54 protein-coding genes and 1 tRNA gene (1 of these 55 only partly in view) are annotated in these 54,802 nt (G+C 67.6%); 23 read left to right on the top strand and 32 right to left on the bottom strand.

The window, feature by feature from the left end; all coding sequences use genetic code 11:
* Positions 1-276: 276 nt before the first annotated feature.
* Entirely contained in the window at positions 277-1,239 is a 963-nt protein-coding gene (locus DJ018_RS16650; protein ID WP_111516092.1) for a LysR family transcriptional regulator, read from the bottom strand.
* Positions 1,240-1,358: 119 nt separating this feature from the next.
* Here DJ018_RS16650 and DJ018_RS16645 point away from each other — a divergent pair, with 119 nt between their 5' ends.
* Complete coding sequence (locus DJ018_RS16645; protein WP_111516091.1) at positions 1,359-1,688, top strand: nuclear transport factor 2 family protein; 330 nt, start codon at positions 1,359-1,361, stop codon at positions 1,686-1,688.
* Positions 1,685-2,473, top strand: a complete 789-nt coding sequence (locus DJ018_RS16640) for an SDR family oxidoreductase (RefSeq protein ID WP_111516090.1) — start codon at positions 1,685-1,687, stop codon at positions 2,471-2,473. The genes DJ018_RS16645 and DJ018_RS16640 overlap by 4 nt, the downstream gene beginning before the upstream one ends.
* 862 nt (positions 2,474-3,335) lie before the next feature.
* Here DJ018_RS16640 and DJ018_RS16630 read toward each other — a convergent pair.
* Positions 3,336-3,412 (bottom strand) — tRNA-Arg (locus tag DJ018_RS16630).
* A gap of 85 nt (positions 3,413-3,497) precedes the next feature.
* Here DJ018_RS16630 and DJ018_RS16625 point away from each other — a divergent pair.
* On the top strand, positions 3,498-4,787 hold the full coding sequence (locus tag DJ018_RS16625) for a dicarboxylate/amino acid:cation symporter (RefSeq protein WP_165842960.1): 1,290 nt from the start codon (positions 3,498-3,500) through the stop codon (positions 4,785-4,787).
* 3 nt (positions 4,788-4,790) lie between these two features.
* Here the strand turns inward: DJ018_RS16625 and DJ018_RS19265 are convergent, their stop codons facing one another.
* From DJ018_RS19265 to DJ018_RS16600, 6 genes are all read right to left on the bottom strand, one after another.
* The gene (locus DJ018_RS19265) at positions 4,791-4,940 is read right to left on the bottom strand and encodes a hypothetical protein (RefSeq protein WP_165842956.1); all 150 of its coding nucleotides are present in this window, start codon (positions 4,938-4,940) and stop codon (positions 4,791-4,793) included.
* Between the two features lie 112 nt (positions 4,941-5,052).
* Positions 5,053-5,562 (bottom strand): CarD family transcriptional regulator, encoded by a 510-nt coding sequence (locus DJ018_RS16620; RefSeq protein WP_111516087.1) that lies wholly within the window; start codon positions 5,560-5,562, stop codon positions 5,053-5,055.
* A gap of 300 nt (positions 5,563-5,862) precedes the next feature.
* A complete protein-coding gene (gene fdxA / locus DJ018_RS16615) occupies positions 5,863-6,204 on the bottom strand; it encodes a ferredoxin FdxA (RefSeq protein WP_111516086.1) in 342 nt (113 codons plus the stop codon).
* 123 nt (positions 6,205-6,327) lie between these two features.
* Positions 6,328-6,738 carry a DUF805 domain-containing protein gene (locus tag DJ018_RS16610; protein WP_111516085.1) on the bottom strand — a complete coding sequence of 137 codons (411 nt, stop codon included), beginning with the start codon at positions 6,736-6,738 and terminating at the stop codon, positions 6,328-6,330.
* Between the two features lie 38 nt (positions 6,739-6,776).
* Entirely contained in the window at positions 6,777-7,061 is a 285-nt protein-coding gene (locus DJ018_RS16605) for an RNA-binding S4 domain-containing protein (RefSeq protein WP_111516084.1), read from the bottom strand.
* Positions 7,058-9,703: a helicase-related protein gene (locus DJ018_RS16600; protein ID WP_111516083.1), complete on the bottom strand. Its 2,646-nt coding sequence runs from the start codon at positions 9,701-9,703 to the stop codon at positions 7,058-7,060. Before DJ018_RS16600 ends, DJ018_RS16605 begins: the two co-directional genes overlap by 4 nt.
* 272 nt (positions 9,704-9,975) lie before the next feature.
* Here DJ018_RS16600 and DJ018_RS16595 point away from each other — a divergent pair, with 272 nt between their 5' ends.
* Positions 9,976-11,520, top strand: coding sequence for a tryptophan halogenase family protein (locus DJ018_RS16595; protein ID WP_111516082.1), 1,545 nt, complete (start codon positions 9,976-9,978; stop codon positions 11,518-11,520).
* Positions 11,521-11,605: 85 nt separating this feature from the next.
* On the opposite strand, the gene DJ018_RS16590 is transcribed toward DJ018_RS16595, so the two are convergent.
* A complete protein-coding gene (locus DJ018_RS16590; RefSeq protein WP_420849539.1) occupies positions 11,606-12,973 on the bottom strand; it encodes a cation:proton antiporter in 1,368 nt (455 codons plus the stop codon).
* 190 nt (positions 12,974-13,163) lie between these two features.
* Here DJ018_RS16590 and DJ018_RS16585 point away from each other — a divergent pair, with 190 nt between their 5' ends.
* Together DJ018_RS16585 and DJ018_RS16580 are read left to right on the top strand one after the other, a co-directional pair.
* Positions 13,164-13,415, top strand: a complete 252-nt coding sequence (locus tag DJ018_RS16585; protein ID WP_111516080.1) for a type II toxin-antitoxin system Phd/YefM family antitoxin — start codon at positions 13,164-13,166, stop codon at positions 13,413-13,415.
* Positions 13,415-13,912: a type II toxin-antitoxin system VapC family toxin gene (locus tag DJ018_RS16580; RefSeq protein ID WP_111516079.1), complete on the top strand. Its 498-nt coding sequence runs from the start codon at positions 13,415-13,417 to the stop codon at positions 13,910-13,912. Before DJ018_RS16585 ends, DJ018_RS16580 begins: the two co-directional genes overlap by 1 nt.
* On the opposite strand, the gene cdd is transcribed toward DJ018_RS16580, so the two are convergent.
* Positions 13,909-14,313, bottom strand: coding sequence for a cytidine deaminase (cdd, locus tag DJ018_RS16575; RefSeq protein WP_165842955.1), 405 nt, complete (start codon positions 14,311-14,313; stop codon positions 13,909-13,911). The genes DJ018_RS16580 and cdd overlap by 4 nt on opposite strands.
* A gap of 408 nt (positions 14,314-14,721) precedes the next feature.
* On the opposite strand from cdd, the gene DJ018_RS16570 reads away from it, so the two are divergent.
* Both DJ018_RS16570 and rpmB read left to right on the top strand, forming a co-directional pair.
* Positions 14,722-15,423 (top strand): peptidoglycan DD-metalloendopeptidase family protein, encoded by a 702-nt coding sequence (locus DJ018_RS16570; protein WP_111516077.1) that lies wholly within the window; start codon positions 14,722-14,724, stop codon positions 15,421-15,423.
* A 331-nt stretch (positions 15,424-15,754) separates the two neighbouring features.
* Positions 15,755-16,051, top strand: a complete 297-nt coding sequence (rpmB, locus tag DJ018_RS16565; RefSeq protein ID WP_111516076.1) for a 50S ribosomal protein L28 — start codon at positions 15,755-15,757, stop codon at positions 16,049-16,051.
* 65 nt (positions 16,052-16,116) lie between these two features.
* Here rpmB and DJ018_RS16560 read toward each other — a convergent pair whose 3' ends face one another.
* Positions 16,117-17,097: an esterase-like activity of phytase family protein gene (locus DJ018_RS16560; RefSeq protein WP_111516075.1), complete on the bottom strand. Its 981-nt coding sequence runs from the start codon at positions 17,095-17,097 to the stop codon at positions 16,117-16,119.
* Positions 17,094-19,043 carry a cobaltochelatase subunit CobT gene (gene cobT / locus DJ018_RS16555; RefSeq protein WP_111516074.1) on the bottom strand — a complete coding sequence of 650 codons (1,950 nt, stop codon included), beginning with the start codon at positions 19,041-19,043 and terminating at the stop codon, positions 17,094-17,096. Before cobT ends, DJ018_RS16560 begins: the two co-directional genes overlap by 4 nt.
* Before the next feature lie 147 nt (positions 19,044-19,190).
* On the opposite strand from cobT, the gene DJ018_RS16550 reads away from it, so the two are divergent.
* Positions 19,191-19,424 (top strand): hypothetical protein, encoded by a 234-nt coding sequence (locus DJ018_RS16550; protein WP_111516073.1) that lies wholly within the window; start codon positions 19,191-19,193, stop codon positions 19,422-19,424.
* A gap of 53 nt (positions 19,425-19,477) precedes the next feature.
* On the opposite strand, the gene DJ018_RS16545 is transcribed toward DJ018_RS16550, so the two are convergent.
* Positions 19,478-19,906, bottom strand: a complete 429-nt coding sequence (locus DJ018_RS16545; protein ID WP_205853799.1) for a pyridoxamine 5'-phosphate oxidase family protein — start codon at positions 19,904-19,906, stop codon at positions 19,478-19,480.
* A 201-nt stretch (positions 19,907-20,107) separates the two neighbouring features.
* On the opposite strand from DJ018_RS16545, the gene DJ018_RS16540 reads away from it, so the two are divergent.
* The 3 genes from DJ018_RS16540 (at position 20,108) to DJ018_RS16530 (ending at position 22,253) form a co-directional block, all read left to right on the top strand.
* Positions 20,108-20,287: a DUF1328 family protein gene (locus DJ018_RS16540; protein ID WP_111516071.1), complete on the top strand. Its 180-nt coding sequence runs from the start codon at positions 20,108-20,110 to the stop codon at positions 20,285-20,287.
* 77 nt (positions 20,288-20,364) lie between these two features.
* Positions 20,365-20,886 carry a 2'-5' RNA ligase family protein gene (locus tag DJ018_RS16535; RefSeq protein WP_111516070.1) on the top strand — a complete coding sequence of 174 codons (522 nt, stop codon included), beginning with the start codon at positions 20,365-20,367 and terminating at the stop codon, positions 20,884-20,886.
* Positions 20,883-22,253 carry a deoxyribodipyrimidine photo-lyase gene (locus tag DJ018_RS16530; protein WP_111516069.1) on the top strand — a complete coding sequence of 457 codons (1,371 nt, stop codon included), beginning with the start codon at positions 20,883-20,885 and terminating at the stop codon, positions 22,251-22,253. Before DJ018_RS16535 ends, DJ018_RS16530 begins: the two co-directional genes overlap by 4 nt.
* On the opposite strand, the gene cobS is transcribed toward DJ018_RS16530, so the two are convergent.
* The 4 genes from cobS to DJ018_RS16510 form a co-directional block, all read right to left on the bottom strand.
* Positions 22,250-23,251, bottom strand: coding sequence for a cobaltochelatase subunit CobS (gene cobS / locus DJ018_RS16525; RefSeq protein WP_111516068.1), 1,002 nt, complete (start codon positions 23,249-23,251; stop codon positions 22,250-22,252). The two genes, DJ018_RS16530 and cobS, sit on opposite strands and share 4 nt — an antisense overlap.
* Positions 23,252-23,403: 152 nt before the next feature.
* The gene (locus DJ018_RS16520) at positions 23,404-24,684 is read right to left on the bottom strand and encodes an MFS transporter (RefSeq protein ID WP_111516067.1); all 1,281 of its coding nucleotides are present in this window, start codon (positions 24,682-24,684) and stop codon (positions 23,404-23,406) included.
* Positions 24,685-24,758: 74 nt separating this feature from the next.
* Positions 24,759-25,850 carry a UV DNA damage repair endonuclease UvsE gene (gene uvsE, locus DJ018_RS16515; protein ID WP_111516066.1) on the bottom strand — a complete coding sequence of 364 codons (1,092 nt, stop codon included), beginning with the start codon at positions 25,848-25,850 and terminating at the stop codon, positions 24,759-24,761.
* Positions 25,847-26,875 (bottom strand): DHH family phosphoesterase, encoded by a 1,029-nt coding sequence (locus DJ018_RS16510; protein WP_111516127.1) that lies wholly within the window; start codon positions 26,873-26,875, stop codon positions 25,847-25,849. The genes uvsE and DJ018_RS16510 overlap by 4 nt, the downstream gene beginning before the upstream one ends.
* Before the next feature lie 159 nt (positions 26,876-27,034).
* Between DJ018_RS16510 and DJ018_RS16505 the strand changes: the two genes are divergently transcribed.
* Positions 27,035-28,180, top strand: a complete 1,146-nt coding sequence (locus DJ018_RS16505) for a pyridoxal phosphate-dependent aminotransferase (protein WP_111516065.1) — start codon at positions 27,035-27,037, stop codon at positions 28,178-28,180.
* 57 nt (positions 28,181-28,237) lie between these two features.
* On the opposite strand, the gene DJ018_RS19600 is transcribed toward DJ018_RS16505, so the two are convergent.
* The 4 genes from DJ018_RS19600 to DJ018_RS16485 form a co-directional block, all read right to left on the bottom strand.
* Entirely contained in the window at positions 28,238-28,507 is a 270-nt protein-coding gene (locus DJ018_RS19600) for a hypothetical protein (RefSeq protein WP_205853800.1), read from the bottom strand.
* A 146-nt stretch (positions 28,508-28,653) separates the two neighbouring features.
* A complete protein-coding gene (locus tag DJ018_RS16495; RefSeq protein ID WP_111516064.1) occupies positions 28,654-30,579 on the bottom strand; it encodes a DUF885 domain-containing protein in 1,926 nt (641 codons plus the stop codon).
* 93 nt (positions 30,580-30,672) lie between these two features.
* Positions 30,673-32,091 (bottom strand): alkaline phosphatase PhoX, encoded by a 1,419-nt coding sequence (locus DJ018_RS16490; protein ID WP_111516063.1) that lies wholly within the window; start codon positions 32,089-32,091, stop codon positions 30,673-30,675.
* A gap of 87 nt (positions 32,092-32,178) precedes the next feature.
* Positions 32,179-32,838, bottom strand: a complete 660-nt coding sequence (locus DJ018_RS16485; RefSeq protein WP_111516062.1) for a J domain-containing protein — start codon at positions 32,836-32,838, stop codon at positions 32,179-32,181.
* A 53-nt stretch (positions 32,839-32,891) separates the two neighbouring features.
* Between DJ018_RS16485 and DJ018_RS16480 the strand changes: the two genes are divergently transcribed.
* A complete protein-coding gene (locus tag DJ018_RS16480; RefSeq protein WP_111516061.1) occupies positions 32,892-33,164 on the top strand; it encodes a BolA family protein in 273 nt (90 codons plus the stop codon).
* Positions 33,165-33,371: 207 nt separating this feature from the next.
* Here the strand turns inward: DJ018_RS16480 and DJ018_RS16475 are convergent, their stop codons facing one another.
* The 3 genes from DJ018_RS16475 to DJ018_RS16465 all read right to left on the bottom strand — a co-directional run bounded on the left by DJ018_RS16475 (position 33,372) and on the right by DJ018_RS16465 (position 35,718).
* Positions 33,372-33,758, bottom strand: coding sequence for a response regulator (locus DJ018_RS16475; protein ID WP_111516060.1), 387 nt, complete (start codon positions 33,756-33,758; stop codon positions 33,372-33,374).
* 305 nt (positions 33,759-34,063) lie between these two features.
* The gene (gene aroB / locus DJ018_RS16470; protein ID WP_111516059.1) at positions 34,064-35,173 is read right to left on the bottom strand and encodes a 3-dehydroquinate synthase; all 1,110 of its coding nucleotides are present in this window, start codon (positions 35,171-35,173) and stop codon (positions 34,064-34,066) included.
* Positions 35,170-35,718, bottom strand: a complete 549-nt coding sequence (locus DJ018_RS16465; RefSeq protein ID WP_111516058.1) for a shikimate kinase — start codon at positions 35,716-35,718, stop codon at positions 35,170-35,172. The genes aroB and DJ018_RS16465 overlap by 4 nt, the downstream gene beginning before the upstream one ends.
* 67 nt (positions 35,719-35,785) lie before the next feature.
* On the opposite strand from DJ018_RS16465, the gene DJ018_RS16460 reads away from it, so the two are divergent.
* Both DJ018_RS16460 and DJ018_RS16455 read left to right on the top strand, forming a co-directional pair.
* Complete coding sequence (locus tag DJ018_RS16460; protein ID WP_111516057.1) at positions 35,786-36,991, top strand: hypothetical protein; 1,206 nt, start codon at positions 35,786-35,788, stop codon at positions 36,989-36,991.
* Positions 36,988-37,902: a site-specific tyrosine recombinase XerD gene (locus DJ018_RS16455; protein ID WP_111516056.1), complete on the top strand. Its 915-nt coding sequence runs from the start codon at positions 36,988-36,990 to the stop codon at positions 37,900-37,902. The genes DJ018_RS16460 and DJ018_RS16455 overlap by 4 nt, the downstream gene beginning before the upstream one ends.
* Positions 37,903-37,955: 53 nt before the next feature.
* Here the strand turns inward: DJ018_RS16455 and DJ018_RS16450 are convergent, their stop codons facing one another.
* Positions 37,956-38,702 carry a glycine zipper domain-containing protein gene (locus DJ018_RS16450; RefSeq protein ID WP_111516055.1) on the bottom strand — a complete coding sequence of 249 codons (747 nt, stop codon included), beginning with the start codon at positions 38,700-38,702 and terminating at the stop codon, positions 37,956-37,958.
* Positions 38,703-38,952: 250 nt separating this feature from the next.
* Between DJ018_RS16450 and DJ018_RS16445 the strand changes: the two genes are divergently transcribed.
* The gene (locus DJ018_RS16445; RefSeq protein ID WP_111516054.1) at positions 38,953-39,912 is read left to right on the top strand and encodes an acetyl-CoA carboxylase carboxyltransferase subunit alpha; all 960 of its coding nucleotides are present in this window, start codon (positions 38,953-38,955) and stop codon (positions 39,910-39,912) included.
* Positions 39,913-40,017: 105 nt separating this feature from the next.
* Here the strand turns inward: DJ018_RS16445 and DJ018_RS16440 are convergent, their stop codons facing one another.
* The 4 genes from DJ018_RS16440 to secA form a co-directional block, all read right to left on the bottom strand.
* Entirely contained in the window at positions 40,018-43,107 is a 3,090-nt protein-coding gene (locus tag DJ018_RS16440; RefSeq protein ID WP_165842954.1) for a TonB-dependent receptor domain-containing protein, read from the bottom strand.
* Between the two features lie 232 nt (positions 43,108-43,339).
* A complete protein-coding gene (locus tag DJ018_RS16435) occupies positions 43,340-44,350 on the bottom strand; it encodes a threonine aldolase family protein (RefSeq protein WP_111516052.1) in 1,011 nt (336 codons plus the stop codon).
* A gap of 42 nt (positions 44,351-44,392) precedes the next feature.
* Positions 44,393-44,992 (bottom strand): TetR/AcrR family transcriptional regulator, encoded by a 600-nt coding sequence (locus tag DJ018_RS16430; protein WP_111516051.1) that lies wholly within the window; start codon positions 44,990-44,992, stop codon positions 44,393-44,395.
* 95 nt (positions 44,993-45,087) lie between these two features.
* The gene (gene secA, locus DJ018_RS16425) at positions 45,088-47,844 is read right to left on the bottom strand and encodes a preprotein translocase subunit SecA (RefSeq protein ID WP_111516050.1); all 2,757 of its coding nucleotides are present in this window, start codon (positions 47,842-47,844) and stop codon (positions 45,088-45,090) included.
* A gap of 294 nt (positions 47,845-48,138) precedes the next feature.
* On the opposite strand from secA, the gene DJ018_RS16420 reads away from it, so the two are divergent.
* The 3 genes from DJ018_RS16420 to cutA are packed head-to-tail and all read left to right on the top strand — an operon-like array spanning position 48,139 to position 50,823.
* Positions 48,139-49,053 (top strand): peptidylprolyl isomerase, encoded by a 915-nt coding sequence (locus DJ018_RS16420; RefSeq protein ID WP_111516049.1) that lies wholly within the window; start codon positions 48,139-48,141, stop codon positions 49,051-49,053.
* On the top strand, positions 49,050-50,510 hold the full coding sequence (argJ, locus tag DJ018_RS16415) for a bifunctional glutamate N-acetyltransferase/amino-acid acetyltransferase ArgJ (protein WP_165842953.1): 1,461 nt from the start codon (positions 49,050-49,052) through the stop codon (positions 50,508-50,510). The genes DJ018_RS16420 and argJ overlap by 4 nt, the downstream gene beginning before the upstream one ends.
* A 7-nt stretch (positions 50,511-50,517) precedes the next feature.
* Positions 50,518-50,823, top strand: coding sequence for a divalent-cation tolerance protein CutA (gene cutA, locus DJ018_RS16410; protein ID WP_111516048.1), 306 nt, complete (start codon positions 50,518-50,520; stop codon positions 50,821-50,823).
* Between the two features lie 37 nt (positions 50,824-50,860).
* Here cutA and DJ018_RS16405 read toward each other — a convergent pair whose 3' ends face one another.
* A complete protein-coding gene (locus DJ018_RS16405; RefSeq protein ID WP_111516047.1) occupies positions 50,861-52,306 on the bottom strand; it encodes a DEAD/DEAH box helicase in 1,446 nt (481 codons plus the stop codon).
* A 331-nt stretch (positions 52,307-52,637) separates the two neighbouring features.
* Here DJ018_RS16405 and DJ018_RS16400 point away from each other — a divergent pair, with 331 nt between their 5' ends.
* From DJ018_RS16400 to DJ018_RS16390, 3 genes are read left to right on the top strand one after another with little or no spacing between them, the layout of a single operon-like run.
* Entirely contained in the window at positions 52,638-52,844 is a 207-nt protein-coding gene (locus DJ018_RS16400; RefSeq protein WP_111516046.1) for a hypothetical protein, read from the top strand.
* A gap of 43 nt (positions 52,845-52,887) precedes the next feature.
* Positions 52,888-53,307, top strand: coding sequence for an 8-oxo-dGTP diphosphatase MutT (gene mutT / locus DJ018_RS16395; protein WP_111516045.1), 420 nt, complete (start codon positions 52,888-52,890; stop codon positions 53,305-53,307).
* Complete coding sequence (locus tag DJ018_RS16390) at positions 53,307-53,723, top strand: secondary thiamine-phosphate synthase enzyme YjbQ (RefSeq protein ID WP_111516044.1); 417 nt, start codon at positions 53,307-53,309, stop codon at positions 53,721-53,723. The genes mutT and DJ018_RS16390 overlap by 1 nt, the downstream gene beginning before the upstream one ends.
* Here DJ018_RS16390 and DJ018_RS16385 read toward each other — a convergent pair.
* Complete coding sequence (locus DJ018_RS16385) at positions 53,720-53,941, bottom strand: hypothetical protein (protein WP_111516043.1); 222 nt, start codon at positions 53,939-53,941, stop codon at positions 53,720-53,722. The genes DJ018_RS16390 and DJ018_RS16385 overlap by 4 nt on opposite strands.
* Before the next feature lie 75 nt (positions 53,942-54,016).
* Positions 54,017-54,802 carry the 3' portion of a methyltransferase domain-containing protein gene (locus tag DJ018_RS16380; protein ID WP_111516042.1) on the bottom strand. The gene runs 123 nt beyond the window's last position, so only the last 786 of its 909 coding nucleotides appear in the window; the start codon falls outside the window, past its right edge; the stop codon is at positions 54,017-54,019.

Raw genomic sequence — 54,802 nt, 5'->3', positions numbered from 1 at the left:
GCCGACACTCAGTGTCGGGACCACTCAAGACTGTCCGGCGGCTCCTTCGGTTCTCTGCCCACCACCACTAAGCTGGGCGCCTGCTCACCACTTAGAACTGGCTCAGAGCGAGCCGGGACCACTTAAGACTGTCCTCAAGGCCCATGCCCCACCATCAGCACGCGAGGAAGCAGGCGCTCTAGAGGTCAGCCTTGGGTCGGAAGCGGACCTTGGGAATGTCGGCTCGATGCGTTCGGCAGCGCTCGGACCCATGGCGAGGATCCGAGCGATCCGCCCTCAGGACCATCGTGCGCCGGCCGGCTCTGACTCAGGCGTATGATCCACTGCGAGCGCATCGCCGCTCGCAGCTGCGCCTTGTCGCCGTGCAAAGTCTATGAACGCCTTGAATGCGGCGGTCGGGTTGCGCCGGCTCGGGTAATAGAGGCTCAAGGGCGGCAGCGTGGGCGTCCAGTCCTCCAGCACCGAGACGAGGCGGCCCGCATCGATGTCATCGCGTACGTCGGACTCCATCGCCAGCGTAAGACCGACGCACTCCAAGGCTGCGGTGCGGGCGAGGCTCGCTTCGTCAAGGGTAAGGCCTCCGTCCACATCGACATGGATCGACTGCCCATCCTTCTCGAACGGCCAGCGGTAGATCGCGCCGTTGGGAAGCCGGACGCGTAGACAGGTGTGTGCGGCAAGGTCCTGCGGAACTGTCGGGGTTCCGCGCGCCTCGAGATAGCCCGGCGCGCCAACCACCACATTGCGACGAGGGCCGCCCAGAGGCAGGGCGATCATATCGACAGGCACGAGATCTTCGCTGCGCACGCCAAGATCGAAGCCACCCGCAACGATGTCGACTAGCCGGCCCTCCGTGACGATATCGATGTGGACCTGCGGATGCAGGCGCTGGAACGGCAGAACAAGCGAGGAAAAGATCTCACGTGCCGCTGTCGGAAAGGCGTTGATGCGCAGCGTACCCGACGGCGTGGCCTGCTGAGACCGGGCTGCCTCCATCGCCTCATGAATGTCACGGACCGCAGGCGCGACCTGATCGACGAACCGCTGGCCAGCTTCGGTGAGGGACACGCTTCGCGTGGTGCGGTTGAAAAGGCGCACACCGATCGCTCGCTCCAGCTTTCCGACTGCGTTGCTCAGCGCCGTCGTCGAGACGCCGAGCTCAACCGCCGCGGCGCGGAACTTACCACGGCGCGCAACCATGAGAACGGCGTCCAGTTCGGTCAGGCTGTGCTGTGCCATTGTCCTGCGTTCCGTGACAGATCGTCCCGTTTTGTCCCGATTATCCACAACCCTGTCCATGGCTAACTTGGCTGGGAAGCGCACCGTCATTGCGGCAGCGCCCAAGCAGGACAGGGACTATGTCGCTCGCACTTCCATCTCCGATCACCGCGTATGTGGCGGCCAACGCCAAGCTTGATGTTGACGGCATGCTCCAGCCGTTCGCGGAGGACGCCATCCTTCGTGACAACGGCGCGGTATTCAACGGACACGCTGAGATCCGCCGCCTGCTCGAAGAGGCGGTCGTCCCCGCAAGGGCGATCTTCACGCCCGACACCTCGCGCGTGGACGGCGGTCAGATTGTCGTCGAAGGCCCCGCCCATGGCGAGTTCCCGGGCAGCCCGATCCGCTTCACCTACCGCTTCACTCTCGAGGGTGACGCGATCAAAGCCGTGGAGATCACGGGATGAACAGCAAGATCGATCCCGCCGAGTTCGCCGGAAAGCGCGTGCTCATCAGTGGCGGCACCAAGGGTCTGGGCCGCGCCACCGTTGACCGCTTCGTGGCCGGCGGCGCCCGGGTCATCACCTCCGCCCGCGGGCAGCTTGAGCCCATCGACCGCGTCGAGTTCGTCCAAGCGGACCTGACAACGGCCGAAGGGGGCCACACCCTGGCGAAAGCGGCGCTCGATCGCCTAGGGGGCATCGACATTCTCGTGCATGTCCTCGGCGGTTCGACCACTCCGGGCGGCGGCTTCATCGCCTTGACGGACGACTTCTGGCTGTCCGAGCTAAACCTCAATCTCCTTGCGGCGGTCCGCCTGGATCGCCTCCTCCTTCCGCAGATGATCGACCGGCGCTCCGGCGCAGTGGTGCACGTCACCTCCATCCAGTCCGTCTTGCCCCTCCCGGACGCGACCACCGCCTACGCCTCGGCCAAGGCGGCGCTACGAACCTACAGCAAGTCCATTTCCAAGGAGCTTGGGCCCAAGGGCGTGCGGGTCAACACGGTCTCGCCGGGCTGGATTATGACCGAGGGCACAGACGTGTTTCTCAAGCGTCTGCAGGACGCCAACGGCGGCTCTCTCGAGGACGCGCGCAAGCTCGTCCTGGACGGACTCGGCGGCATCGCGATCGGACGCGGCGCCGAACCCTTCGAAGTCGCCGAGGCCATCGCCTTCCTGGCCTCAGACCGAGCCGCCTCGGTCCACGGCGCCGAGCTCGTCGTCGACGGCGGGACAGTCCCAACCGTCTGATCCTGACCTGCGTCCACGCTCCGCCTCAGGTGGTTGAGCGTGGACGAACACCCGACATCGCCGTGGCCACGACGACGGCTGCTTCCAGTCACAACGCGATCTCCGCTTGCCACCCCGAGCGGTAGCTCGGAGCGTCCGCTCTCCGCGCCGGCCGCTAACGTCTGCTTCAGGCGCAAGGCAGCCAGTCCTAGGTTGAACCGGCGGGTAGGGTGGCGGCTCGCGGAGCAGACGCAGGAGGTCAAACGGGCGTCCGGCATTCTTCTTGCAGGGTGGAGTTGCACTGTTTGAGGGTTCTATGAACATCCCACCGAACCACATCATGCCGAGCTCAAACCGATCTCCGTCTGCGCTTGCGGAGATCGCTACTCGCCCCCCGATCAAGCAAACGATCGAATGGCCGAAGTTGCGGCCTGAGGATGCCTTCGTCCCGGCTATCTCCTACCGAGTTGACGGCTCAATCGACACCACCCATGCGAGCAGGCCAAAGCCCGCGCTGAATACGCCGAGCGGGTCCCAGCTGACCTTCCCCTCCCAAGAGGAGGCAGCCCCGAAATGGCAGTGGCCGCTAGGAAGCGTGCTGTTGAGCCAGATCATGGCGCGGAGGCAGGGCGCGAACGACTAGACGTTCCTCGCTGAGCGGAAGTTGCCACCTGCCGACAAGCCGATCTCCGCGCGGCTGCGGTGTAGCCATCGCAAGTACCCGACAGAAAGTATCCGCGGCAGCTCCGGCCTGATGCTGTGCTCGCGGGGCGTAGGAGGCCTGTTCATCGCGAAACGAGTCCAATGTCCGCGCCTAGCGCAAAGCGGCTGTGGCCAGCCTTAACTTGTTTTTGGGCCACTCTTAGGTGGTCCCAATACAGCGTGGCGGCCCGGGAGGGACTCGAACCCCCGACCTTGGCTTTAGGAAAGCCCTGCTCTATCCGGCTGAGCTACCGGGCCACGCGTGGGGCGTGATAGCCTGTGCCCGGCGGACCTGCAAACGCCGCGCGGCGGAGAGGGGCGAGGGATGGGTTGGAGCCGGTACCTGCGCATCCTGTACGTGCAGGTGCTGATCGCTGTTGTTCTGGGCCTGGCGGTAGGCGCGATCTGGCCGGTGTTCGGCGCGTCGCTGAAGCCGCTGGGCGACGCCTTCATCAAGCTGATCAAGATGGCCGTGGCGCCGGTGATCTTCTGCACCGTGGCCGGCGGGATCGCCCGCATGAGCGACATGAAGGCGTTCGGCCGGCTGGGCGCCCGCACCTTGATCTACTTCGAGGTGGTCTCGACCCTGGCGCTGGTGATCGGGCTGGTGGTCGGCCGCACCCTGCAGCCGGGGCGGGGCTTCAACGTCGATCCGGCGAGCCTCGATCCGTCGGTGGGCGCCGGCTATGCCGCCAAGGCGGCGCACGGGGAGGGCCTGGTCGAATACCTGCTGCACCTGATCCCGGACACTTTCGTGGGGGCGTTCGCAGGCGGCAATCTTCTGCAGGTGCTGGTGATCGCCATCCTGACGGGCTTCGCCTGCGCGCGGATGGGCGAGTTCGGCGAGAAGGTCGCCGGGGTGCTGGACGAGCTCTCGCAGCTGTTCTTCGGGATCATCGGCGTGGTCGTGAAGCTCGCGCCGATCGGTGCGTTCGGGGCGATGGCCTTCACCATCGGCCGCTATGGCGTGGAATCGCTGATCAACCTCGGCGCCCTGATCGCCACCTTCTATGTGACCGCGCTGCTGTTCGTGCTGGTGGTCCTGGGCGGGATCGCGGCGGCGGCGGGCTTCTCGATCCTGAAGTTCATCGCCTACATCCGCGAGGAGCTGCTGATCGTCCTGGGGACCTCGTCCTCGGAGTCGGTGCTGCCGCAGATCATGCTGAAGCTGCAGCGGCTGGGGGCCGGCAAGGCGACCACGGGGCTGGTGATCCCGACGGGCTACAGTTTCAACCTCGACGGCACCAACATCTACATGACGCTGGCGACCCTGTTCCTGGCGCAGGCCACGAACACGCCCCTGACGCTCACCCAGGAGCTGACCCTGCTGGGCGTGGCCATGCTGACGTCGAAGGGCGCGAGCGGCGTTACGGGCGCGGGCTTCGTCACCCTGGCCGCGACGCTGGCGGTTATTCCGGACCTGCCCATCGCCGCCCTGGCCCTGCTGGTGGGCGTGGATCGGTTCATGAGCGAGTGCCGGGCGCTGACCAACCTGGTCGGCAACGGCGTGGCCACCCTGGTTCTCGCCCGGTGGGAAGGCGACCTCGACCGCGATCAGCTCAAGCGCGAACTCAACCAGGGCCCCGGCCGGTCCGGCGCAGAGCCGGTGCTGGCCAGCGTCGAAGAGGACTGAGCGTTAGCTACCCATGCCCATGAAGGCCAGCAGGCCGATGGCGGCCAGCACGATCACGGCGATGATGATGGCGAGGGTCCAGCTTTCCGGCCCGCGACGCTGGCTGGAAGGGCTGGAGGTTTCGTCGTTTCGGCGTCCGGCGGCTTCGGCCATGGTCTGCTCCTAGATCTGTCGGAGAGAGAACCCGGCGCGCGCGGAGCCGTTCCGGAAACGAAAACGCCCGGCTCGAAGGCCGGGCGTCTCGATGTTCGTCAGATCGGAAGGCTTAGGCCGCGGCGGCCTTCACCAGCGACTTGTTCAGCAGGCTGATGGCGGCGTCGCGGTCGATCTGCTCGATGGCGGCGACTTCGCGGGCCATGCGGTCCAGCGCCGACTCGTACAGCTGACGCTCGGAATAGGACTGCTCCGGCTGGTTCTCAGCGCGGTGGAGGTCGCGGACCACCTCGGCGATGGAGATCAGGTCGCCCGAGTTGATCTTGGCTTCATATTCCTGGGCGCGGCGCGACCACATGGTGCGCTTCACGCGAGCGCGGCCCTTCAGGGTCGTCAGCGCCTGGGAGACCACGTTGGTCTCGGCCAGCGGCCGCAGGCCGGCGGTCTTGGCCTTGGCGGTCGGCACGCGCAGCGTCATCTTCTCGTGATCGAAGGTGATCACGTAGACTTCCAGTTTGAGACCGGCGACTTCCTGGGTTTCGATCCCCTGCACCTGACCCACGCCATGGGCCGGGTAGACGACGTGATCGCCAACCGAGAAATCGTGACCGCTCTTGCTCATCGGAAACCCTCTCAATATGTCCTGATCCGGCGTGCCGGATCTCTGACGCGAGCAACCGCCAAGCGACAGGGCCACGCTCTCCGCAATGGGGTGCGGCGGCTCGTCGTCTGGCGGAAAATAGACCTCTTAAGACACCTTTGGCCTTATCCCGGCTGTGAAGGCGGGCGGCTGTTCTTGTCGGAAGACGGGCAGGCCAAAGCCTTTATCGCCACGTCAGACATGACGATATCATAAAATTCAGCCGAATGAAAGGCTTGGTCCCGGAGGTCTGCGCCCCGTTGCGAGGCGCGACTGTAGTGGTCAGGAGCCGCGGCCGGGCTTTGGAGAGAAATACTTCTCAAGCTTGCCGCTCTCGCGCTCGTATTGTTCGCGGTCTGCGGGGGGCTCGCCCTTCACCGTGATGTTGGGCCAAACCTTCGAGTACTCGGCGTTCAGCTTCAGCCACTTGCCGTCCGGATCATCTTCAGTGTCCGGCTTGATGGCGTCGACGGGGCACTCCGGTTCACACACGCCGCAGTCGATGCATTCCTCGGGATTGATGGCGAGGAAGTTCTCGCCTTCATAGAAGCAGTCGACGGGGCACACCTCCACGCAGTCCATGAACTTACATTTGATGCACGGATCCATCACGATGTAGGTCATGGCGGCTCAAGTACTCCGGAAAGGCCCCCCTTCGGGCGCGCGCGGGTTTTCACGGTGCGCCCCAAGATTGTCAATGCCGGGCCCGCGGCTGGGGCTGCAGGATTTCTGAAAGCTGCAGCAGCGCTATCGGCCAAGCAGCACTTGCCTGGCGGTGAAGGGCGGCGGCGGCCCGAAGCGGTTCTCCTGAGCGTCGCCGGGGACGGCGCCGATCCAGGCCACCCCAACCAGCTCAGTGAGCGTCGCCAGGCCCGCCGCCATTTCCAGGCCGGTGACCGTCATCAGGGCCAGCATGAGAACCAGAGGACCGAAGATCACCAGGGCGGCCCACCAGCCGGTGCGTCCGAAATCGTGAAGGCGCCGGATCATCATGAGCATCAACGCCATGGCGCCGCCAATGGCCGCTCCGCCGATCTGGCTAAACAGCACGCCCAGGACGATGATCAGCGCGACCATGATCCAGTATTCGCGGCGACCGGCGCGACCCTGAAGATACCACCAGAAGGATCGACGCTTGCGCGCAGGCTCGACGCTCATCCCAAACTCCTAAGCGTGGCGTGAACGTAATGAGAACTTCAGCCGCCGTCCAAGGTCGAGTAGAGCCCCCGCGCCTCCGTCGCCGGACCGCGTCGATCGCCAAACGCTTCCACGGCCACAGCGATCAGCCGCCCTCCCAGAGCGAACACCAGCTGGTCCCCGACCTTGAGAGTGCGTGCCGGCTTGTCGAGGCGCGTTTCTTGCCCCTGGCGAGTCATGCGCACGCGACCTTCCTCGACGAAGCGGGCCGCCATGGAGCGGGTCTTGAAGAAGCGGGCGCGCCAAAGCCAAACGTCGGCGCGGCAGGCATCGGCCTCGCTCATGCGGTCAGCGCCGCGGGCTTGCGTCGACGGGGGCGGCGGCGTCGGGCAGGGGGCGTGATTGCGGCCGCGTCGGGCTGGGCTGTCGGGAGCCCCTGCGCCGGCGGCCTCTGCGCCCGGGTTCTGGGACGCTTCGGAAGTGGAGGCGAAGCGGCTTGCAGAGCCGCCAGCGCGGCGAACGGCGAGTTCGTGCGGACCGCAGGCGCGGCCGCCTTGGCGGGCGCGTTCATGCCGCGCCGGCGCCAGGCCGTAAGTTCACCGGCCTTGGCCCTGTTGGCGGGCGCAAAGCCAAGGCCGCGGAGAATGTCGCGCGCCTCTTCATCGCTCCAGCCGAGCGACTCGCGAGCCTCATCGGTGAACACCACGCCGCCCGACTGCTTGGGCCCTTCGCGAAGGAGCTCGTCGAGCCGCTCCAGTTGGTCGACCGGAATGGCGCGGCCGCGAACGGAGCGCAGGCCGTAGGCGGACAGGGCCCTGGCGTTGGGCGGCGGCTGCGGCAGCAGGCTCATGGCGGCGATCGGCGGGCTCCAGCCCGGCGCTTCGCGGGCCGCGAGCGCCTGGGTCAAGGCGCGGGCTTCCGGCTTGAGCAGGCCCGGCATGTAGATGGAGAAGGCGCCGATGCGGACCCCAAGGCCCCGCAAGGCGCGCCGTTCGACCTGGCTTAAGGCGCGGGTCTCCTCGCGCACCTCGTTGCGGTCCAGCAAGCCGCCGGCCTCGATGAGGCGATAGGCCAGGCCGCGGGCGAGGCCCTTGAGCTTCCCGTCCGCCACGGCCGCTTCGAGCTTGCGCAGAGGCGAGAGCCGGCGAGCCGCTTCGCCGGCGACAAAGGCCTCCAGACGCCGAGCAGCGCGCTGGCGGGCCTGCTCGTGTCCAAGCTCGCCGAACAGGCGGACCCGCGGTGCGAAGGGCTGGCCGCCCGACAGCGCGCCGGCCGCTTCGCCGCGCCAAAGGACGACGCCGTCCGGCGTCAGGGCGAATGCCTCGTCCGCCTCGGCGGCAAGCCGGCCGAGCCGGCGGGAGATCTCTGGCGCAACGGCGTGCGTGGCGGCGGCCCGCAGAGCTTTCTCCTCCAGGACGGAGGCGCCCTGGGCGGGCTCGAACTGCACGCCGGTGAGCTTGCCGACATAGTGGCCTTCGACGGTGACCGCGCCATCGGCGCCGACGCCGGCCAGCATGTCCTCGCGCACCCGCAGGCCGCGCATGAGGGCGCTGGTCCGTCGATCCACGAACCGCGCCATCAGCTTCTCGTGCAGCGTATCGGAGAGCCGGTCCTCGAGCTGGCGCGTCTTGCCCTGCCATCCCGCAGCGTCGTGGAGCCAGTCGGGCCGATTGGCGACATAGGCCAAGGTGCGGACGTTGGAGAGCCGCTGGGCGAGCGCGTCGATCTCGCCGTCGGTCCGGTCGAGGTGCGCGTACTGCTTGGCGATCCAGTCCTCCGGGATGCGGCGCCGGCCGCCTGTCAGGTGGAAGAAGAAGTCCTTCACCAGGCGCACGTGGTCGTCGGTGGCCACCTTGCGGAAGTCCGGCGTCTGGCAGACGTCCCAGAGGCGAAGCAGGGCGCTGCGATCGCGGGCGCGATCGGCGACGTCGGGATCGGCCGCCAGCTGACGCAGGGTGGTCTCGTCCAGGGCTTCGGCGGCAAGCTTCAGCCCTTCGCGATCCGGCGTCTGGGCCAGCGAGCGCAGGAGGTTGGGCAGGTTGGAGAAGTCGAGCTTGTGATTGCGCCACTCGGCGCCGAGCACCGGCTCGAATTGGTGGTTCTCGACAGCCTCGACGAGGTCGGGATCCATCTCCTCGGCCTCGCCGGTGACGCCGAAGGTGCCGTCGCGCTGGAAGCGCCCGGCGCGGCCGCCGATCTGGCCGATCTCCTGCGGGTAGAGCCAGCGGGTGCGCTTGCCGTCGAACTTGCGAAGACCGGCGAAGGCCACATGGTCGACGTCCATGTTGAGGCCCATGCCGATGGCGTCGGTCGCCACCAGGAAGTCGACCTCGCCGGACTGGTAGAGCTCGACCTGCGCGTTGCGGGTGCGCGGGCTGAGCGATCCCATGACCACGGCGGCGCCGCCACGCTGGCGGCGGATCAGCTCGGCGATGGCGTAGACCTGGTCGGCGCTGAACGCGACGATGGCTGAGCGGCGGGGCAGGCGCGTCAGCTTCTTGGAGCCGGCGTAGGTCAGCACCGACAGCCGCTCGCGCGACACGATCTCGGCGTGCGGCAGCAGGCGACGGACCAGCGGCGCCATGGTGGCGGCGCCCAGCAGCATGGTCTCGCGGGTCCCGCGCGCATGCAGCAGGCGCTGGGTGAAGACGTGGCCGCGCTCAGGATCGGCGCAGAGCTGGATCTCGTCGATGGCGACGAACTCCACCTCACGGCTGAGCGGCATGGCTTCGACCGTGCAGACGAAATAGGTGGCCCGCGGCGGGACGATCTTCTCCTCGCCGGTGATCAGAGCGACGGAGCGTGCGCCCCTGAGTTTGACGATGCGGTCGTAGATCTCGCGAGCGAGCAGCCGAAGCGGCAGGCCGATCATGCCGGACGCATGGCCCAGCATGCGTTCGACGGCGAGGTGCGTCTTGCCGGTGTTCGTCGGGCCCAGGACCGCCACGAGACGGGGCGGCGCCGCGCCGGAGGGGCGGTCGCTCATGGGATGAAAATGGGGGCGAGGGCAGAGTCGAACAAGCGCAGCCTAGGGTCACCTGACGAGGAAGCAGGACGTGCCTCGCAACCGGCCAACGCTTTCGAACTCCTACGCAATTACCTGCACAACAGTCAGGACGCCCGATCAGGCCTTACTGTTCCAGAGCGCGTCATTTCACATCCCGCCGCCCTGCGCCTTGATGATGGTGGGCGCGAACCTTCCGCTATAGTGTCGATAGGCCCCGCAACCGGCGGCGCGACCGGAGATCCTCCGCTTCCATGGACCGCAGGCGCAGCATCCTCATTGTCGGCGGCGGGACGGCGGGATGGCTGACGGCGGCCTATCTGGCCAAGTTCCTGGAAGCCTCGGGGCAGGGTGCGCTGACCATCACGGTGCTGGAGTCGCCGGAGATCGGGATCATCGGCGTCGGTGAGGCGACGTTTCCCACCATTCGCACGACCCTGCAGTTCCTGGGGATCGACGAGGCCCGGTTCATCCGCGAGACCTCCGCGACGTTCAAGCAGGGCATCCGCTTCACGGACTGGGCGCGGGCGCCCACTGACGGCCGGCAGAGCCACTTCCTGCACCCCTTCGAAGCGCCGCTGCATCCGGACGGTGCGAGCCTGGTGCCGTACTGGCTGTTGCAGGACGAGCGGGATCGGGCGCCCTTCGCCGAGGCGGTGACCATCCAGGCGCGAGTGGCCGAGGCGCGGCGCGCGCCCAAGCGCCCGCACGAGGACGCGTTCACCGGGCCGCTCAGCTACGCCTACCATTTCGATGCGGCGAAGCTGGCGGCGCTGCTGACCCGGCGCGCGACCTCGCTGGGAGTTCGGCACCTGCAGGATCAAGTCCGCCAGGTGCAGCTGGATGAGCACGGCGCGATTTCGCAGGTTGTCACCGACGCCAACGGTGCGCTGGAGGCCGACCTCTACATCGACTGCACGGGCTTCCGGGCCGAGCTGATTGGACGAGCCCTGAAGGCGCGGTTCAAGCCGGTCAGCCGCTGGCTGTTCACCGACCGGGCGGTCACCGCCAAGGTGCCCTATGCCCAGCCGGACGCGCCTCTCGAGAGCTACACCATCTCCACCGCACATGAAGCCGGCTGGATCTGGGACATCGGCCTGAACGGCATGCGCGGGATCGGTTGCGTCTACTCCAGCCGCCACATGAGCGACGAGCGTGCGGAAGGGGTGCTGCGCAGCTATCTGGGCCCGGACGCAGAGCCTGTGACGCGGCGCATCGCGTTCGAGGCGGGCTATCGCGAGCGGCAGTGGATCAAGAACTGCGTCGCTGTCGGACTGTCCGCCGGGTTCCTGGAGCCTCTCGAGTCCACCGGCGTGGTGCTGATCGAGGCGGCCGCGGCGATGATCGCCGAGTTCTTCCCTCACAACGGCCCGATCGACGCGCCAGCTGCGCGGTTCAACGAACTGATGACGGCCCGCTACGACAACATCATCAACTTCCTGAAGCTGCACTACTGCCTGAGCCAGCGACCTGAACCCTTCTGGCTCGACAACCGCGACCCGGCGTCGATCCCCGAGCGCCTGGCGCAGCTTTTGGAGCAGTGGCGCTATCGGCCGCCCAGCCGGTTCGACTTCAACCTGGATGTCGAGACGTTCGCCTTCTTCAACTACCAGTACATTCTCTACGGGATGGGGTTCAGGACCGACCTGACGCCAGGGCGGAACGACTTCCCGAATGTCGGCGCTGCGGAGAAGGTGTTCGCCAGGATCCGCGCCTACGGCGAGCGGGCCAGCCAAGACCTGCCGGGCCATCGTGAGCTGATCGAGCAGATCAACGCAGAAGCGCCGCTGCCAGCCTGACAAAAGAAACCCCCGCCTGCAGGCGCAAGCGGGGGCTCTTCGAGGCGCGGGAGGGAAGGGAGAACCCGCGCCAGGGAGGGAAGCGTCAGGCCGCCTTGGCGAGCGGACTGTCCAGGGCGTCCAGCTCGCCGGTTTCCCGAGCCTTCTTGCCGTAGACCAGCTCGAACAGAGGGCTCGCCATCACGGTGGTGACGATGGCCATCAGCACCAGCATGGAGAACAGGGTCGGACCGATGATGCCCTTCTGCAGGCCGATGTTGATGATGATCAGCTCCATCAGGCCGCGGGAGTTCATCAAGGCGCCGATGCCCAGGGCCGTGCGGTTGTCCTCGCCGGAGAAGCGAGCGGCGACGTAGCAGGCCACGCCCTTGGCGACGATGGAGGCCAGCAGCACGCCCAACGCGATCAGCAGGAGCTGGGGCGAGTTCACCATGTCCATGCGGGTGTTCAGGCCCGAGTAGGTGAAGAACATGGGCAGCAGCAGGACGACAGCCATCGGCTCGACCTTGCGCTTCAGCTCCTCGACGAACAGGCCCCGGGGCATGAACACGCCCAGGATGAAGCCGCCGAAGATGGCGTGGATGCCCACCGCGTCCATGATGAAGGCCGAGAGGCAGAAGAGCATCAGGGTGACGCCCATCACCGTCAGGCTCATCTCGCCTTCACGCTCGACGATGCGGCCAAGCGGCGCCAGCAGCCGCTTGCCGAACAGCGACAGGAACAGGACGTAGGTCAGGCCGCCGCCGATCGCGAGCACGGCCACGCCGGGGCCTGCGCCAAACGTCGCCAGCACGATGGCCAGGACGCACCAGGAGCAGGCGTCGTCGAACGCGCCGGCCGTCAGGGACAAGGTTCCGAGCGAGGTCTTCGCCAGGCCGCGCTCGTTGATGATCCGCGCCAGCATGGGGAAGGCGGTCAGGGCGATGCAGGCGCCCATGAACAGGGTCGCGTTCGCCTGGGAGATGCCGTCGGCGAACAGGCCCGGCACCTTCAGCAGCCACGGGGTGATCAGCACCGCGATGAGAAAGGGGGCGATGATGCCGGACAGCGATACGCTCATGGCGCTCTTGGCCTTGGAGCGAAAGTGGCCGGCGGCGAAGCTGGTGCCGACCATGAACATGTAGAGGCCGACGCCGAGCTGGGCGCCGACGTAGAGCACATTCTTGGTTTCCTTGGGGAACAGCGCGCCCTGCATCTCGGGCAGCAGCAGGCCGAACAGCGAGGGGCCGAGCACCACGCCGGCGATCATCTCGCCCACCACCTGAGGCTGGGCGAGGAACTTCTTGCCGAGCCAGCCGACCACGCGGCAGGCCAGCAGGATCACCGCCAGCTGCATGAAGAAGTGCACGCTGAAGTCGGTGGGCGTGTAGCTGTGCGGCGACGTGGGCGTCGGCGGCCCGTGCGGCGACAGGATGTTTGCGGCTTCGTGAGCGGCCGCTTGCAGCAGTTCCAACAAGTCTTTCCCTCCCCCTGTCCTCGGCGGCTTAGCCGGGCGGTGCGTGAACGCAGCGCAGGAGGGGCAGACTCCGCAAAACGGCGCAACGCCAAAGTGAAGGTGAGCAGAAGATTGTTTTTGCTGCGCTATTCTTTGTTGCTGCGCGGCCACAAGGTAGTAACGTACCTACATCGCGAGGAGCGCGCCCATGAAGGTGATGAGCAGCCGTGAGTTCAATCAGGACGTCAGTCAGGCCAAGCGCGCGGCGCGCGTGGAGCCGGTGTTCGTCACCGACCGTGGCAAGCCCACTCATGTGCTGATGAGCGTGGAAGCCTACCGGAAGCTCACCGGCCGCAACGAGAGCATCGTCGATCTGCTGGCGCTGCCGGCGGGGCCTGAACTGGATCCCGCCGCCCTGAGCGCGGGCGGCGCCTTCGACCGCGAGCCCGGCGAGCTCTGATGTTTCTGCTCGACACCGAAGTTGCTCTGGAGCTGAGGAAGGCGAAGGCTGGCCGCACGGACGCTGGCCTTTCCGCGTGGGCGGCGAGCGTGCCGCGGCAGAACCTTTTCCTCTCGGCCCTCAGTCTCCTGGAGATCGAGACGGCCACGGCACGGCTGGAGCGGCGGGACAAGGTGGGCGGACAGGCAATGCGGACCTGGATCTCCGACCAGCTTCTGCCGGCGTTCGACGGGCGGGTGCTGCCCATAGACGTCGCCGTCGTTCGCCGCCGTGCGCAGTTGCCCTACGCCGATCCGCGGGACGCCCTGCTCGCAGCGACGGCGGTGGAGCACAGCCTGACCCTCGCCACGCGCAACGTGGCGGCCTTCAAGGCTGGACGGGTGAAGCTCTTCAATCCTTGGGGCTACCGACCCGACGCGGCGGAGGACGAGGGCGATTGGGGGCAACTCGCCAAGAGCGGACCGCTCTGGCTGAAGAACCTTTTCGTGCGCTCCTAGGCGCGCCCGCGCAGCCGAAAGCCCAAGGGAAGCAGTTCCTCGATCGTGTGGCTTTCCTGCGCCCCGTCAGCCGAGAGGCTGACGATCTCGCAGCCGTCCTGCGCGAACTCGAGGATCTTCTGTCGGCAGCCGCCGCACGGCCAGATGAAGCCTGGCAGGGATGATGCCAGCCACACCCGCGCGATGCGGTTCTGCCCGCCCGTCACCAGGGCCGAGATGGCGCTGGCTTCCGCGCACACGCCTTCAGGATAGGCGCTGTTCTCGACGTTGACGCCGAAGTGGAGCGCGCCGGCCGGGTCTTCCACGGCCGCCGCCACGTGCACGCCCGAGTGCGGCGCATGGCTGTTTGCCAGCAGGGATCGCAGCTGCTCGCCCACGGCCGGCGCGGAGATCGCGTTCATGGAATGAAGATGTCCCGCGGGTGAAAGGGACGATGCACTGTAGGGGCCCGGCGCGTGCCGTCCAGCCTTCAGTGCAAACTGCGCCGGCCGAAGTGAACTGGAGTGAGGCGCCAGGCTCCGACTGCTAGAGCGACCCATGTCCGACAACACTGCTTTCAGCTGCGCGCCGAGGTGGTGGTGACGATCCTTGGGGCCTGCCTGATCCGGCGCCGAGCAGGGCGCCTGTGTCCGTCTGTCGCATAACGATGGGCGTCCACTGACCCCACGTACCACTCAGGCGAGTGAGCGCCCAAGGCTCCGCTCAGCCACAAAAGGGCCGTCTCTTCCGGCTCTTAGGAGTGTCCGCATCCCTGAAGCCGGCGACAAAGTCCGGCGCGGAGCGGCTCAATCGAGAATGGTGGGACATTGATGAACAGCGAGCGCCTGCGCGTTTCCGAAAAGCTGAAGGGGCGTATCGCCCAGGCCTCCGCCCTGGCGCTGGTGGTCGCAGGGACGGCCGCCATCGCAGCCCCCGTCGTGCACCGGGCGAACCTGACGGCCGCACGGACGGACGTCTTCGCAGTGGTTCAGCAGGCCGCGGGCCTCGCCGCCGAGTTCCCGACGCCGCAGGCGGAGCGCCTGGTGTGGGAAGGCGTCGATATCGATGGCGACGGCCAAGCCGACTTCGCCAATCCAACCGGCCAGGATACGCGCAAGGTTGACGCTTACGGTTTCGGAGAGTTCGGCGCCTCGCGCGACGGCGGGTCGCGCCGGCACGAGGGCGTCGATTTCATCGCCGACGCCGGCCAGAAGATTGTCTCGCCGATCTCCGGCTATGTGACGAAGATCGGCTACGCCTATGCGGGCGACTCGAACCTGAAGTTCGTCGAGATCACCAACCCTGCGCTGCACTACGCGGCGCGCGTCTTCTACATCGACCCAACGGTGGTGGTGGGGCAGACGGTGGCCCTGGGCCACGCCATCGGTACGCACCGCACCCTCGAAACCAAGTACCCGGGCGGCATGACCGACCACGTTCACCTGGAGATCATCGACAAGCGCGGCCGGCGCATCGACGCCACGCAAGTGATCGAAGCTCGGTACGAAGTGGTGGGCCGGGCGCGCGGCTAGGCTGCTCGAACTCCTAAGGTCCTGAAGCAAACGCCCGCGCGCCGCGCGGGCGTTTTCGCGTGCGGAGCGAGGATGAGTGGGAAAAGTAGAACGCGGCCAAAACGAATCGGGACCGAATCGGTGACTCGGCCGAATTCGATGTTTGTTCTACGCTAGATATGGTGGGCTGACTCGCAGCGAGCCACAACGAGCTCGGCTATGCGGCGCCTGAGATGACGCAGATGGCCGCCTTGCCTTGACGTGCAGGGAGTCATTCCTCTATATCGCCCGCTCCCAGCGCGGACCCCTGGTTCAGCGCGTTTCTTTATTTCTACGCGAAGGTTCTTTCGCCATGTCGCGCCGCTGCGAACTCACGGGTGTCGGCCCGCTGGTCGGCCACAATGTGAGCCACTCGAACATCAAGACGAAGCGTCGCTTCCTGCCGGCGCTGACGCCCGTCACCCTGCAGTCCGAAGCTCTCGGCCAATCCTTCAAGCTGCGCGTCCGCAACGCGGCGCTGCGCACGCTGGACTTCAAGGGCGGCCTCGACGCTTTCCTGCTGAAGGCCCGCGACGAGGAGCTGTCCCCGCGCGCCCTGAAGATCAAGCGCCAAGTGAAGGCCAAGCTCTCCGAGCAAGCGGCCGCGTAAGGCGTCTCGACAGTCTGTCGTTCCTGAGAAGGGCCGCTCTTCGAGCGGCCCTTTTCTTTTGCGCCTCAGGGACGCGGCGCGGGCGGGGTCCAGTCGAAGGCCAGCAAAAGGGTGCGCTGGGCATCGGAGAAGTTGTCGTCAGACAGGATGTAGAAGCGCAGGCGACCATCTGGCTGCGGGACCGCGGCGATGGCTTCGAAGTTGTCCATGGAGAGCGGCGGGCCGAGCCTCACCTCGTCCACGATCCGACCATCCTGAGAGACCACCCGGATGATGCTTCGGGTCACGTGCAGGAGCTCCCAGCCGCGAAGCAGGTGAGCCACCGCGCCGCCCGGCAGGGCGTCCATGGCCACCAGGCGGAAGTCTTCCGACAGCTGCACCGTCCGATGAGACGCGCAGGAGGTCGAGAGGCGACACAGCCAGGTGCGGCCGGTGTTCTCCTCGCCCACAAGGTAGGCGTCTGCGCCGGCCTGAGGGTACGGCGCCAGCGATTCCATCCCACCATTGAGCTCGAACTCGACGTCCGGCATCGGCGCGCTGCGAGGCGGTCCGCCATCGCCCGGGTAAAGCAGGATGCGGTGGTTCTGCTCGAAGCTGATCAGCCGATCGCCGTTTGCGAATTCGACGATCCCTTCGGCGTCACGCTCGCGATCGCCGAGGGCGAAGAGCTGGCGACCTTGGCCGTCCTTGAGCTCGCGCAGCACGGTTGCGGTGAGGCCGACGAGACGCCCGGCTTGGTCGAGCACCAGCCGGCCTTCCAGCTGATCGCCCTGGTCGCCTTGTGCGATGAAGCGGCCGTCCGGCCATGCCTTCAGGTCCGACAGCCCGTGCAGGCGTGAGGTTTGATCTGAGCTGAGTTTCAAGCCGCCCGCATAGGTGAAGCGCCCCACGCCGGTCTGCGAGGGCACAAGCGGGTTGAGGGGCACGGGCGTCGCCTGGACCTCGATAGCGGGTCCGTAAGCTACGGGCGCTGGCGGCAGGCGGGCGGTGTCCTGGGCGCACCCAGCCAGCAGCAGAAGGGCTGCAAGCGCGCCGAGGGACCTCACGCCACCGACCTGCGGACTTCCTTGAAGGTGGAGCGGCGAACCCCTGGCTGGGGCCCTTGTGTGCTGGGCGGCGGCTGCAGCAGGCCCGCGCCGCCACGCGCGACCTGCTTGGGCTCTTCGTCGAACAGGCCGGCCAGCTGGTCGACGATCGCGCCGGCGAGCTGCTCCACGTCGACGATGGTCACGGCGCGGCGGTAGTAGCGGGTCACGTCGTGGCCGATGCCGATCGCGATCAGCTGCACCGGGCTCTTGCCCTCGATCTCGGCGATCACCTCGCGCAGGTGCCGTTCGAGATAGTGGCCCGAGTTCACCGACAGGGTGGAGTCATCCACCGGCGCGCCGTCGGAGATGACCATCAGGATGCGGCGCGCCTCCGGCCGGCCGATCAGCCGCTGGTGCGCCCACAGCAGGGCCTCGCCGTCGATGTTCTCCTTCAGCAGGCCCTCGCGCATCATCAGGCCGAGGTTGCGTCGCGCGCGACGCCAAGGGGCGTCGGCCGCCTTGTAGATGATGTGGCGCAGGTCGTTCAGCCGGCCCGGCTGCGCGGGCTTGCCGGCCTTCAGCCAGTCCTCGCGTGAGGTTCCCCCTTTCCAGGCTCGGGTGGTGAACCCGAGGATCTCCGTCTTCACGCCGCAGCGCTCCAGCGTCCGCGCCAGGATGTCGGCGCAGACCGCAGCCACCATGATCGGTCGGCCGCGCATGGAGCCGGAGTTGTCGATTAGGATGGTGACCACCGTGTCGCGGAAGTCGGTGTCCTTCTCTTCCTTGAAGGAAAGAGGCGCCGTGGGATCGATGATGACGCGGGTCAGGCGCGCCACGTCCAGCATCCCTTCCTCGAGGTCGAAGCTCCAGGCCCGGTTCTGCTGCGCCAGCAGCTTGCGTTGCAGCCGGTTGGCCAGTCGGGAGACCACGTTGGAAAGGCTGGCGAGTTGCTGATCGAGATAAGCGCGCAGGCGCGTCAGCTCCTCGCCGTCGCAGAGTTCCTCGGCCGCAACCACCTCGTCGTGGGCGGTGGTGAACACCTGATAGGTGATCGGCTTGCCCTCGCCCTTGAAGTCCGGTCGGGCCGGCTGGTCGCCTTCGCCCATCTCGGGCGGCTCTTCGGCGTCTTGGGCGTCCGGATCGGCCTCGGCCTGCATGAGCTGGGCTTCGGTTTCCTGGCTCTCCTGGGTAACCGTTTCGCTGTCGTCACCTGCGGCCGACTGAGGCGACTGGCCCTCGCCGTCGCCGTCGTCGTTTTCCTCGCTGGCTTCGGGCTCGCCCTCTTCGCCGGACTCCTCCTCGGCTTCGCTCTGGTCAGGCGAGTCGAGCGGGTCGTCGCTCATGGACAGGTCGCGCAGGATCGCCCGGCTGATCTTGGCGAAGGCCGCCTGATCGTCCACGGCCGCAAGAAGCCGATCCAGATCCTGCCCGGCCTTGTCCTCGATGCCGGCCCGGAACAAGTCCATCAGCGGCTTGGCCGCCGCCGGCGGCGGCTCGCCCGTCAGCCGTTCCCGAACCAGCAGCGACAGGATGTCGGCCATGGGCGGGTTGGCGAAGGCCTCGGCCTCGTTGAACGCCCGCTTGGCCCAGGCCTGGTCCATGACCGCCTTGAGGTTCTCGCGCACACCGCCCAGGGCGTTGGCCCCGATGGCTTCGATCCGGGCCTGCTCGATGGCGTCATAGGCCGGCGCGCCGACCGGAGAAGAGGGACGGCTGCGGGCGTGGGCGCCGGGATCGTGGTGGGCCAGCCGCAGGGCCATCTGATCGGCGAGCCCGCGCAGACGCGCCGCCTCGCTGGGCGTCAGGTCGCGGGGCGGGTGGGGCAGAACCGCGCGATTGCCGGAAAGCTGCGGGCCTTCTCCGGAGAAGACGATCTCCAGATCCGGCGTTTCGGCCAAGGAGCGCGCGGCGTGAGCGAGGGCGCGCTTGAACGGCTCGACGGGGCTTTCAGGAGTCTTGGCCATGTTCTGAGCCCTTCTAGATCAGGGCTCGGTGCGCGCGAAACAAGGAAGTGGGCGCGCGCATCCACCAGCTCCCGCGCAACCTAACAAATGCAACCTATCACGAACTCGTGCGCTGAAGCTTGGTCGGGGTCCAAATCCGGAGGAAACATGCGTCTCGCCACTCTCATCGTCGCCGCCTGCGCGGCCGTCAGCCTGACCGCCTGCAACAGCCAAGCCGACAACGCCGCTGAAGCGAAGGCCGACAACCTGGAAGCCCAGGCCGCCGCCACGCCGAACGAGTCCCAGGAAACTGCCCTGAACAAGCAGGCCGACCAGATCGAACAGCAAGCCGGCAACGCCGACGGCGGCGCGACCACCAGCAACACGCCGACCACGCACTAAGCCGCGTGGCTTCAGGGCGGGGCCGCCCTGCACGGCAGGCTCCGCCGACCGGCTCAGGCGACCGGGATCTCGCCTTCGTCGCCGCCGTCCCAGTAGTGGATGCGTTCGGCGCGGACCTTGATCATGACCACGCCGGGCGTGTCCGGGCCGTTCTCGAACCAGCGATCCAGATCCTTGGTCCAGTGTTCCTGGAACTGCGCCTTGTCGCGGATGAGCTCGGCTCGCCCTTCGATCGTGATGAACAGTGGCGGCTTGCCCAGCAGCCCTTTCGAGCCCTGCAAGGACATGCCGACCTGCGGATCACGGGCGATGTCGCCGGCCACGCGCGAGTCGTCCCAGGCGAAGAAGTAGCTGTCGCCCTCGTACTCCACCTCGCCGTTGTTGCTCATCGGGCGCCCCGCCAGGGCGCCGCCCTCCGTCCGCGTGAAGACGGTGGTGAAGTCGATGTCGCGCATCTTCTGCGACAGGTCTTGGAGCGTCATGTCAGCCACGCTTAGGCCTCCATTTTATCTCTCGGTTGCAAGAGAGAACGCGGCCGGGCGGGATTGGTTGGCGAGGAACACGATCCTGAGGCGTCCGGGCTGCGCAGATAGAACCTGAAGTAGTCGAGGAACGCGGCCGTGCAGACCTGCGTTTCTGAAGCAAGATGCGGCGACCGTCGCCGCGAGAATAAGAGACGAACAATGCTCAAGTGGGCTCTGATCTTTGCGGTGGTCGCCCTGATCGCCGCCGCCCTCGGCTTCGGCGGCATCGCCGGCGCAGCCGCCGGCATCGCCAAGTTCCTGTTCTTCATCTTCGTGGTGGGCTTCATCGTCTTCGCGGTGCTCGGCTTCATGGCCGGCCGGAAGATCACAGGCAGATAGCGGGACATCCGCACACCTGAGGAAAGCCGTCCGCGAGGGCGGCTTTTCTTTTGCCTGCAACCTGCCGAAGAAGGCTCATGGCCGCCGCCCCGCCGTTCATCGTGACCGCCGCCCTGGAGGACAGCGCCTTCGATTGGTTCGACGACCTTCGGCGCGCCCACTTCCCGCCCGAGCGCAACAAGGTGCCCGCGCACCTGACGCTGTTCCACCAGCTTCCCGGCGAGCACGAAGCGCAGGTGGCAGAGACGCTGAAAGCCGCGTGCCAGGCCGCAGCCGGGCCGATGGCGATGACCGTCCGCGGGCCATGGTCGCTGGGACGCGGCGTGGCGTTTCGGCTGGCGTCGCCAGACGTCGAAAGCCTGCGGGGGCGCTTGGCGCAGGCGTTCGAGCCGTGGCTGACGGCGCAGGACAAGGCGCCGTTCCGGCCGCACATCACCGTCCAGAACAAGGTCGAACCGGATCAGGCCAAGGCGCTGCTGGAAGCGCTGCAGCATGACTTCCAGCCGTTCGAGATCGAGGCCGTGGGACTGCTGGTGTGGCGCTATCTGGGCGGGCCGTGGGAGCCGGTGGCGCGCCTGCCGTTCGGGGAGACACGATGATCCAGTCCAGTCGCATCAAGGTGCTGAACGATGCGCCGGAACGGGCGGACGGCGCCTATGTCCTCTACTGGATGCAGCAGTCGCAGCGCGCTGAGTTCAACCCTGCGCTGGAGTTGGCGATCGAGGAGGCCAACCGCCTGGGGCTGCCGACCGTCGTAGGCTTTGGCGTCACAGCCTACCCGGAGGCGAACGCCCGGCACTACGACTTCATGCTGCGAGGTCTGGCCGAGGTGCAGGCGCGGCTGGTGGAGCGAGGCGTGGCGTTCGTCATCCGCCGCAAAGCGCCCAACGAGCTGGCGCTGGAGCTGTCGCGGCAGGCGGCTCTGGTGGTCTGCGATCGCGGCTACCTCAAGCCGCAGCGCGCCTGGCGCGAGGCATTGGCCAAGACCATCGACCGGCGGCTGATCCAGGTGGAAGGCGACGTTGTGGTGCCGGTGGAGACCGCGTCGCCCAAGCACGAGTTTGCGGCGCGGACGATCCGTCCGAAGATCCAGCGGCTGCGTGAAGACTACTTGGTGGATCTGCCGGCCACGCCCGTCTCAGTGCGGGCGGACCAGCTGAACCTGGCCAGCAACGTGGATCTGTCGGACATCGCCGCCGTGCTGGTCGAGCTGAAGCTCGATATGTCCGTCGGGCCGGTGAAGCGCTTCGTGGCGGGGCAGGCTGCGGCGCGCGAGCGCCTGGCGCAATTCTTGGAGGACGGGCTTGGCCGCTACAGCGCCGAGCGCGGCATTCCAGAGGCGGCAGCTGGCTCGCACATGAGCCCCTATCTGCACTTTGGGCAGATTTCGCCAGTGGAGCTGGCGCTGGCGGCGCGGGAGGCGAAGCCAGGCTCGGAGGATCTGGCGAGCTATCTCGAGGAGCTCATCGTCCGGCGGGAGCTGGCCATGAACCACGTGTTCTACGAGCCGGCCTACGACGATTATCGGACTCTGCCCGAGTGGGCCCGCAAGACCCTCGTGGCGCATGCGGCCGATCCGCGTCCGCACCTTTACACCCGCGAGCAGTTCGAGGCCTGCGAGACCCACGACCGATACTGGAACGCCGCGATGCGCGAGATGCGCGAGACCGGCTACATGCACAATCACATGCGGATGTACTGGGGAAAGAAGATCCTCCAGTGGTCGCGCACCCCGGAAGAAGCCTGGGACGTCCTGCTGCGGATCAACAACCGCTGGTTCCTGGATGGCCGTGACGCCAACAGCTTCATGAACGTCGGCTGGATCTTCGGCCTGCACGACCGTCCATGGGGACCGCAGCCGGTGTTCGGCACGGTCCGGTCCATGGGGCCGAACACCTTCAAGAAGTTCAACGCCGAAGCCTATGTGGCCGCGGTGGACCGCCTCGTTGAAGCGGAGCGGCCTTAAGCCACCCGCACCCGGGCCGTGCTTTCCGGCAGGTCCTGTCCAAAAGCGCGCTGGAAGAACTCGGCGACGGTGCCGCGCTCCAGCTCGTCGCACTTGTTCAGGAAGGTCATGCGGAAGGCGAGGGCCACGTCGCCGCCGAAGATCTCGGCGTTCTGGGCCCAGGTGATCACCGTCCGCGGGCTCATGACGGTGGAGATGTCCCCGTTCATGAACGCGTTGCGGGTCATGTCCGCCACCCGGACCATGGCGTTAATGGTCCGGCGGCCCTCGGCGTTGTTGTAGCTGGGAGTTTTCGCCAGGACGATCTCGGCTTCCACGTCGTGGGCCAGGTAGTTCAGCGTGGTGACGATCGACCAACGGTCCATCTGGCCTTGGTTGATCTGCTGGGTGCCGTGATAGAGGCCGGTGGTGTCGCCCAGGCCAATGGTGTTGGTCGTGGCGAACAAGCGGAAATAGGGGTTCGGCCGGATCACGCGGTTCTGGTCGAGCAAGGTCAGCTTGCCCTGCGCTTCCAGCACGCGCTGGATCACGAACATCACGTCCGGGCGGCCGGCGTCGTATTCGTCGAACACGAGGGCGATCGGCCGCTGGATGGTCCAGGGCAGGATGCCTTCGCGGAATTCGGTGACCTGCTTGCCGTCCTTCAGGACGATGGCGTCCTTGCCGACGAGGTCGATGCGGCTGACGTGGCTGTCTAGGTTCACCCGGATGAGCGGCCAGTTCAGGCGGGCGGCCACCTGCTCGATGTGGGTCGACTTGCCGGTGCCGTGATAGCCCTGAACCATCACCCGCCGGTCATAGGCGAAGCCAGCGAGAATGGCGCGGGTGGTCTCGGGATCGAACTTGTAGGCCGGGTCAGCTTCCGGAACGTGCGCATCGCGCTCGCGGAAGGCCGGGACCTGCAGGTCGAAATCCACCCCGAAGGTCTCGCGTGCGTTGACCTTGTGGTCCGGAACCAGGGTGACGAGCTTGTCTTCGGTGGTGTCTTGGATGGCCATGGCGAGGTTCGATTACAGGCTTGGGACAGCGGACGCAAACGGGGCCTGACCCGAGACGTTCCGTATGAGCGAGGAGGTGAGCGACGCCGTCAGGGACGCGCGCCGGCTGGGCCTCCCATATAGGAACGCAGCCGCCGATCCGGAGCGGCGCCTTACTCTTCGCCGAGCTGCTGGCGCAGGGGCCACAAGGCCAGGAAGCTCACCAGAGCGGCCCCGCCGAGGTAGATTCCTACCGGCACCAGCCCGCCTCGATCGGCGAGCGCCTGGGCGATCATGGGCGCCAGGCCGCCGCCCAGGATGCCGCCGATGTTGAAGGCCATGGACGCGCCCGTGTAGCGCACCCGCGCCGGGAAAAGGTCGGGCAGGAAGGCGCCCAATGGGCCGTACACGAAGCCCATGAAGAACAGGGTCAGCGAGAGGAAGGCGGCTACGAGCAGCAGGGAGCCCGCGCCCATCATCAGCGGCAGAAGCACGCCGGCCGCGACGACCATCAGGCAGCCGGCCATCAACACTCGCCGGGGGCTTGAAGCGTCGGCCCAGTAGCCCGCGGCGATGATGCCGGCGGCCATGAACAGGATTGCCCCAAGCTCCACGCCCAGGAAGATCTCGCGCGGGTAGCCGAGGGTGCCGACGCCGTAGCCGATGGCGAAGGCGGTGGCGATGTAGAAGGTGGCGAAGCAGGCCACCACGGCGAAGGTGCCGCCCAGGGTGCGCAGCGGAAAGCGGGTCAGAACCTCGCCCAGCGGCACCTTGGCCGGCGGCGCATGCTCGAGGGCGGCTTTGAACGCCGGGGTCTCCGTGAGCTTCAGACGCACCCACAGGCCCAAGCCCACAAGGATGGCGCTGAGCAGGAACGGCAGGCGCCAACCCCAGTCGCGGAACTGGTCGGGGGTCAGGAACAGGCCCAGGATCAGGAACAGGCCGTTGGCGGCGATGAAGCCCACCGGCGCCCCCAGCTGCGGGAACATGCCGAAGCGGGCGCGATAGCCGGGCGGAGCGTTTTCCACCGCCAGCAGCGCCGCGCCGCCCCACTCTCCGCCAAGCCCAAAGCCCTGGCCGAAACGCATGAGGCAGAGCAGGGCCGGCGCCAGCCAGCCGACCATGGCGTAGGTGGGCAGGAAGGCGATGAGCAGGGTCGAGCCGCCCATCGTCATCAGTGAGGCCACAAGCGTCGACTTGCGGCCGATCCGGTCGCCGAAGTGGCCGAAGAAGGCGGCGCCCAGCGGCCGCGCGAAGAAGGCGACGGCGAAAGTCGCGTAGCTGCTGAGCAGCTGGGCCGACGCCGAAGCCTTGGGGAAGAACAGCGGGCCGAACACCAGCGATGCGGCCGTCGCATAGATGTAGAAGTCGTAGAATTCGACGGCGGTCCCCACGAGGCTCGCCGTCAGCACGCGGCGGCTCGAAGGCCCGCCCGCGCTTGCACGCTGGTCCATAGCTTGTTCCGTTTCCCCCCGCCCTTTCAGCTTGGCTAGGCGCGGAGGTGACCCGACGTCAAGTCAGGTGCGGATCAGGCGAAGGGCCGAGGCTCCTCAGGCAGGCGGCGCGCGCCTTCATCCGGGTCGGCGTCGTCCAAGGCCGCCTCGTCGATGGAAAGGGCCTCGTCGTCGGGCAAGGCTGGCGCGTCGGCGGGCGTCAGCCCGAACCGCGCCGCCACGTCGGGGGCGAACCGCAGGAGGTCCGAGCGCAGCTTCAGCAGCGCCAGGTCCTTGGACTTGCTTTCGAGCATGACGTCGAACTCCAACCCATCGGCGTCGCGCATGAAACGGGCGAACTCGAAGGGGTTGGTGAAGTCCGAATGGTTGGTGATCACGGGCGGGGCGAGGGTGGTCGTCTTCTTCTTGGTCTTCTTGTCCTGGCGGACGAGCTCGCGCATTTCCATGCGCGGGGTGGAGAAGTGGATTTTCGGCCTCTGCCCTTCGGGCCAGGTCGCCAGGATGCGCTTCAGGGCGTCGACCATGTCGAGCCCTTCCGGGTTCAGGCACCAGCAGTGCTGATAGTCGAACACGCACCGCACCCCGGTCTGCTCGTGCACCCACAGGACGTCGGCGGCGGAGAACCGGATGTCGTCGTTTTCCAGCACCAGCCGGCGGCGGACGTGCTCGGGCAGCCTCGGCCAACGCTCGGCCCACCGGGCGCGGCTCTGCACCGGATCGCCATAGACGCCGCCCACGTGGGTCACCATCACCGCCTCGTCGCCCAGGCCCATGCGGTCCAGCATCTCGGCCTGGGAGGACAGGTCCCAGATGCTCTTGCGGGTCAGGGTCTCGTCCGGGCTGTTCAGCAGGACGAACTGGGAGGGGTGGAAGGACAGGCGGATGCCCAGTTCGCGGGCCTTCTTGCCGATCGCCTGCAGCTCAGGGTCGCTCTCCTCCACCATCTTGTGGAACTGCGGCATGTCGGGATGGGTGGCGTAGGGCGCGAGGTCCGACGACAGCCGGTACATCTCGATCTTGCGGAGCTTCAGGTAGTCGAGGATCTGGTCGACGTACTCGAGGCTGACCTTCAGGTGCGGATTGCTCTGCCACCGACGCGTGTCGTTGCTCTTGATCTCCCGACCGAGGACCTTGACCGGGAAGCCCATGCGCAGCGGATGGCTCATTGCGGGAACTCCTGTTCGGGACCGAAGCCCAGGCCGCGCACGAAGGCGTTCCAGTCGGCGGGCCGCAGGGCGCCGCCGGTGGCCTTCACATGGCCTGATCCATAGTTCTCGTCGGCGCCCGCCGGGGCATGGCGCGCGAGGAATTCGATGAGGTCGATGTCGCGCGCCGTACGCGCCGCGAAGTGAACCCAGCCCGGGCGAAAGCCGAAGTTGGCGGCGAGCACGATCTCGTTCTTCAACCGGCCGCGCCATTGTTGGGCGACGAGGGGATGAATCTGGCAGGCCGAAGAGAAGCCGATCAGCGCCACGCCGCCTCGGACCACGGGTCCTATGCGCTTGGCCCTATCCAGAGCCTGGGCGACTTCGGTCTTGGCGGCGAGCAGGGCCTCCGTTTCCGGGAAACGGCCAGAGGTGACGTCCTTGGGGCCGGCGCCCTTCAGCAGCAGCGCCAGCGCTGGTCCTGCGTCTCCAGACGCTGAGCGGCGGCCGGCGTTCAGCAAGCTGGAGGCCTGGCGCAGGGCGGTCACGCCGTAGCGGCGGCGGGCCTCGGCCATCTCGGCAAACCCTGCATCCTCCGCCATGTCTCCCACGAGCCCGAGCGCCGCCAGCCAGAGCAGGTCGTCGGCCTCGGTCAGCTCGTGGGCGCACCACCAGGCGAGCAGGCTGGTGGTCGGGATCGGGTCCATCCGCCAACCTGTGATGGCCGCCACGGTGGGCGAGCCGCGCGGCACGTGGTGGTCGATCACCAGGGTGGGCGCATTCCAGCCGATGGGGCCGTCCCGCAGCCCAAGATCCAGCAGCATGACGCCGCCCGGTTCGCGAGCGCGCAGCCTGGCGGCCGTGTCCGCCGACCAAGGACTTTCGCCCCGGCCGAGAACCTGCGCCTCGGCTGGTCGGCCGGCACGCTCCAGCGCCTTCGAAAGGATGGCCAGGGCCGACAAGCCGTCCGTGTCGTTGTGACTGACCAGCAGGATCGGGCGGCTTGCATCGAAGCCGTCCAAGGCTTCGCTGAATGCGGTCCGCACCTGCCGCTCTGGGGACGGCGTCCGGATCTCGGTATCGGCGGTGGGGCTCAGCACGACCGGTGAACGGGCGAGCGGCGGTTTTCTATCCAACAGCGAAGGCAAAATTCGCGCCGGGGCGTCGCATGGCGTTCAGCGCAGAACCGGCGTAGGCGAGGGGGCATGTCCGCCGAGATCGAACCCTTTCACGCCATCGCCATCAGCCGGCTGGCGCACGAGCTGAAGGCCGAAGGTCGCTCCATCATCCACATGGAGTTCGGCCAGCCCTCCACCGGCGCGCCGGTGGCGGCGATCGCCCGGACGCATGAGGTGCTGGACGTTGACCCGATGGGTTACTGGGAAAGCCCGGCGCTCAAGGCGCGGATCGCTCGGCACTACCAGGATAGCTACGGGGTCGAGATCGCCGCCGAGCAGGTGCTGCTGACCTGCGGCGCTTCCCCGGCCCTGGTGCTGGCGCTGGCGTCGAGTTTTGAGCCCGGCGATCGCATCGCGCTCGCCCGGCCCGGCTATGTCGCCTATCGCAACGTCCTGAAGGGCCTGCGGATGGTTCCGGTGGAGATCGCCTGCGGACCGGAGGACCGCTATCAGCTCACGGCGCAGCACCTGGCGGAGCTGGAGCCCGCGCCGGCCGGAGTGATCGTGGCGAGCCCCGCCAATCCCACCGGCACGGTGATCGAACCGCAGGAGCTGGAGGCCATCGCCCGGGTGTGCCGCGAGCGCGGGATCCGCATCATCTCCGACGAGATCTACCATGGCCTGAGCTACGTCGGGCCGGCGCGCTCGATGCTGGAGTTCGAGCCGCAGGCGCTCATCGTCAACAGCTTCTCGAAGTACTTCAGCATGGTCGCCTGGCGCCTGGGCTGGCTCGTCGTTCCCGCCGCGCAGGTTCACACCGCGCGCGCCTATGCCAACAACATGTTCCTGACCGCGCCGTCGCTCAGCCAGCACGCGGGCCTGGTGGCCATGGACGCGCGGGACGAGCTGGAGGGACACGTGGCGGTCTATCGCCGGAACCGCCAGCTGTTGCTCGACGCCTTGCCGGAGCTCGGGTTGGACCGGATCGCGCCGCCGGACGGGGCCTTTTACATATGGGCGGACATTGGCAAGCTCACCGACGACAGCCTCGCCTTCTGCCAGCAACTGCTGCGGGACACGGGCGTGGCCACGGCTCCGGGCGTGGACTTCGATCCAGTCGAAGGGCGGCGCTTTTTCCGTATGAGCTTTGCGGTTTCGACGCCGCAGATCGAGGAAGCCATCCGGCGGCTTATCCCGTGGTTCGCCGCTGCGCGGGCGCGGGTCGCCGCCTGATCTCCGTAGGGGAAAAGCCACCCCGCCGGCGATGAACCGGCGAGGTGGCGAAGTGCGCTAGCGCTTCTTGCCGCCGCCCCAGCCGCCGCCCCAGCCGCCGCTCCAACCGCCACCGCCGTGACCGCCGCCGCCGTGGCCGCCACCACCACCGCCGCCGCCGCCGCCGCCGCCGCCGCCGGACTTGGCGATCGCCGGCGAGGACATGCTGGTGGACAGGAGCACGGTCATCGCCGGCGGCACGACGACCGCCAGCTTGCCCGCCGTGCCCAGGAACCGCCGGCGGTCTTCCGCGGCTTTCGACAGCTCTTCGTTCTTCTCAGCTTCCATTTTCCCAACCCAGTTTTCTGAACAGCCACAGCGCTGCCGTAGCGGCAGCACCGACGCCCAACCTGGGAAGCGGAGCCGTTGTTTCCGTCTCGCGGCTCAGCTTGCGAAAATGTGATCGCCGGATGCGGAGCGCGGCGGGCACGGCCTCAAGCTGCGGACAGGAACGCCTCGCGGATATAGGCCGCGGGGATCGTACCCATGCGCATCAGCCGCTCGTGGAAGTCCTTGGCGCTGTAGGCCGAACCCCGGGCGGCCTTGTAGTCCTCGCGCAGGGCGATGATCGCGGCCTTGCCCAAATTGTAGGTGATCGCCTGGGTCGGCCACTTGCTGTAGCGGTAGATGGCTCGTTGAGCCGTCACGGTTAGCGCGCGGGCGGTCGGGTCCTGCCCGGCCTTCTGGCGGGCGCCCGGATAGAAGGCGTGGTTGGCGTTGAAGTAGTCCACCGCCTCGTCAAAGCTCATCCGACCTGTGTGGATGCCCACATCGACGACGATGCGCACCGCCCGCATCAGCTGGCCCTGGAGTTCGTACAGGTACTCTCCCGGCGTGTAGAAGCCGTAGGGTCGCCCAGGGGCGGGCTCGCTCATCAGCTCCTCGGAGTAGAGACCCCAGCCTTCCGTGGCCGGGCTGTCGGACCACATGGCCGAAGAGTCCTCCACCGCGCCCGGCGTCAGCCAGCGGATGTTGCTGATCTCGGCCGCGTGCTGCGTCATGTACTTGAAGTGCCAGTCGTGGCCGGGGAAGCCCTCGTGGATCGCCGTGTCGGCCACGGACGCCCGGTTGTTCAGGGCCAGCGCCGCCGGATCATCGCCGGTCAGGGTGAGATAGAAGCGGCCGACGCCGGTCTTCTTGAACGGCGGAGCCGGATAGTAGGCGGCGTCGATCGTGGCGCGCAGGACCGGCGGCGTCTCGACCACGTCCAGCCGGTAGTCCGCCGGGATGTCGAACAGCTGCCGCTCGCGCCCGTACTGGACGGCCCGGCGGCCAGTATCGACGTACCACTGCAGCAGTTCGGCGTCAGACTTGGGCGAGTCCTTGGAGAGGTGCTCCATAACCGCCCGCACCGAGGCGTTCTTCGCCTCCGGGGTGGCGAAGGAGAGGTTCAGACCGGCCTCGCGCGCGACCTGTTCCGCCACCTCGAACATGCGGCCTTGGTAAAGAGCGACTTGTTGCTGGCCATAGGCGAAGAGCTCGGCGGCCGAGCGGCGGTCGCGCAGGTTGTTGCGCACCCGCCATTCGTAATCCTCGACGCCCGCGGCGAACCGGTCCTGCCGATCGCCTGCAAAGGCGGTGGTCAGGAAGGCGCCGAATTCGTCCCACGCGCGGGCTGCAGCCTCGCCGGCAGCCGTCAGTTGGCTGAGCGCTGCGGCCGCGAACGGGCGATCGCCCAGGTAGCCGCGGGCGAGATCGGGCAAGGTCTTGCGGAAGTACTCGGCGTTGGTCTTGGAGCCGCCGACGCCGTCGCGCTCGACCATCCGCCAGTCCGGCCGATTGCCGGCGGCGATGCCGGCCTGAAGGTTGGCCTTCGCAGCCTGGACATAGGCGGGAACGACCTGCGTGCGGCGGATGGCGAGCGCCCATTCGGCCTGGGTTCCGAGCCGCCCCCCGCCGGCGTCGGTCATCTGCTGGATCTGCCAGTCGAGGCCGCGGAAGGGCTCGGCGACGTAGGTGTCGACGGCCCGCTGGTGATAGCGCCGCTCCAGCTGGCGGATGATGAAGGCCAACTGGGCGCCCATCACCTCGTGGTCGATGCGCAGCTGGGGGGCGAGCGTCTGCGGACGAGTGGCGGCATGGGCCGTCTGGATCTGCCGATAGAAGGCGAGTTCACCTGCGAGGGCCGCGGGACGGTAGTCCCGCAGTCGAGCGTTGCTGTCAGCCAGCTCGGGCGCATAGGCGTCGCCGCCCAGATAGGTGGCCGTCACCGGATTGAAGCGCAACGCGCCCACGAAGTAGCGATCGCGCAGCGCCTCGAACGGCGTGGCGGAGGCGCGGGCCTGCGCCCAGGCGCCGGCGGGCGCGAGGGCGGTGAGCAGGGCGGCCTGCGCGGCCTGCACGACTGTACGGCGGTTCATCGGTGTTCCGAAGCTTGCGACGCCGCGGCGAGGGCCGGCGGCTAGGCGGCGGATGCTGCCACCGCCCAGCTTGCCTCACAAGCTGAGCCTGCCTCAGGCGCGGAAACGGCTCCAGGGCCCTCGGATCGCCAGGGTCATGCCCGGGCGGTAGACGTTCACGAACAGCGTCGTGCCGTCGGGCGAGAAGCAGCAGCCTGCCAGTTCGGAATTGCCGCCGACGTCCCCGTCGCCCGGATGGGCGTTGCGGCCGATGGTGTAGATCTTCCCTTCAGGCGTCACCGCCTTGAGGAAGTTCACCGAGCCCTTGTCCTTGTCCTCGCAGACGATGAGGTGCCCCCAGGGCGCCACGGCGATGTTGTCGCACATGCGCATCAGGTCGGCGTCGCGCGGCTCCACGAAAAGCTGGATCTGCCCCGGCGCGTCACGCTCGCCGGCCTGGCCTTCATGGGCGCTCGGTCGGTAGCGGAAGATCTGGCCGTACTTTTCCGGACCGCCGCTGGTGCAGGTGAAGAACAGCTCTCCGTCGCCCCAAAAGACGCCTTCGCCGCGGGCGAACCAGGCCGCGCCGGCGGCGTGGCCCCGGTCGCGCAGGTCGTTGTCGGGATTGTCGACGCCATCCACGTCGATCCAGCGAACCGGGCGGCTCTGGCCTGGATCCAGGTAGCGTCCGGTCCAGTTGCGCGGATCGGCGTCGGCGCCTTCCGCAAAGCCCAGTGCTTGCAGCCGGCCGCCGGACTGCGGCTTGCGGCGGTCGTTGGGAAGGAAGCGGTAGAACAGGCCGCGACCGTCGCCTTCGTCCTCTGTCAGGTAGGCGATGCCCGTGCGCGGGTCGATGGCCACAGCCTCGTGCCGGAAGCGGCCCATGCCGGTGATCGGCGTCGGGTCGGCCGGCGTGTTCAAGCCAGCGGGCACCTCGAACACCCAGCCGTGCGCCTTCTGGGTCCGGCGGCCGCCGACCTCGACGGTCTCTTCGCAGGTGAGCCAGGAGCCCCAGGGGGTGTGGCCGCCCGCACAGTTGGTGCTGGTGCCCGCCAGGCTGACATGGCTGGACACCATGCGCTGGGCCCGAAGGTCCCAGACCACAGTCGTGGTGCCGCCCGGCGCGGGCTTGCCGTCCAGCAGGCGATCGTAGGGACGATCGGCGCCCAGGCGCGAGGCGAGGGCGCCATCCGCGCCATAGGCGCTGATCGGGATGTCGGCGGGGTTGAGTTCGTGGTTGCGGACCAGCCGCACGAGGTCGCCCCCGCCCGGGAAGGCGTACATGCCGTCCATCTTGCCCGGTGTGGTGAAGCCGTCGCTCATCGGCTCGCCGAAACGCGAGACGATCTTGTAGGAGAATCCCTCGGGCAGGTCGAAGAGGCCGGCAGGGTCAGGCCGCAGCGGCCCGTAGCCGAAGACCTCGCTCTTGTACGGCGTGGGCGGCAGGCCTGCGTCCGCGTTGGCGATGCGCGACGCGCCCAGGAAAGCGAGACCGGCGGCAGAAGCAAGAACGGTGCGGCGGGACGCGGACATCAGGAACTCTCGACGGAGGAACTCGAGCGCGCACTACTCCTCCGCTGCGACGCTTTTGTCACGAGCGGCGGCTGTGACGCAGCGCCGCTAGACCATCCCTGCCTTGCGGAGCGACTGGTAGGCCTTGATCACCTTCTGCAGACGGCCTTCGCCAGCGCGGTCGCCGCCGTTGGCGTCCGGGTGCAGCCGCCGCACCAGCTCGGTGTAGCGCGCGCGGATCTGAGCGCTTTCGGCGTCCTGGTCGAGGTCGAGTTCGGCCAGGGCGTTGCGCTCGATCTTGCCCAGCTGGCGACCCTGCGGCTCCGGCGGAGGCGGGCGGGCGCCGCCAGCGTCGGCGCCGAACATGTTGAAGGGATCGCGATAGCCCTCGCCCTTGCCGAACTTGGCGGCGAAGGCGGCGGCCTCGCGGGAAGCGTTGCTGGCCTTCATTTCCCAGGTCGGGCGGCCGCCGGTGAACAGCTCGTCCTGCTGATGCTGGCGCACCTGCGCCTCGGTCATCCCGGCGAAGAAGTTCCAGTTGCGATTGTACTCCGCCGCGTGAGGCTGACAGAACCAGTAGTGCTCGTTCAGCATCTGCCGCGACTTGGGCGCACGCGCGCTGGCTGCGCGCCGGCAACCGGGATGGTCGCAGGCCCGCTCGCCCGGCTTGAGGGCGTGGACATCCTCGGCGGTCTTGTCCTCCTGTTCGGACGGCGGCCGAACACGGATGTCCTTGAACTTGGGCCTGTATTGAAAAGCAGACGGCATTCGCGGGAGTATGGGGGGGAGAAAGTCCCGTTCAAGAATTGAAGATCAGAGCCATGGGCGCCATAATCGATGCCATCCACAACAAGCTTACGGCAGCGTTTCAGCCCACCCGGCTGGAGATCCAGGACGATTCCGCGCGCCACCATGGCCACGCAGGCGCACGCGAAGGCGGCGAGAGCCACTTCAACGTGCTGATCGAGGCGCAGGCCTTCGCCGGTGCGCCCAAGGTCATGCGCCAGCGGATGGTCTACAAGGCCCTTGCCGAGGAGCTTGCCGGCCCCGTGCACGCCTTATCCGTCCGCGCAGTGGCCCCGGGCGAAGCCTAGCTGATCCGCGCCTCAACATTTCTGCAGAACAGTTCTGCCGAAACGGATATGGCGCAGCCGCAGCCTTGACCCTATCTCCCGCGTCCCGACGGAACATCGTTCGGGATTGTCGAGGAGACGGGACGTGAAACTGCTGCTGCCGCTCGTCTGCCTGGCGGGCGCCCTGACCATTGTGCTGGGCTCGCCCGGCTGGGTTCTGAGCTACCTTTAGGCGGATCCGACCGCGGCGCGCAGCTCTCCGAGGATGCGCGCCAGGTCGCTTTCGCGGAACGGCTTCTGCAGCACAGGCGATCCCTTGTCGACGTCGCGCAAACCGGCGTCGCCATAGCCCGTCGCAAACGCGAACGGCGCGCCCTTCTGGCGCAGCACATCGGCGACCGGGAAGATCGGCTGCCCACCCAGGTTCACGTCCAGCACGGCGCAATCGAGATCCGCGCCCTTGGCCAATTCCAGCGCTTCGTCCAGGCGGGATGCCGGGCCAACGACCGTGCAGCCGAGGTCGGTCAGCATGTCCTCGATCAGCATCGACACCATCATTTCGTCCTCGACCACGAGGACGCGCAGGCCTTCAAGCTTGGCCGCGTCGTTGTTCATTCTTCTGGCTCCAAGGCGTGCTGCAGCGTCGCCGACCGGCAAGACAGCCCATCCGATGCCGCGTCAAGCCCCGCGACCCGCTTTGCCTTCGAATGCAGGCAGGCGGCCGTCCCGTTCCGGGGCGTGACGGCGAAAATAACGGACATTGGGCGGACGATCCCCCGATCGAGCAAGCTTAGCTAAAGTGTTGACGCCCCTCGTTGGTTCCGACGAGATCGCCTTTTCGGGGCGACGGTCAAGCGCGCGGCCGCCGAAATCTCCAGCCAAGCTTCAACTTTCGGATGCGGCGGGTGACCGGCTTCCTGTCAGGCGGCGCCTTCGGCCTGCAGGAACTTGCGCACCGCTGCGGCGTCCACATCCTTGGCCACAAAGGCGTCGCCCAGGGCCCGGGCTAGGATGAAGGTCAGCCGTCCGCCCTCCGCCTTCTTGTCCTGCCCCATGTGGCGGACGAGCTGTTCGGCCCCATAAGGGTGACCGGCCGTCTCCTCGAGGCGCGTCGGCAGGCCGGCGGCGGCGATGGCGTCCGTCGCGCGGCGGGCGTCCTGCGCAGAGCATAGGCCCTGGCTCGCTGAGAAACGGAAAGCGATGGCTGAGCCGGCGGCGACCGCTTCGCCATGCAGCAGCGCGTCGCCGTAGCCGGTCTCCGCTTCCAGGGCGTGACCGAAGGTGTGACCCAGGTTGAGCAGGGCGCGCCGGCCCTGTTCCTTCTCGTCCTCGGCCACGATCTCGGCCTTCATCTCGACCGAGCGCGCCACGGCGTGAGCGAGGGCGGCCGGCTCGCGCGCCAGCACCTGCGCGCCGTTGGCCTCCAGCCACTCGAAGAAGGCGAAGTCGCCGAGCAAGCCATACTTGATGACCTCGGCGTAGCCGGCGCGCATTTCGCGGTCGGAGAGGGTCGAGAGGACGTCGAGGTCCGCCAGCACCAGCCGCGGCTGGTGGAAGGCGCCGATGAGGTTCTTGCCGCGCGGTGTGTCGATCGCCGTCTTGCCGCCGACGGAGGAGTCGACCTGGGCCAGCAGGGTGGTGGGAATCTGGATGAAATCGATGCCGCGCTTGTAGATGGCGGCCGCAAACCCGGCGAGGTCGCCCACCACGCCGCCGCCGAACGCAGCCACCAGATCTCCACGATCGAGCTCTAGCGCCAGCAGCCGGTCGGATACGTCGGCCAGCCCTTCGAAGCTCTTGGTCTGCTCCCCCGGCGGTACGATCACCGGCGAGACGCTGATCCCGGCGCCCTGCAGGGCTGCGGTGAACGCCTCGCCATGCAGCTTCCAGACCGTGCTGTCGCTGACCACCGCCAGGCGCTTGCGCTTCAGGAGGGGCGCGATGCGCTCCCCGGCCTGGGCCTGCAGGCCGGAGCCGATGACAACGTCATAGGCGCGCTCGCCCAGACCCACACGGACGGTGCGCGTCATTGCGATTGAGACTCCAGGTGTGTGGTGAGCGCGCGGATGATCTGGTCCACCGTGACGTGGTGAGCGGCGTCGCCTGTCTCCACCGTCACGTCGGCCTCCGCATAGGTGGGGTAGCGAGCCTCGGCCTGGGCCTTGAGGACCTGCAGCGGGTCTTTGCCGGCTAGCAGCGGTCGCGTGTCCTTGCGCGCCACCCGGCGGGCGAGAACTTCCAGATCGGCCTTGAGCCAGACCGAAATCGCCTTGGACTTGATCAGGTCTCGTGTTTCCGCGCTGACGAACGCGCCGCCCCCGGTGGCCAAGACGTGCGGCGGCAACTCCAGCAGACGGGCGATCACCCGGCGCTCACCCTCGCGAAAGGCGGGCTCGCCGAGATCGGCGAAGATCTCCGGGATCGAGCGACCGGCGGCGGTCTCGACCTCGCTGTCGGCATCGCGGAACGGCAGATCCAGGGCGCTGGCGAGCCTGCGCCCTACACTGGACTTGCCAACCCCCATCAGGCCCACGAGGACGATGGTGCGGCGGCGCAGCGGTTCGAAACGGTCCATGGGCGGCCAAGGCTTTACACGAGCCTGCGCCCTCGCGCCAACCGCAGGGCTTGCGTATGATCGGCACATGTTGCGTTTCCCTGCGCTGGCCGCCGTGCTCCTCCTCACCGCCGCGCCTGCCGCGGCCTTGGCCCAGGCCGTCGAAGTCGCGCCGTTGGCGGCGCCGGACGCCTTTTCGATCGCCGGACGGCAGACCGGACTGCCCGCCACCGTCTGGCAGGGCGCCTCTATCGACACGGTCGGCAAGGTGCTGCCGCTGCTGGCCAGCAAGCCGCTTCCGCCGGCCGCCGCCGCCCTCGCACGGCGCGTGCTGGCGACGGGCGCGCCTGGCCCGCGGGGGATCGGCGCGGACGCCGGCCTGACCGCCGCCCGGGCGCAGGCTCTGACCGCGGTGGGGGATCCGGGCGCGGCCGCCGCGATCCTGGCGCGCGCGCCGGGCGTGGACCGCAGCGCCGAGCTTTCCCGAGCCGCGGCGGAGAGCGCTCTGCTGGCAGGCGACGATGCGCGCGCGTGCGCCATTGGCCAGGCCCTGACGGTGGGTCGGGAGGACGTCTACTGGCTGAGGCTGCGCGCATTTTGTCAGGCGACCGCTGGCGAGACCGCCCAGGCGCAGCTGACCTTTGACCTGGCCCATAGCACCTCGCGGGATGCGGTGTACGGCCGTCTGATGAGCGCAAAGCTGGCCGGCGCCGGCAGCCCTGGCGCGGCATCACTCCGCAACGGCCTGGACCTTGCCCTTTCTCGCAGCCTGGGCCTGGACCTTTCCGCAGCCAAGCCTGCGCCGGCGGTCGCCGCCGCGCTGGCTGCTGCGGAACCCACAGAGCTGACCTGGACCATCCCTGATGGAGAGGACGATGTCCTGGCGGCGGCGCGCGCCCTCGCCAGCGGCGGCGCTGTTCCTGTCGAGTTGCTGCAGCGCCTGCTGGACAACGCCGCAAAGGCCGACGTCAAGACCCGCGCGCGGGCGGAAGGCGCAGCCCTGCTGGCCTCCGCCTTCGCCGCGGGGGACAGCGCGGATGTCCGCGGACGCCTCGCGGCCCTGACAACACCAGAGGGCAAGACGCCGATCGGCCGTAATCTGGCGCTCGAGGCGGCCGCTCGAAACCGGCTGATGGGGGAGAGTGCGATGCTGGCGCTTTGGGCTGCTGCCGATGCCGGGACGGGCGGCGTGGCGATCGCCGACCGGGCACGCATCGTTCGGGCTTTGCACGAGAGCGGGCTCGAAGCGGATGCGCGAGCTTTCGCCATTGAAGGGCTGCTGGCGCTGAAATGAGCCAGGGTCGCGCCTGGGCCGAAGCCTTCTTGGAGATGATGGCGGTCGAGCGCGCGGCCGCGAAAAACACATTGTCGGCTTACACGCGTGATCTCGAGGACGCCGCCGGCTTTCTGGCGGGGCGTGGCCGCGACCTGTCGAACGCCTCTGCAGAGGAGGTGGAGGCCTACTTCGCCGCCCTCGGACAGCGCGGCCTCTCGCCGGCCACGGCGGCGCGCCGGCGCTCGGCGGTGCGGCAGTTCTACCGTTTCGTGCTGGGCGAAGGCTGGCGCCAGGACGACCCCTCCCGCCGGGTCGAGGCTCCGAAACAGGGCCGTTCGCTGCCCAAGGTGCTCAGTCGCGAGGAGATGGACCGCCTCATCGCAGCGGCTGCGGCCCGCGACGGGGCGCAGGGCCTGCGGCTGGCCTGCATGGTGGAGCTTGCCTACGCCTCGGGCCTGCGGATCTCTGAGCTCACGAGTCTTACGCTGGCGGCTCTGGCGCGTGACCCCGCCTATCTGATCGTCAAGGGCAAGGGCGGAAAGGAACGCCTGGCGCCGCTGAACGACACCGCCCGTGCGGCGGTGAAGGCCTACCTGGAAGCGCGCCCGGCCTTCCTGCCCAAAGGAGACAAGGCGAACCCGTGGCTGTTTCCGTCTCGCGGAGCGGGCGGGCGCCTGACGCCGCGCCGCTTCGCCCAGCTGCTGGACGAGGCGGCGGCAGACGCCGGAATCGATCCGGCCAGAGTCAGCCCGCACGTCCTGCGCCATGCCTTCGCCACCCATCTGCTGGAGGGCGGGGCCGACCTGCGTGTCGTGCAGACCCTGCTGGGACATGCCGACATCGCCACCACTCAGATCTACACCCACGTGGCCAGCGACCGTCTGGCCGAAGTGGTGCAGACCAAGCATCCGCTGGCGCGCAAAGGCTGAAACGAAAGAAGCCGCCCCGAAGGGCGGCTTCCAGTTGGGACCGGAGGTCTTGCTTAGCCGGTGATGCGATAGCGACCCTCGGCGTCCGGGCAGACGCGGACGTAGCGGTAGTCGCGGCCGGCGCTGTCCACCGGGGCAGGCGCCAGGCGGCACCGCTGCTGGGTGTAGTAGCTATAGCGGCTGGACCGACCCGCCGTCGGTTCGCGGTAGGGGATGGTCTCGTTGTAGCTGAAATACGGACCGCGGTTGTCGCACTTGTACTTGTCGTTGGCCCGGCCCACGGCCGCGCCGACGCCGCCGCCGACCAGAGCGCCCAGGACGGCGCCCTCGGTGCGGGCGTTGCGAGCGGCGACGTTGGAGCCCAGCAGGGCGCCGGCGATGGCGCCGATCGCGCCGGCGGTCACCGTCGAGTTGTTGTTGTTGCAGCTGACGCCGGCCGAGTAGGCGCTGTTGGCCCCGTAGCGATTGGCGTCGTAGGCGCTGCTGTAGCGGCTGTCGTAGGCGCCGTAGCGGGCGGTGTCCCAGGTCGGGGCGGGGCCGTAGCGGCGGACGTAGGCGCCGTAGCCGTAGCGACGGTCATAATCGGCGCGCGAACGCTCCCAGGCGGCGCGGTCGCGCTCGTACTGAACGCGGGCGGCTTCATAGTCGCTGCGATTGTATTCGTAGTTGGCGCGATCCCGGTCATAGCGGTTCAAGTCGCGCTGGTACTGCGGAGTCGGTTGATAGTATTGGGCGAAGGCCGGGGCGGCGGTCGTCAGCGCGATCGCAGACGCCATGGCGATGTGCAGGGGGGATTTCATAGTATAGCTCCGTTCTCTCCTCGGGAACGCACGCTGCGGTGTCAGCGCGGGTCGTGCGTCGTCTTTGAAGAGGCGGCCGTTCTGCCTGATGTCCCCCGGATCAGAGCGGGCCGGCGCGACCTCGGACTAACAAACGACCATTGACTGTTGAAGTTGCACCCAAGCGAGGCAGGCGGTTTGGCGCACTTGTGAGGCCAAGCCTTCCCGCCTAATTTCCGCCGCTTCGTAACCGTGCAGGAAAACGCCTCGTATGGCTGTGCATTACCTCGAGTTCGAGCGTCCCATTGCGGAGCTCGAAGCCAAGATCGAGGAGCTCTCCAAACTCTCGGAGTCGGCGGGCCCCGGCGCCTTCGACGCTGAGATCGACGCCCTGCGCACCCGCGCCCAGGAGATGCGCCGCGACGCCTATTCCAAGCTCGACGCCTGGCAGAAGACGCAGGTGGCGCGCCATCCCGACCGGCCGCACTTCGTCGACTACGTGGGATCGCTGATCGACGAGTTCGTGGAATTGCGCGGCGACCGCACCTTCGGTGACGACCAGGCGATCATCGGCGGGCTCGGGCGTTTCCGCGGGCGTCCGGTGGTGGTCATGGGCCATGAGAAGGGCCGAGACACCGTCACCCGCGTGAAGCACAACTTCGGCTATGCGCGCCCGGAGGGCTACCGCAAGGCGATCCGCCTGATGGAACTGGCCGAGCAGTTCAAGCTGCCCGTGCTGAGCTTCATCGACACGGCCGGGGCCTATCCTGGAATCGCGTCCGAAGAGCGTGGCGTGGCGGAAGCCATCGCCCGCTCCACCGAGAAGTGCCTGATGCTCGGCGTGCCCAACGTGGCGGTCATCACGGGCGAGGGCGGCTCCGGCGGCGCCATCGCCATCGCCGGCACGAACCGGGTCTTGATCCTCGAGCACGCCATCTATTCGGTGATCGCGCCGGAGGGCGCCAACTCGATCCTGTGGCGCGGCGCGCGCTCGGCGGCGGACGCGGCCAAGGCCATGAAGATCACCGCCCAGGACCTTTTGGCAATGAAGATCGTGGATCGCATCGTGCCGGAGCCGGCGGGCGGCGCACACTCCGACCCGCAGGCTGCACTCGCTAACGTGGCGGACGCTCTGGAAGACGAGCTGAAGGGGCTGGAAGGCCTGTCATCGGACGAGCTGCGCAAGCGTCGGGCGGACCGCTTCTACGCCATCGGCCGCACGCTCCAGTAGGGCGCCCGATCCGACCGAAAACAAGAAAGCCCCCGGCGATGTCGCCGGGGGCTTTTTCGTTGAGCGTGGGTCCGGGCTGTCGCCAGCCCGGACCTTCAGCTTTGATTAGAAGCGGGCGGTCAGGCCCACTTGGTACATGCGGCCGAAGACGTCGTAGACGCCGATGCCGGTCGTGCCGTACGGCGGCTCCACGTCGCCCACGTTGCGGACGATGAACCGGGCGCGGGTGCGATCCAGGCCCAGGCCGACGCCCTTCGTGAGGTTCGTCAGGTCGTAGCTGACCGCCAGGTCGTGGACCATGTAGTCATCGACCGTCAGCGGGTAGCGGGTCTCACGGGTGAAGTCGTTGTTGAACACCGACTGGTCGAGCCAGTTGACGGTCCAGACGACCGACAGCGCGTCACGACGGTAGGCGGTTTCCAGCTTGTAGGACCACTTCGGGTAGCCGATCTCGCCGTGGTCGCGGTTCAGGTCGAAGCCGAGGCCGGTGACCGAGGTCTGCTGACGCTTCACGTGCTGGACGTCGAGGTCGAACTCGATGCGACCGGGGTTGGAGCCCCAGAGGTAGTCGAGGCCGACGGTGTCGAGATCCAGGCGCCAGTCGAGACCGGCGGTGAGGCCTTCGAAGTTGGTGTAGCCAGCGTTGATGTAGCCGGTGCGCGGGCCGACCGAGACGCCGCCCGGACCGACAGCGCCAGCCGTCAGGATCTGACCCGCAGCGTCGGTGCCGGCGCCGCCACGCTCGAAGCGGCCGCAAGCATCAGGCGGCGAGCTCGGCGAGTCGTAGCAAACCTGCAGGATCGAGGTCAGGTTGAAGTTCGAGATCGCGTTTTCCAGGTCGATATCGACCCAGTCGGCGTGAACCGCGAAGTTCCGGATGAAGGTGGGCGTCCAGACGAAACCGACGCTGAACTGCTTGGCGATTTCGTTCTGCAGGTCGGGGTTGCCGGCCTGAGAGCCCTGCACCGTCGAGGCTTGCACCTGCGAGGTCAGGTTGAAGTTCGACGGCAGGCCAAGCGCCTGGAACGCGGCCTGGCAGTTCGCCAGACGCGTGGCCGGGTTCGGGCCAGCGTTGATGTTCCGGGCGTCGCACGGGTCCGTGGCGGTCATGAACGAGGTCGCGGTGGGGAGGCTCGTTTCGGTGATGGCCGGAGCGCGGAACGAACGGCTCTTCTGGGCGCGGAACATGAGGCCCGTCAGAGGCTCCCAGCGGCCGCCGTAGCTCCAGGCCTTGTCCTTGCCCGCCTGGCTGTGGTCGATGCGGCGGTAAGAGCCCTCGAACTCCAGGCGGCGCATGCCGAGGAAGCCGAAGTCGCCACCGAAGACCGGCACCAGGATTTCGCCGTAGCCTTCCTTGGTGTTGTACTTGCCGCTGATCGCGGTGATGGCGGCCGAGCGGCCGATCCCCAGTTCCTGCGGCTCGTTCGGGTCGAAGCTCGACTTCTCACGACGGTACTCGAAGCCCGCCGCGAAGCTGACGGCGCCCGCCGGCAGTTCGAACAGGTCGCCGCCCACGTTGCCTTCGAACACCGTCTGGATGAGCTTGAACTCGGACTCGAACTGCACCTGGACGTAGTTCAGAGCCGCTTGGCTTGGACGGCCGTAGCCGAACAGGTCCAGCGGCGCGCAGCCCGCGGCGCGAGCGGCGGGGTCGGCGCAAACCGGCGTGCCGGAAGCGTCACGCGTGACGTTGATCGCTTGCAGGAAGCGCGTCTGGATCACGTTGGGCGAGCTGAAGGAGCCCTTGCTCTGACCTTGGTTGGCCGAGAGGTTCCAGAAGAAGTCGCGGTCGAAGGCTTGGAAATCGCCTTCGAGCCCGACCAGGCCGCGCCAGGTTTCGGCGTCAGCGGTGGTCTTGTTGCTGCCGATGTCGGTCGAGGCGCGCGACAGGAAGAACAGGCGCTCACCCGGGTTGTTCGGGTCCGCCGGCAGAGCCGTCGGTTGGGCCAGAATGGCGGCGCGCGCTTGCGGCGTCAGCAGCGGGTTGGCCGTCGAGAACTGGAGGGAGGCCGAGCTGCCGCCGAAGATCGGAGCGTTGTAGATCGGCTGGTTGAACGGCTCTTCCGCGTCGAGCTTGCTGTAGAACAGTTCGACGTTCGCGCGGATGTTGTCGGTCACGTCGTAGTGGACGAACGTCGTCGCCACGTGACGCTTCACCGGCGAGATCAGCGAGCTCAGTTCCGCCAGGTTCATGCCTTGGCCGCCAGAGGCGATCGAGGCCTGGTAGAAGGTGCCGCTGTTGTAGGGCACCAGATTGCCGTTCGGGTCGAACTGCGCGGCGATGCGGGCGCCCGGGTTGCTCGGGTCGGGAATGGTCAGCAGGCCGCTCAGGGCCGAACCGCCCGTGCGGAAGGGCAGGCCGCCGAGGGTGACTTCCGGGATCCGGCGGTTTTCGATGAGGATCGCGCCGGCGATCAGGTCGCTGCCCGTGCGGTTCAGCGGGTTGTTCGCGAACGCGATTTGACGCCCAGTGACGTCACGATCGGTGAACGCGAGCGCGGTGGTCTCGTTGTACTCGTAGCTGCCGGCGACGCTCAGGCGGTCGTCCATGAACTTGCGGCCGGCGGTGATGCGGGCGCGCCAGTTCTCGCCATCGCCCTTGTCGGAGATGCCGTAGAGGCCGTCGACTTCAACGCCTTCGAACTCGGTCTTGGTGATGATGTTCACGACGCCGGCGATGGCGTCCGAACCGTAGACGGCGCCGCCGCCAGCCTGGACGATTTCCAGGCGGTCAACGAGGCCGGTGGGGATGACGTTCAGGTCGACCTGACCGCCGGCGCCCGCACCGGTGAAGATCGAGGCCGGGTTGCCGCCCACGAAGCGGCGGCCGTTCACCAGGGTCAGGGTGCGGTTGCTGCCCAGGTTGAACAGGTTGACGAAGTTCCGGCCGGTGCCGAAGGAGCCCTGGTCGCCCAGCGGGCTGATCGGGATACCCGCCGACGGCAGCTCGTTCAGGGCGTCGGCCACGTTGGTGAAGCCGCGCTCGTCCATGTTCTCGGTCGAGATGATCTGGACCGGCTGGATCGACGTCAGGTCGTTACGGCGAATGCGCGAGCCGGTGACGACGACTTCGGAGAGTTCCTCCTGGGACGTGGTCGCGGCGGTGTCTTGCTGCGCAAAAGCGAAACCGGGGACAGTCAGGGCGGCCGCGCCGGCGGACGCGAGAAGCGCTGCGCGCAACATCTGGAGTTTCAAGAGTGTCATCCTCGTAGAGCTCAGTTTGAGCTCGGCGCGAGACGAATCTCAGCCGGATCCGCCGCCGCGCATTGCGCGATCAAGCCGAACCAGCCCCCGCCGAACCTATGAGGCGTAACAGGGATGTTTCGAATGGTACGCGCAACTGTCACATTACGTGGAGTTCATGAACTGGACCGAGTGAGGCCAGAAAGACACAGTTTTGCCCAGCTTCCAGGCAGTGGCGCCTCAATCAGGCAAGTTTTTGCAGAACTTGGCCGATCTCCTGCACGGTCTCTTCCGTGGTGGCCCAAGAGCACATGAAACGCACCGAGCCGTCGAGGAAACGGTAGACGAACCAACCCGCTGAATGCAGCGCTGACAACCGTTCTTCGTCCATCTCGACAAAAACAGCGTTCGCTTCGACGGGATGCGTGATGCGGAACGGCATGGCGTCCGCCAGCTGGCGGGCCATGGCGTTCGCGTGCGCCGCGTGGCGCAGGAACGCGCCGGACTCCAGCATGCCGATGAACGGTGCGGCGTAGAATCGCCCCTTGGACGGCAGTTGCCCGCCCTGCTTCAGGCGCGCGTCGAAGCGGCGGGCCAGGGCGCGGTCGAAGATGACCACCGCCTCGGTCGGCGCCATGCCGGCCTTGGTGCCGCCGACCACCAGGATATCCACGCCAAGGCTCTTGATCTGCTTGAGGTCGAACCCCGCCGCGGCTGCATTCGCAAGCCGTGCGCCGTCCAAATGAACCCCGTAGCCCTTGGCCTTCACCGGCTGGGTGAGAGCAGCCAACTGATCAACGGAGTAGAGGGTGCCGTACTCCGTCGCGTTGGTGAGCGACAGGGTGGCCGGCGACTGGCGATGAGAGATGTCCGGCTGCGCCAAGGCGACGGTCAGCTCCGCAGGGTCGATACGCCCTGACGCGCCGCCAAGCCGGATCAGCCCGACGCCCTGGCCGAAGAAGCCCGGCGCGCCGGTCTCGTCCGTGCAGATGTGGGCATGATCGTGAGCCAGCACGGCTTCGAAGGGGCGGCACAGGGCTGCGACCGAGATGGCGTTCGCCGCCGTTCCTGACGCGACGAAGCGGACCTCGGCGTCTGCGTCCAGCATCTGGCGGATCAGGTCCCCGGCCCGGGCGCTGACCGGATCGGTCCCGTAGCCTGAGGTGAAGCCGGTGTTGGCGGCGACCAGGGCCTCGATGGCTTCCGGGGCGGCAGGGGCGGTGTTGTCTGACGCGAAGTCGTAGCGGGCGCTCATGGGCGCCTCTTTAGCCGAGACGCCGGTCTCGTCCACGCCCGATCATCTCGCCGGGCGAAGACCCCGTGCGAGCGCTGAATTCATGGCCTGGTGCAGCTCGCGGGCCATGCCTGGCGGCAGCTTGCCAGCCATCTCGAGCACCACGGCGCCGTGGGCCGAGGCCCAGAACATGGCCCCGATCTGCACCGGATCGCCCGCCAGCACCCCTTCGTCGATCAGGTCGGTGACCCAGCCGGTGAGGGTCTCCCTGGCCCGGGCGTTGGCGCGCACGAGGTCGGGATAGTCCTCCTCGTGCGGCTGGTTCAGGTCGAACATCAGCTTGTAGGTGTTCGGGTGGGCGAAGGCGAAGTTGACGTAGGCCTCGCCCACCGCCGCGCCACGCGCCCTGGCGCTTCCCGGCGCCGCCCTGGCGGTCTCGAGAGCGTCGGCGAACCGGTCGAAGCCGTTGGCGCGGACGGCCGCGAGGATGTCGTCCTTGTCCCGGAAGTAGCGATAGGGCGTCATCGGCGAGACGCCCAGCTCAGCCGCCAGCTGTCGCATGGTGACAGCGTCCAGTCCCTTTTCCGCAAACAGGCGCTCGGCGACCAGGCAGAGGCGTTCTCGGAAATCGGCGACGTCGGCTTCGGTCAGGACGCGGGGCATCAGCGCTCGCTCGCACTCCGGCAGGGCCGCCGAGGCTAGGGGCTCGAACTACCGCTTACAATGTATTTGGCGCTCGAGCCCGGCCGGGGGCGCGCTCAGACGAGCGCGCCGTGGCAGTGCTTGAACTTGCGGCCCGAGCCGCAGGGGCAGGGCGCGTTGCGACCCGTGGCCTCCCAGCCTTCCGGCAGGGCGGACATCGGCATGGCGGCGCGCTGGTCGGCCGGCAGACCGTCCGGGATGGCGCCCATCTGCGCGGCGTTTTCGCCGGTCAGCGGGTCCATGTGGATCTCAATCATCTCGCCTTGCGGCGGCGCCGGCGGGGCCTCGAACTCGAACTGCACGGTCATCAGCCAGCGGGTGACGTTCTGGCGAAAGTCGACCAGCAGCTTCTCGAACAGCGAGAACGCCTCGGTCTTGTACTCTTGCAGCGGGTCGCGCTGGCCGTAGCCGCGCAGGCCGATCACGTTGCGCAGGTGGTCGAGGTGCATCAGGTGCTCGCGCCACTGCAGATCGATGGTCTGCAGGATGAAGCTCTTCTCGACGGTGCGCATGTGGTCGCCCAGCAGCTCCTGGCGTTCCGCGGCGCGGGCGTCGGCGGCCTTGAGGATGCGCTCCTCGATCTCCTCGTTGGCGATGCCTTCCTCGGCGGCCCATTCGCGCACCGGCAGGTCCAGGCCCAGCAGGTCGCGGATGTGGGCGTCGAGCCCCTCGATGTCCCACTGCTCGGCGTAGGCTTTAGGCGGCAGGTGCCGGTTAACGATGTCCGTGACAGTGTCACGGCGCATTTCGTCCACCACGTCTGACACGTCGGCGGCGGCCATGAACTCGGCGCGCTGCTCGAACACAGCCTTGCGCTGGTCGTTCACGACGTCGTCGTACTTCAGCAGGTTCTTGCGGATCTCGTAGTTGCGCTGCTCGACGCGCTTCTGGGCCGTGGCGATGGCGCTGTTCAGCCACTTGTGGGTGATCGCCTCGCCTTCCTGGACACCAAAGGTGCGCATGATGCTGTCGAGGCGATCGCCGGCGAAGATGCGCAGCAGGTCGTCCTCGCAGGACAGGAAGAACTTGGAGCGACCGGGGTCGCCCTGACGGCCGGTCCGGCCGCGCAGCTGGTTGTCGATCCGGCGGCTTTCGTGGCGCTCGGTGCCCAGGACATAGAGGCCGCCGGCGTTCAGGGCCTGCTCCTTGAGGTCCTTGATCTCGGCTTCGATCTGCGCCTTGCGCTCGACCGACTGCTCGGGCGTGACCTCGAGACCCAGCGCGGTCTGCTCTTCGCGCCACTTGGCCAGCTTCATGTCGACGTTGCCGCCCAGCTGGATGTCGGTGCCGCGGCCGGCCATGTTGGTGGCGATGGTGACCGCGCCGGGGATGCCGGCGTCGGACACGATCAGGGCTTCCTGCTCGTGGTAGCGCGCGTTCAGCACGCTGTGCGGGATGCCCTTCTGAGGCTTGCCGTCAACTTCGAAGCTGTGGGCCTTGAGCAGGTCCGACAGATGCTCGGACTTTTCGATCGAGACGGTGCCCACCAGGATCGGCTGGCCGCGACGGTAGCAGTCCTCGATCTGCTTGATGATAGCCGCGTTCTTCTCCGCCTCAGTGCGGTAGACCTCGTCGTCCTCGTCGATCCGGGCGATGGCGCGGTTGGTCGGGATTTCCACCACTTCCATCTTGTAGATGTCGTGGAATTCCTGGGCCTCGGTGGCGGCCGTGCCGGTCATGCCGGACAGCTTGGTGTAGAGGCGGAAGTAGTTCTGGATGGTGACCGAGGCCAGGGTCTGGTTCTCGGGCTGGATGACGGCGCCTTCCTTGGCCTCGATGGCCTGGTGCAGGCCTTCCGAGAGGCGGCGGCCCTGCATCATGCGGCCGGTGAACTCGTCGATCAGGATCACCTCGCCGGCGCGGACGATGTAGTCCTTGTCGCGGGTGTAGAGCACGTTGGCGCGCAGGGCCTGATTGACGTGGTGCACCACCGAGACGTTGGCGGCGTCATAGAGACCAGCGGAGTCCTCGGCGAGGTGGCCGGCCTCCATCAGCATCTCTTCGATGCGCTCCTGGCCCTCTTCGGTGAGGATGACCTGACGCTGCTTCTCGTCGTGGTCGAAGGTGGTCGGATCCTGGATCAGCTGCTTCACCAGGGCGTCGACCGTTTTGTAGAACTCGCTGCGGTCTTCTGTCGGACCGGAGATGATCAGCGGCGTGCGCGCTTCGTCGATCAGGATCGAGTCCACTTCGTCGACGATGACGAAGTTGTGCCCGCGCTGCACCATCTCCGCCTGGTCGTAGACCAGGTTGTCGCGCAGGTAGTCGAAGCCGAACTCGTTGTTGGTGCCGTAGGTGATGTCCGCCTGGTAGGCGGCCTGGCGCTGACCCTGAGACAGGCCGTGGACGATGACGCCGGTCTCCATCCCCAGGAAGCGGTAGACCTGGCCCATCCAGCCGGCGTCGCGCTGAGCCAGGTAGTCGTTGACGGTGATGACGTGGACGCCCTTGCCCTCCAGGGCGTTCAGATAGGTCGGCGCCGTGGCCACCAGGGTCTTGCCTTCACCAGTCCGCATCTCGGCGATGCCGCCCTGGTGCAGGACCATGCCGCCGATCAGCTGCACGTCGTAGTGGCGCTGGCCCAGCACCCGGCGGGAGGCTTCGCGCACCACGGCGAAGGCTTCTTCCAGCAGGTCGTCCAGCTTGGCGCCGCTGGCGAGCCGTTCCTTGAACTCGGCGGTCTTGGCTTGCAGTTGGGCGTCGGAAAGGGCCTGGATCTGCGGCTCGAGCGCGTTGATCCGCGCAACGCGGGCGTGAAAGGCCTTGACCTTGCGCTCGTTGGAGGAGCCGAAGAACCGTTGGAAAATGCTCAAGGGAAAAGTCCGGTCTGGTGCGGACGCAGCGAAGCCGGAACATGGCGCTTCGCCCGCCTGGAAAACCCCTTTTCAGGGGCCGGCGAGACTTAAGCAGCGCCTAGTCGAGTGTCAACGCGGCGGGCCCGCGCAGCGGCTGGCCGAGCGCCACTTCGCGCATTGTAAACAATCGTCTGGAAGGATCGCGCCGGCTCGCAAGAGCCGCGGCGGGGCTTTGCAATCCTGCACTTTAGATGGCTAGAGGACGTCCGCCCTGACGGGTGGAAGGTCCTGCAGGTTCGGGGATACGAACGCATGGCGACACACAAAGCCTACCTGAGCGCTCTGTTTGTGGCTGGCGCGCTGGCGCTGGCCGGCTGCGGCAAGGCTGGCGTCAACGAGCGCCCGCCCGAGCGCGGGGATCAGGCGGTGGCCCGTGTGGACGGCCGAACGGTCTGGGCCTCTGACGTCAAGCGCGAGGCGGTGGCCCAGGGACTGATCGGCCAGGGCGAGCCGCTGGACCCCTCTTCCGACATGTTCCGCCGCGTGCTGGACGAAGTGGTCGACCAGAAGCTGCTGGCCGCCGAGGCGCTGGAGCGCAAGCTCGACAACGATCCCGCCGCCCAACGCCGCCTAGCGGCGGCGCGCGAGCGCATCCTGGGCGACATCCTGGTGGAAAGCGTGGTGGCCGATGCGGTGAACGACAACGCCATCCGCGGCCTCTACCAGGAGCAGCTGAAGCAGGCGAAGCGGTCGGAGGAGATCCGCGCCCGTCAGATCGTGCTGGCCAGCGCATCCGACGCCGAAGCAGTCAGGCGCCTGCTGGCCGCCGGCGCGGCCTTCGACGCGGTGGCCGCCGAGCGGTCCACGGACGTCGCGAGCCGCTTCAACGGCGGCGATCTCGGCTACTTCACTCTGGATGTGATGCCCGACGCGTACGACGCCGCGCTTAAGGGCGCCAAGGTGGGCGACGTGGTGGGCCCCTTCCAGGTCGAAAGCGGCTGGGTGCTGCTGAAGGTGGAGGATCGCCGGCTGGAGGCGCCGATCAGCCTGGAACAGGCGCGGCCGCAAATCGTCCGCTTCCTGACGTACGATCGGATCCGCGACCTGCTGGAGAAGCTTCGCAGCCGCTCGAAAGTCGAGACGCTGGTGAAAAACGAGTCTACAGCGCCTTCGCCCCCGGCGGATGCGCCCAAAGGGGCGGCTGCCGTGCAAGGGGGGCGTCCATGACCCGCAAGCCAAACAAGTCCGTTTCGGGCCTGAAGCCCACGTCCAAGGGGCGCGAGTCCGCCGCTAAGCCGGTGGAGGTGGTCGGCCAGACGCTGGAGCGCGCCTTCGATCCTCTGACCTCCGCCCTCAAGCGCGCCGCGTTGAAGCGCGCCGACAAGCAGTCGCGGCAGTTCTCTGAAACTGCGTCGACGGACGCGGGCGCGAGCCCGCCTGCCAAGAGCCCGATGCCGATCTCGCCCCTGGCGGTGCCGTTCCCCACCCTTCATCCGGTGAAGGGCGTGACCATGGCGACCGGCCGCGCCGGCTTCTACAAGCACGATCGCGAAGACCTGCTGGTGATGAGCTTCCCCGAAGGGGCGAGCTGCGCCGGCGTCTTCACCCGCAATGCGGTGGGCTCGGCGCCGGTGGACTGGTGCAAGCGGCACCTGGAAGCGACCAAGGGAGAGGGCGTGCGCGCCCTGGTGGTCAACGCCGGCTGCGCGAACGCCTTCACCGGGAAGCCGGGCGCCGACGCCGTGCGCCGCGTGGCCTCCGCGGTCGGCAAGCGGTTCGACTGCCGCCAGCGCGACGTGATGGTGGCCTCCACCGGCGTAATCGGCGTGCTGCTGGACGACACCAAGATCACCCAGCGGCTGCCCGAGGTGGAGCCGCGGCTGACGGAAGACGGCTGGGCCGGCGCCGCCCGCGCCATCATGACCACCGATACCTTCCCCAAAGGCGCCTATGCGGAAGCCCAGGTGGACGGGGTGACGGTGCGCATCGCCGGCATCTGCAAGGGCTCGGGCATGCTCGCGCCCGACATGGCGACCATGCTGGCCTTCGTGGTGACGGATGCGGCCATCTCCCCGACAGCGCTGCAGAACCTTTGCACCCTCTACACCCGCAACACCTTCAACGCGGTGACGGTGGATGGCGACACCTCCACCAATGACACCCTGCTGCTGTTCGCCACCGGCCAGTCCGGCGCGCCGAAGATCAGCCGCGCGGGCGACCGGCGGTTGGCCGACTTCCGCGAGAAGCTGGAAGGCGTGCTGCTGGACCTGGCGCACCAGCTGGTACGGGACGGCGAAGGCGCGACCAAGTTCGTGAAGATCACCGTGACGGGCGCCGAGACCCCGGCCTCGGCCCGCAAGATCGCCCGGTCCATCGCCGACAGCCCGCTGGTGAAGACCGCCTTCGCGGGCGAGGACGCCAACTGGGGCCGGATCCTGATGGCCATCGGCAAGGCGGATGAGCCGATCGACCGCGACTCCATCGGCGTGAAGTTCGGCCCGCACTGGGCTGCGCAGGATGGCTTGATCTCGCCGACCTACGACGAGGCGAAGATGAGCGCCTACATGAAAAACCAGGAGCTGGAGGTGACGGTGGATGTCGGCGTCGGCCGTGCGACGTCCAGCGTTTGGACTTGCGACCTGACCAAGCGCTACGTCGAGATCAACGGGGACTATCGGAGCTGACGGTCCGATGATCGTCGTCCAGACCACCACAGCCACGCTCGAGCAGTCGGAGACCATCGCCGAGGCCCTGCTGGCCGATCGGCTGACCGCCTGCGTGCAGATCACCCCGGTGCGCAGCCGCTATGTCTGGAAAGGCGAGGTGCAGCGGGAGGACGAGCACCTGCTGCTCATCAAGACGCAGAGCGCCCGCTTCGAAGCAGTGCGCGCACGGATCCGCGGCCTGCATCCCTATGAGACGCCGGAGATCATCGCGCTGTCGGTAAGCGAGGGCGATCCGGACTACCTAGCCTGGGTCGCCGAGAGCACCAGCTAGAAAAAAAGCCCCGGCCGTGACCGGGGCTTTCTTGCTCTTAGTGGTTCGACCAGACGCCGCTGCGGGCGGCGCCGCCGGAGCGGTTTTCACCGCCGCGCCTTGGGCCCTTGAAGCCCGGACGACCTCGCGGACGAGCCTGAGCCGGCTTGTCGCCGCCGCGGGCCGGACCGCCTTCGGCGCGATGGCCGGGACCGGCTTCCGAGTGGTTGCGGTTCGGCTTGGCCTTGTGTTCGCCACGGTGCGGCTGCGCCTGACGCTGGCCCTGCGGCTTGCGTTGGCCGCGGGTGTCGGGGCGGTCCGCCTTCACGCCGGTGACTTCCGGCAGGACGGCCGTGGCCGCGCCCAGCTGGCGGTCGTTGCGGCGATCCCAGGACGGAATGCGCTGGCGGGTGACCTTCTCGATGTCCTTCAGCAGGCCGCGCTCGTCGTCGGCGCAGAACGCCACGGCCGAGCCGTCCTTGCCGGCGCGCGCCGTCCGGCCGATCCGGTGGACGTAGGCTTCCGGCACGTTCGGCAGCTCGTACTGCACGACGTGGCTGACCGCGTCGATGTCGATCCCGCGGGCTGCGATGTCGGTGGCCACCAGGGCGCGGACACGGCCGGCCTTGAACTCGGCCAGGGCGCGCTCGCGCTGGCCTTGGCTCTTGTCGCCGTGGATTGAGGCCGCCTCGACGCCCACCTGCTCCAGGCCCTTGGCCACGCGGTCGGCGCCGCGCTTGGTGCGAGTGAAGACGATGACGCGCTGGAAGCTGTTGTCATCGAACAGTTCGGCCAGCAGGGCGCGCTTGCGCTGCTGCTCGACGAACAGGACCTTCTGATTGATCCGCTCCACGGTGGTGGACTCCGGCGTGACGGAGACCTTCAGCGGGTTCGGGTTCAGGATTTCGGAGCCCAGTTTCTCGATCTCCGTCGGCATGGTGGCCGAGAAGAACAGGTTCTGGCGTTGCCGAGGCAGGCGCTTCACGATCTGACGGATCGGAACGATGAAGCCCATGTCCAGCATCTGGTCGGCTTCGTCGAGCACGAAGGTCTCGACGCCTTCCAGGGTGATGGTCTTTTCATTGAGGTGGTCGATCAGACGGCCCGGCGTGGCGACGAGGATGTCGACGCCGTTGGCCATGGCGCGCATCTGGCCGCCGTACTTCACGCCGCCGAACACCACCGCGACGGTGACGCCCATGTGGCGGCCATAGGACTTGAAGCTTTCGCTGATCTGGGTGGCGAGCTCGCGGGTGGGCGAGAGCACCAAAACCCGGCAGCCGCGGCGGACGGGCTGCTTCCGGTTTTCGGCGAGGCGGTGGAGGATGGGGAGGGCGAAGGCGGCGGTCTTGCCGGTGCCGGTCTGAGCGATGCCTTGCAGGTCCCGCCCGCTCATCACGCCCGGGATAGCCTGGGCCTGGATCGGGGTCGGATTGACGTAGCCTTCGTCGGCCAGGGCCTTGAGCAACGGCTTGGCCAGGCCAAGGTCGGTGAATTGGGTCAAAGTGGATCTTTCACGTATGCGCCAAACGTCGCCGCATGACGTCCAGTCTGCGGCGCGGAGCGCGGGGTCGTTTGGGGAGCGCCCCGCGTGACGGGCGATCGATGAGAACTTCTCTGCGCGCTCAACAGGCTGGGTCGAAGGAAGATGACCCCACGCGGCTGGAGCGCCGATAGCGTCGCATTTCAGCGGCGCAGGATGGAGATCGGCGTTCCGGGACGTAAAGTCAACCTAGGACAGGCGAATAGGCGTCTTTGTTGCTGAAATGGCGCATCCGGAGTCTCGCTGACGGCGTTTGATCTATGTGATTAGACCCAGATCCGTTTCCGGAAAGGTGCTGGCGAGCCTCGCGGCTTTCGCTATCGCCTTCCTGCTCGCCACGTTCGGCTTTGTGCTGGGCGTGGAGAGCGCGAGCCCGACGTTCCGGCCGAGCGCGGCTGCGCCGGATGTGCTTGTCCTGGTGGCCGCGGCCTTGATGCTGGCCGGCCTCGCCTTCCTCGGCGTCGCCCTGGTGCAGGCCGCCCGCAAACCGCACGACTAGAGCTGGAGGTTGCGTTTTGCGGCCGGGTGGGGAAGGTCCCCGCATGACCGCATCCGCTCCTGGAAAACGCCTGCTGCTTGTGGCCGCCGCCGCTCTCGTCGACTCCGATGGGCGGGTGCTGATCTGTCAGCGCCCCGAGGGCAAGCAGCTCGCCGGTCTGTGGGAATTCCCTGGCGGCAAGGTCGAGACGGGCGAGACGCCGGAAGCGTGCCTCATCCGCGAACTGCAGGAAGAACTCGGGATCAAGGTATCCCACGCTTGCCTGGCGCCGTTCGTCTTCGCCAGCCACGAATACGAGGACTTCCACCTGCTGATGCCGGTCTATCTGGTGCGGCGCTGGGAAGGGCAGGTGACCGCCCAGGAGCACAAGGCGCTGGCTTGGGTGAAGCCTGTCAAGCTCGGTGACTATCCGATGCCGCCGGCGGACGCGCCCCTGGTGGCTTGGCTGCGCGACCTGATCTGATGCGGCAGGCGGCCAGGACACTCACCCTCGCCACGGCCGGTCAGGGGCTCTTTGAGTTCACGCGGGAGGTGAAGGCGTTCGTGGCCGAACAGGCGATGACCACCGGCCTGCTGACCCTGTTCTGTCGCCACACATCGGCGTCGCTGCTGATCCAGGAAAACGCCGACCCGGACGTGCGGCGGGACCTGGAGGACTTCTTCGCCAGCCTTGCGCCCGAAAGCGCCGCCTATCGTCATCAGGACGAGGGGCCGGACGACCTGCCGGCCCATCTACGAAGCGCGCTGACGCAGGTGCAGCTGTCCATTCCGCTGGTGGGCGGGCGTCTGGCGCTCGGCACGTGGCAGGGCGTCTACCTGTTCGAACACCGCACGCGACCGCATCGCCGGGAAGTGGCGCTGCACCTGCTGGGCGATTAGCCGCCGCCAGGCTGGGCGCCGTCCTGCCCCGCGCCGGACTGGTCGCGGAAGGCTTCCTGCACCTCGTCTTCGGTGATGCGCTCAGAGGCGCCGTCGGCGCTCAGCTCGCCGGTGTCATCGCCTAGAACCGGCTGGCCGGGATCTGCCTTGTAGGCGGGCGTGTCCTTGCCGTGGTTCGGGTCATTGTCCTGGAACGAGCGGTTTTCGTTATCGGCCATGGGCTATCTCCTGTCCCCCGACAGGCCAACCATTCACCCGCCGCGGTGTTCCGGCCCCATCAACAGCGCGTGTACCTAGTCGCCGCCCGGCAGCTTGTGCTCCACCACGCCCAGAGCGTCGGCGAGCCGCATCTTGGCGGAGCCCGGGCGCAGGGGCTTCTGCTGGCTCTCGTGCGGCGCCCAGCCCGTCAGGGTGATGATCTCGAAGGTGGCCGGCACCCGTCCGTCCGGTCCGCCGAACCTTTGAGCGTAGATCTCGCTGGTCCGCGCCAGCAGGGTGCGGGTCAGGGCGCGCGGATGGCGGTCGAAGAGGACGCTCGTCTCACCCATCTGGCGCAGGTCGGCCATCAGGCGCAGCGGATGCTCGTAGGTGACGGTGACTCGGTCGATGTCCGACACCGGCAGCGCAAAGCCGGCGCGGCCGGGCAGACCCGACGCATCCGAAAGGTCCGCGAAGGGTGAGATGCGCGATCCCGCGCCGCCCAGGATCTCGCTTTCGGCAGCCACCAGAGACTGGCGAAGCTCCGTCAAAGTCGAGCCTCCCAGGAAGCTGCCGATGAATAGGCCGTCGGGCTTCAGGGCGCGGCGGACTTGGATCAGCGCGCCCACGACGTCGTTTGTCCAGTGAAGACCAAGCGTCGACACCACCAGGTCCAGGCTGGCGTCACGGAAGGGCAGCTGCTCCTCGTCCACGACGACCCGCGGTCCCGACCGGTTGGCCAGCATCCGCGGGGAGAAGTCCGCCTCGATCAGGCAGCCCACACGCGGCCCTGCGTCGCTCTGGGCCAGCGCCTCGCGAAAGGCGCCCGCGCGGGAGGACAGCTCGACGGCCAAGCTGAAGTCCCGCATGATCGGCTCCAG

This window comes from Phenylobacterium deserti, assembly GCF_003254705.1.
Classification (GTDB): Bacteria; Pseudomonadota; Alphaproteobacteria; order Caulobacterales; family Caulobacteraceae; genus Phenylobacterium; species Phenylobacterium deserti.
This window is presented reverse-complemented; position numbering and strand designations above follow the sequence as displayed.

Excerpts from the sequence above, each read along its gene's own strand:
- DJ018_RS16505 (WP_111516065.1), top strand. The coding sequence starts at position 27,035 with ATGTCCGCCGAGATCGAACCCTTTCACGCCATCGCCATCAGCCGGCTG.
- DJ018_RS16545 (WP_205853799.1), bottom strand. The coding sequence starts at position 19,906 with ATGACGCTCCAAGACCTGTCGCAGAAGATGCGCGACATCGACTTCACC.
- DJ018_RS16475 (WP_111516060.1), bottom strand. The coding sequence starts at position 33,758 with ATGAACAACGACGCGGCCAAGCTTGAAGGCCTGCGCGTCCTCGTGGTC.
- mutT (WP_111516045.1), top strand. The coding sequence starts at position 52,888 with ATGACCGCATCCGCTCCTGGAAAACGCCTGCTGCTTGTGGCCGCCGCC.
- argJ (WP_165842953.1), top strand. The coding sequence starts at position 49,050 with ATGACCCGCAAGCCAAACAAGTCCGTTTCGGGCCTGAAGCCCACGTCC.
- DJ018_RS16430 (WP_111516051.1), bottom strand. The coding sequence starts at position 44,992 with ATGCCCCGCGTCCTGACCGAAGCCGACGTCGCCGATTTCCGAGAACGC.
- DJ018_RS16390 (WP_111516044.1), top strand. The coding sequence starts at position 53,307 with ATGCGGCAGGCGGCCAGGACACTCACCCTCGCCACGGCCGGTCAGGGG.
- DJ018_RS16485 (WP_111516062.1), bottom strand. The coding sequence starts at position 32,838 with ATGCCGTCTGCTTTTCAATACAGGCCCAAGTTCAAGGACATCCGTGTT.
- DJ018_RS16520 (WP_111516067.1), bottom strand. The coding sequence starts at position 24,684 with ATGGACCAGCGTGCAAGCGCGGGCGGGCCTTCGAGCCGCCGCGTGCTG.
- DJ018_RS16450 (WP_111516055.1), bottom strand. The coding sequence starts at position 38,702 with ATGAAATCCCCCCTGCACATCGCCATGGCGTCTGCGATCGCGCTGACG.
- DJ018_RS16465 (WP_111516058.1), bottom strand. The coding sequence starts at position 35,718 with ATGGACCGTTTCGAACCGCTGCGCCGCCGCACCATCGTCCTCGTGGGC.
- DJ018_RS16605 (WP_111516084.1), bottom strand. The coding sequence starts at position 7,061 with ATGAGCGAGGCCGATGCCTGCCGCGCCGACGTTTGGCTTTGGCGCGCC.
- DJ018_RS16455 (WP_111516056.1), top strand. The coding sequence starts at position 36,988 with ATGAGCCAGGGTCGCGCCTGGGCCGAAGCCTTCTTGGAGATGATGGCG.
- DJ018_RS16620 (WP_111516087.1), bottom strand. The coding sequence starts at position 5,562 with ATGAGCAAGAGCGGTCACGATTTCTCGGTTGGCGATCACGTCGTCTAC.
- cdd (WP_165842955.1), bottom strand. The coding sequence starts at position 14,313 with ATGAACGCGATCTCCGCGCCGGCCGTGGGCGAGCAGCTGCGATCCCTG.
- DJ018_RS16550 (WP_111516073.1), top strand. The coding sequence starts at position 19,191 with ATGCGTCTCGCCACTCTCATCGTCGCCGCCTGCGCGGCCGTCAGCCTG.
- rpmB (WP_111516076.1), top strand. The coding sequence starts at position 15,755 with ATGTCGCGCCGCTGCGAACTCACGGGTGTCGGCCCGCTGGTCGGCCAC.
- DJ018_RS16600 (WP_111516083.1), bottom strand. The coding sequence starts at position 9,703 with ATGAGCGACCGCCCCTCCGGCGCGGCGCCGCCCCGTCTCGTGGCGGTC.
- DJ018_RS16645 (WP_111516091.1), top strand. The coding sequence starts at position 1,359 with ATGTCGCTCGCACTTCCATCTCCGATCACCGCGTATGTGGCGGCCAAC.
- aroB (WP_111516059.1), bottom strand. The coding sequence starts at position 35,173 with ATGACGCGCACCGTCCGTGTGGGTCTGGGCGAGCGCGCCTATGACGTT.
- DJ018_RS16445 (WP_111516054.1), top strand. The coding sequence starts at position 38,953 with ATGGCTGTGCATTACCTCGAGTTCGAGCGTCCCATTGCGGAGCTCGAA.
- fdxA (WP_111516086.1), bottom strand. The coding sequence starts at position 6,204 with ATGACCTACATCGTGATGGATCCGTGCATCAAATGTAAGTTCATGGAC.
- DJ018_RS16420 (WP_111516049.1), top strand. The coding sequence starts at position 48,139 with ATGGCGACACACAAAGCCTACCTGAGCGCTCTGTTTGTGGCTGGCGCG.
- cutA (WP_111516048.1), top strand. The coding sequence starts at position 50,518 with ATGATCGTCGTCCAGACCACCACAGCCACGCTCGAGCAGTCGGAGACC.
- DJ018_RS16595 (WP_111516082.1), top strand. The coding sequence starts at position 9,976 with ATGGACCGCAGGCGCAGCATCCTCATTGTCGGCGGCGGGACGGCGGGA.
- DJ018_RS16530 (WP_111516069.1), top strand. The coding sequence starts at position 20,883 with ATGATCCAGTCCAGTCGCATCAAGGTGCTGAACGATGCGCCGGAACGG.
- cobT (WP_111516074.1), bottom strand. The coding sequence starts at position 19,043 with ATGGCCAAGACTCCTGAAAGCCCCGTCGAGCCGTTCAAGCGCGCCCTC.
- DJ018_RS16460 (WP_111516057.1), top strand. The coding sequence starts at position 35,786 with ATGTTGCGTTTCCCTGCGCTGGCCGCCGTGCTCCTCCTCACCGCCGCG.
- DJ018_RS16490 (WP_111516063.1), bottom strand. The coding sequence starts at position 32,091 with ATGTCCGCGTCCCGCCGCACCGTTCTTGCTTCTGCCGCCGGTCTCGCT.
- DJ018_RS16535 (WP_111516070.1), top strand. The coding sequence starts at position 20,365 with ATGGCCGCCGCCCCGCCGTTCATCGTGACCGCCGCCCTGGAGGACAGC.
- DJ018_RS16570 (WP_111516077.1), top strand. The coding sequence starts at position 14,722 with ATGAACAGCGAGCGCCTGCGCGTTTCCGAAAAGCTGAAGGGGCGTATC.
- uvsE (WP_111516066.1), bottom strand. The coding sequence starts at position 25,850 with ATGAGCCATCCGCTGCGCATGGGCTTCCCGGTCAAGGTCCTCGGTCGG.
- DJ018_RS16495 (WP_111516064.1), bottom strand. The coding sequence starts at position 30,579 with ATGAACCGCCGTACAGTCGTGCAGGCCGCGCAGGCCGCCCTGCTCACC.
- DJ018_RS16640 (WP_111516090.1), top strand. The coding sequence starts at position 1,685 with ATGAACAGCAAGATCGATCCCGCCGAGTTCGCCGGAAAGCGCGTGCTC.
- DJ018_RS16580 (WP_111516079.1), top strand. The coding sequence starts at position 13,415 with ATGTTTCTGCTCGACACCGAAGTTGCTCTGGAGCTGAGGAAGGCGAAG.
- DJ018_RS16435 (WP_111516052.1), bottom strand. The coding sequence starts at position 44,350 with ATGAGCGCCCGCTACGACTTCGCGTCAGACAACACCGCCCCTGCCGCC.
- DJ018_RS19265 (WP_165842956.1), bottom strand. The coding sequence starts at position 4,940 with ATGGCCGAAGCCGCCGGACGCCGAAACGACGAAACCTCCAGCCCTTCC.
- DJ018_RS16610 (WP_111516085.1), bottom strand. The coding sequence starts at position 6,738 with ATGAGCGTCGAGCCTGCGCGCAAGCGTCGATCCTTCTGGTGGTATCTT.
- cobS (WP_111516068.1), bottom strand. The coding sequence starts at position 23,251 with ATGGCCATCCAAGACACCACCGAAGACAAGCTCGTCACCCTGGTTCCG.
- DJ018_RS16585 (WP_111516080.1), top strand. The coding sequence starts at position 13,164 with ATGAAGGTGATGAGCAGCCGTGAGTTCAATCAGGACGTCAGTCAGGCC.
- DJ018_RS16480 (WP_111516061.1), top strand. The coding sequence starts at position 32,892 with ATGGGCGCCATAATCGATGCCATCCACAACAAGCTTACGGCAGCGTTT.
- DJ018_RS16540 (WP_111516071.1), top strand. The coding sequence starts at position 20,108 with ATGCTCAAGTGGGCTCTGATCTTTGCGGTGGTCGCCCTGATCGCCGCC.
- DJ018_RS16385 (WP_111516043.1), bottom strand. The coding sequence starts at position 53,941 with ATGGCCGATAACGAAAACCGCTCGTTCCAGGACAATGACCCGAACCAC.
- DJ018_RS19600 (WP_205853800.1), bottom strand. The coding sequence starts at position 28,507 with ATGGAAGCTGAGAAGAACGAAGAGCTGTCGAAAGCCGCGGAAGACCGC.
- DJ018_RS16650 (WP_111516092.1), bottom strand. The coding sequence starts at position 1,239 with ATGGCACAGCACAGCCTGACCGAACTGGACGCCGTTCTCATGGTTGCG.